The sequence below is a fragment of the Streptomyces diversicolor genome (genome assembly GCF_057537855.1).
Genome location: NZ_BAAJXA010000008.1, coordinates 112,727 through 169,274, shown reverse-complemented (window position 1 = coordinate 169,274; position 56,548 = coordinate 112,727). Strand labels below are relative to the sequence as shown.

Here is a 56,548-nt window from a genome sequence, read left to right as displayed (position 1 = left end):
GGTCGGCGTGGAGGCCGGCTCAGCGGTCCATCAGCCGGTCGAACTGCGTGGTGGTGTGCCGCAGATGGGCCACCAGTTCCTCGCCGACGTGCGGCTCGGGTGCGTCCGACGGCACGAACAGGATCGACACCTGCATGTGCGGCGGCTCGGCGAACCAGCGCTGCTTGCCGCCCCACACGAACGGGGAGAGGTTCCGGTTGACGGTGGCGAGACCGGCCCGTGCCACGCCCTTGGCGCGCGGCATGACACCGTGCAGCGCCTTGGGGGCCTCCAGACCCACCCCGTGCGACGTACCGCCCGCCACGACCACCAGGAAGCCGTCGGAGGCCGCCTTCTGCTGGCGGTAGCCGAAGCGCTCGCCCTTGGCCACGCGCGTCACGTCCAGGACCGCGCCGCGGTACTCGGTGGCCTCGTGGTCGCCCAGCCACAGCCGGGTGCCGATGCGGGCACGGAAACGGGTCTGCGGGAACTGCTGCTGCAGCCGGGCCAGTTCCTCGGCCTTCAGATGGCTGACGAACATCGTGTGCAGGGGCAGCCGCGCCGCGCGCAGCCGGTCCATCCAGCTGATGACCTCCTCGACGGCGTCCGAGCCGTCGGTGCGGTCCAGCGGCAGATGGATGGCGAAGCCCTCCAGCCGGACGTTCTCTATGGCGGCGTGCAGCTGCGGCAGCTCCTGCTCGGTGATCCCGTGCCGCTTCATCGAGGACATCACCTCGATGACCACGCGGGCGCCGACGAGGCCGTACACGCCGTCCACCGACGACACCGAGCGGATGACCCGGTCGGGCAGCGGTACGGGCTCCTCGCCGCGCCGGTAGGGCGTCAGCACCAGCAGGTCACCGCCGAACCAGTCCTTGATCCGTGCGGCCTCGTACGTCGTGCCCACGGCGAGGACGTCGGAGCCCAGCCGTGTGGCCTCCTCCGCCAGACGCTCGTGCCCGAAGCCGTAGCCGTTGCCCTTGCAGACGGGGACGAGACCCGGGAACTGCTCCTGCACGTGCTTGTGATGCGCCCGCCAGCGCGCGGTGTCGACGTAGAGCGTGAGCGCCATGGCCGGACCTGGAACCTTTCTCGTGGCTGCGGTGTATCAGAGGTATGAGAGCTATCGACGGTATCGAAGCCCCCGGCGCGCGGTCAGCGGCGCGACATGTAGATGTCCAGCGCCTTGTGGAGCAGCTTGTTCAGTGGGAAGTCCCACTCGCCGAGGTATTCGGCGGCCTGGCCGCCGGTGCCCACCTTGAACTGGATCAGGCCGAAGAGGTGGTCGGTCTCGTCCAGCGAGTCGGAGATCCCGCGCAGGTCGTAGACGGTCGCGCCGAGCGCGTAGGCGTCGCGCAGCATCCGCCACTGCATCGCGTTCGAGGGCCGGACCTCGCGGCCGATGTTGTCGGAGGCGCCGTAGGAGTACCAGACGTGTCCGCCGACGATCAGCATCGTCGCCGCCGACAGGTTCACCCCGTTGTGCCGGGCGAAGTACAGCCGCATCCGGTTGGGGTCCTCGGTGTTGAGGGCGGTCCACATGCGCTGGAAGTACGACAGCGGGCGGGGCCGGAAGTGGTCGCGCACCGCGGTGATCTCGTACAGCCGCTGCCACTCCTCCAGGTCGTGGTAGCCGCCCTGGACGACCTCGACACCGGCCTTCTCGGCCTTCTTGATGTTGCGGCGCCACAGCTGGTTGAAGTTCTTGTGGACCTCTTCAAGGGAGCGGTTGGCCAGCGGCACCTGGAAGACATAGCGAGGCTGGACGTCACCGAAGCCGGCGCCGCCGTCCTCGCCCTGCTGCCAGCCCATGCGGCGCAGCTTGTCGGCCACCTCGAAGGCGCGGGGTTCGATGAAGTCGGCCTCGATGTCCCGCAGACGCTTCACGTCCGGGTTCTGGATGCCCTGCTTGATGGAGTTGGCCTCCCAGCGCCGGATGATCACCGGCGGGCCCATCTTCACGGAGAACGCGCCCTGCCGCTTGAGATGGGCGAGCATCGGCTGGATCCAGTCGTCCAGATTCGGCGCGAACCAGTTGATGACCGGGCCCTCGGGGAGATAGGCGAGATAGCGCTTGATCTTGGGCAACTGCCGGTAGAGGACCAGGCCCGCGCCGACCAGCTCGCCCGTGCGTTCGTCGAACCAGCCCAGATTCTCGGAGCGCCACTCCGCCTTGACGTCGGCCCAGGCCGGGACCTGCATGTGACTCGCCGCCGGCAGGCTCTGGATGTAGGCCAGATGCTGCTCGCGACTGATGGTCCTCAGGGTCAGGGTCATTCGGGGCGCTCCTCGGGCTGGTGTGTCCCCCTGGGTACAGGGGCTCCGGCTCTCGCGCCGAAGCCTACTGCGCCTTCCCGGCGCCCCGACTGGCCGTACGGGACCTTCGCCCCGGCCTGTGGACCGCCGGTGCGTTCCGTGTCGCGTCACATGAAGTTCGGCCGGTGGTGTCGGCAGGGTCAGAGAAGTCCGCCGAACAGCCCACCGTGCGCCATGCCGATGAAGAAGCCGATGCCCGCGGCACCGAGACCCAGGATCAGACCGAACCGCTCGCGTGTGGTCTCCGAGATCCACTGTCCGAAGGCGCCGGTCAGGATGCCGATCAGGCCGGTCCAGGAGCTGAGCAGGTGCAGACTGTGGAAGAACGACGTGATGAACGCCGTCAGCCCGAGGACCAGCGTCACCCCGAGCATGGTGTCCTGGATCGGATGACGCTTGTCGTCGGTGGCGAAGAGGGATCCGGCGGTGTTGGGTCGCAATGCCTGTGCCATGGGGCACCTCCTGCGGAAGGCGGCGCATCGTAGCGCCTTACACACCCGATGTGTACAGATTGACGGCCCCCGCGACCGGATTTCAACCGGAAGCCGGTGTGCGGGTAGTGTGTACCGTCTGCACCGGTGTCTGCCCGGGCCATGGTGGGGGGAATCCCGGCGGGACCCCCTGATTGTCAGTGGCGGCCGATACCGTTGCGTACGCATCACAACCCTCCTGCCACGGAACGACCGTGGCCGCTGAGTCCAAAGGAGGTGGGTTCCACATGCGTCACTACGAGGTGATGGTCATCCTCGACCCCGATCTTGAGGAGCGTGCTGTCTCCCCGCTGATCGAGAACTTCCTGTCCGTCGTCCGTGACGGCGGCGGCAAGGTCGAGAAGGTCGACACCTGGGGTCGTCGTCGTCTCTCGTACGAGATCAAGAAGAAGCCCGAGGGCATCTACTCGGTCATCGACCTGCAGGCCGAGCCTGCGGTCGTCAAGGAGCTCGACCGCCAGATGAACCTGAACGAGTCGGTCCTCCGGACCAAGGTCCTTCGCCCCGAGACCCACTGAGCCCCGGCTCAGTCGACCTCGGGATTCGAGTAGCAAGCAGCCAGAGCAAACCCGCCGAGAGGTTCCCCATGGCAGGCGAGACCGTCATCACGGTCGTCGGCAATCTTGTCGATGACCCCGAGCTGCGCTTCACCCCGTCCGGTGCGGCGGTCGCGAAGTTCCGCGTCGCGTCCACTCCGCGCACCTTCGACCGTCAGACGAACGAGTGGAAGGACGGCGAAAGCCTCTTCCTGACCTGCTCGGTCTGGCGTCAGGCGGCGGAGAACGTCGCCGAGTCGCTTCAGCGAGGCATGCGCGTCATCGTGCAGGGCCGGCTGAAGCAGCGGTCCTACGAGGACCGTGAGGGCGTCAAGCGCACGGTCTACGAGCTGGACGTCGAGGAAGTCGGCGCCAGTCTCCGCAACGCCACGGCCAAGGTCACCAAGACCTCCGGTGGCGGCCGCGGTGGCCAGGGTGGTTACGGCGGCGGCGGCGGCGGCGGCGGCCAGGGTGGCGGCGGCTGGGGCGGCGGCCCCGGTGGCGGCCAGCAGGGCGGCGGCGCTCCCGCCGACGACCCGTGGGCGACCGGCGCTCCCGCCGGTGGCGGCCAGCAGGGCGGTGGCGGCGGCTGGGGCGGAGGCTCCGGCGGCGGAGGCGGCTACTCGGACGAGCCCCCCTTCTAGGTCTGTGGACCAGGGACGGGCCGTACCCACACTTCTTGATCACACAGGAGAAACACCATGGCGAAGCCGCCTGTGCGCAAGCCTAAGAAGAAGGTCTGCGCTTTCTGCAAGGACAAGGTCACGTACGTGGACTACAAGGACACGAACATGCTGCGGAAGTTCATTTCCGACCGCGGCAAGATCCGTGCCCGCCGCGTGACCGGCAACTGCACGCAGCACCAGCGTGATGTCGCCACGGCCGTCAAGAACAGCCGTGAGATGGCGCTGCTGCCCTACACCTCCACCGCGCGCTAAGGGAAGGGTGACCGACTCATGAAGATCATCCTCACCCACGAGGTCTCCGGCCTCGGTGCCGCGGGCGATGTCGTCGAGGTCAAGGACGGTTACGCTCGCAACTACCTGATCCCGCGGAAGTTCGCGATCCGCTGGACCAAGGGCGGCGAGAAGGACGTCGAGCAGATCCGTCGCGCTCGCAAGATCCACGAAATCCAGACCATCGAGCAGGCCAACCAGATCAAGGCCCAGCTTGAAGGCGTGAAGGTCCGTCTGTCCGTCCGCTCCGGCGACGCGGGCCGCCTCTTCGGTTCCGTCACCCCGGCCGACATCGCTTCCGCGATCAAGGCGTCCGGTGGCCCCGAGGTCGACAAGCGCCGCATCGAGCTGGCCGCCCCGATCAAGACCCTGGGCGCCCACGAGACGTCCGTGCGTCTGCACCCCGAGGTGGCCGCCAAGGTCAGCATCGAGGTCATCGCGGCCTGATCACCGCGCCCTGGAAGCAGTCACGGAAGGGGTCGCACCCGTCACGGGTGCGACCCCTTCCGTATGGGCCTCTCTGGGCGATCGGTGGCGGGAGGGCGCGTTTCACGTGAAACGCGGCCACCCGCTGTGTTTCACGTGAAACGGTCAGCGGGTGGCACCCGTGACGATCCAGCGGCCCGAACGGGAACGCAACCAGAGCGTCAGCATGCGGACCGTCATCATCAGCGTCATGGCGGCCCAGATCGCGGTGAGCCCACCGCCGAGTACGGGAACGAGCAGGGCGACCGGGGTGAACACCGCGAGCGTGAGCACCATGGCCCCGGCGAGATAGGGGCCGTCCCCCGCGCCCATCAGAACGCCGTCCAGCACGAAGACCACCCCACAGATCGGCTGCGACAGCGCCACGACGAGCAGTGCGGGCAGCGCGGCGTCCCGGACGACGGAGTCACCGGTGAACAGGGGAAGAAAGAGCGGGCGCGCCACGACCACCAGCAGTCCCAGGGCCAGACCGACCGCGATGCCCCACTGCACCATCCGGCGGCAGGCGTCCCGGGCTCCCTGGGGATCGTCCGCGCCCAGATAGCGACCGATGATGGCCTGGCCGGCAATCGCTATCGCGTCGAGGGCGAAGGCCAACAGGCTCCAGAGCGACAGAACGATCTGGTGGGCGGCGATATCGGCATCTCCCAGGCGGGCCGCGACGGCCGTCGCAATCATGAGAATCGCCCGCAGCGAGAGCGTACGGACGAGCAAGGGGAGGCCGGCTTGGGCGGAGGCTCTGATGCCGGCGGCGTCGGGCCGTAGCGGTGCGCCGTGCTCGCGCGCGCCCCGGATGACAACGACGAGGTAGACCGCTGCCATCCCACACTGGGCGATGACCGTGCCCCAGGCGGACCCTGCGATGCCGAGCCCGGCGCCATAGACGAGTCCGGCGTTGAGGGCCGCGTTGGCGATGAAGCCCGCCACCGCGACATAGAGCGGGGTCCTGGTGTCCTGGAGGCCGCGCAGCACACCGGTGGCGGCGAGCACGACCAGCATGGCCGGGATACCGAAGGAGGAGATGCGGAGGTAGGTGGTCGCATACGGTGCCGCGGTGGCCGAGGCGCCGAGGAGATCCACGATGGCCGGTGCCAGGGGCAGAACGACGGCGATGACGGCGAGTCCCAGCAGCAGTGCAAGCCAGATGCCGTCCACGCCCTGGCGGATGGCGGCCTGGAGGTCGCCCGCGCCGACCCTTCGAGCCACCGCCGCCGTGGTGGCATAGGCGAGGAAGACGAAGATGCTCACGGCGGTCGTCAGGAGTGCCGAGGCGACGCCGAGGCCGGCGAGCTGGGCCGTGCCCAGATGGCCGACGATCGCGCTGTCCGCCATGACGAACAGGGGCTCGGCGACCAGTGCGCCGAAGGCCGGAACGGCCAGTGCGACGATCTCTCGGTCGTGCTGTCGGCGGGTGTCCTCGGGTATGGCGGAAGCCTGTGGCATGAGCGCTAATCTAATCGTCCACAGGTAAGAGATGCAAACGGCTTGTGGTCCTTACTTCAGATGTCACGGAGTGTGCTCTCGTGCACGGTTCGAAGCGATCTTGGTCCGACTGGGGAAGTTTTTCTTCTGCACAGCCGGTGGATGGGAAAGTCGCAGGTCAGGGCCGTTTCCATAAGGGGTGCGGAGGCTTGTTCACAGGGCTGTCCACCGCGTCGTGCACAGGTTTTGCCGAGTTCTCCACAGCATCGGGGCCGTCGTCCACATGGCCTGTGGATAACCAGATTGGCTGACGGTGCCGTGGGGCCTAACGTGGTCCGGCGCCCGCTTGCCTCACCGACCTCGGAACCCTCACAAAACCGACGCGGCAGAACCGGAGTTGGGCGTCCTATTTGTCAGTGCCGTGCCGTAGAAATGAGGGGCACGGCGAGGTCCGCGCGGCGGACGGGAGGAGGTGGCTCGGTGAGCATTTCCGAGCCCTTGGACGACCCGTGGGCCGACAGCGGACCCAGCGATCGTCTGCCCGCCTCCCGCCGTCGCGGCGACGCCGGCCCGAGCCGGGACGAGCAGCATGAACGGGGCCGGGAGAGCGGCGGCTGGGACGGCGGCGGTTCGTCGTTCGAGCGGGTGCCGCCACAGGACCTCGACGCCGAGCAGTCCGTCCTCGGCGGCATGCTGCTGTCCAAGGACGCCATCGCCGATGTCATCGAGGTCCTCAAGGGCCACGACTTCTACAAGCCCGCGCACGAGACGATCTACCAGGCGATCCTCGATGTCTACGCGAAGGGCGAACCGGCCGACCCCATCACCATCGCCGCGGAACTCACCAAACGCGGTGAGATCAACAAGGTCGGCGGCGCGTCGTATCTGCACACCCTCGTCCAGACCGTGCCGACGGCGGCGAACGCCGAGTACTACGCGGAGATCGTCCACGAGCGGGCGGTCCTGCGCCGGCTGGTCGAGGCGGGCACCCGCATCACCCAGATGGGATACGCGGCCGACGGGGACGTCGACGAGATCGTCAACCGGGCCCAGGCCGAGATCTACGCGGTCACTGAGCAGCGCACCAGCGAGGACTATCTGCCGCTCGGCGACATCATGGAGGGCGCCCTCGACGAGATCGAGGCGATCGGCTCGCGCAGCGGCGAGATGACCGGGGTGCCCACCGGGTTCACGGACTTCGACTCCCTGACGAACGGTCTGCACCCGGGCCAGATGATCGTCATCGCGGCGCGACCCGCCATGGGCAAGTCGACGCTGGCGCTGGACTTCGCACGGGCCGCCTCGATCAAGCACAACCTGCCGAGCGTCATCTTCTCGCTCGAAATGGGCCGCAACGAGATCGCGATGCGTCTGCTGTCCGCCGAGGCGCGCGTCGCCCTGCACCATATGCGGTCCGGGACGATGACCGACGAGGACTGGACCCGGCTGGCCCGCCGTATGCCGGACGTCTCGGCCGCCCCCCTTTACATCGACGACTCCCCGAACCTGTCGATGATGGAGATCCGCGCCAAGTGCCGTCGGCTGAAGCAGCGCAACGACCTCAAGCTGGTCGTCATCGACTACCTCCAGCTGATGCAGTCCGGCGGCTCCAAGCGGGCCGAGAGCCGTCAGCAGGAGGTCTCGGACATGTCCCGCAACCTCAAGCTGCTCGCCAAGGAACTGGAGCTTCCCGTCATCGCGCTCTCCCAGCTCAACCGTGGCCCCGAGCAGCGCACCGACAAGAAGCCGATGGTCTCCGACCTGCGTGAGTCCGGCTCCATCGAGCAGGACGCCGACATGGTCATCCTGCTGCACCGCGAGGACGCCTATGAGAAGGAGTCACCCCGCGCGGGCGAGGCGGACCTGATCGTCGCCAAGCACCGAAACGGCCCCACGGCGACCATCACGGTCGCCTTCCAGGGCCACTACTCACGATTCGTGGACATGGCCCAGACCTGACCTGTCGCTTGTAGGGTCTCAGATTTCGTGGCCAAATCTCATGGGCGATGGCCAAGCGATGGCACTTCTGACACGAATCTGAGACTGGCAGGTCAAGCCTGTCCCGTCGCATCGAATCGCGGCTTGTCGCAGTGAGTTGAGTACCGAACGTGCGGTGTGCGGGGCTGGGACAGGTTTGAGTGAGACGGTGTCCCGCTTTGGGGTGGCTCTTGTCTCGCTACAGGTGGCTTGTCTCATTCCCGTGGACACCGTCCTGGTGTGGACGATCAGGTGGAGTCGCAGAGCGGCGGGGACAGGGCAGCCGGTTTTGAGGTGGCCTGGGTCCAGAGCGGTGTCGAGGTACGCAGATCGCTGACGGACGTGGCGGAGGTGGCCTTCGAGGGGGTGGCTTCGGTACGGTGACGCCCGCGACGGCCTGAACAGGTGGTTCACCAGCGAGAACAGCAGTGAGCCCTTTCGGCAGAGGTGGAACCGTCGGCTCGACGTGCTGGGCGAGGACCCCTTCGGTGATCGCCACCGCCCCTCCGACGCCCGGGTCGAACTGGTCACCTACCCCGAAGCCGTCGTTCTCACCGGCTTGTTCGCCTCGCATACTGGCGAGACCATCCCCAACTGCCGGCCGAAGCAGCACAACGACTCAACATCGCCCCCATCAGCTTCCGCTGCATGAGATGGTCATCGCCACGATCGGGAAGGGGCGGTGATCTCACTCCCCGCCTGTCAGTGTCGATCGTCATCATGGGAGACATGACCAACCCGAACCTGACCACCGGCAGCATCTGGCGGCTCCACCACGGCGACCAGGAGATTGCCCGGCTGACCGTGACCGGCGCCGATATGCCCTGGACGCACGCCGAAGTCGAGACACTTCCTGGTTTTGAAGAGTTCCGTCCCCTCTTCAGTGAGCAAGAGCGAGCTGCCGACGAGGAGGACTGGGAGCGGGCCGACGCCTGCTACACCCAGATCCGCAGTGCGCTCACCCTGACGTTTCCCGACGGCGGCCCGGTCGCCGAGTTCATGCTGCACATCCACGACGACGGCACCGCCGGCTGGCGATGGCACGACGAGCCCTTCGACGCGGTGAATTCGTGACGACCTGGGTTCGCTGCTTCTGGGACGAAGAAGCCGTCTGGTTCTACTTCGAGCTGGATGCCGATGGCTATGTGATCCGGTCTGACCGCGGAACCACCCATCTCCGAGTGGGAAGGGCACGACCCGCAGTCGTCGTCGGCCGATGAGTTCGGGATCGTTTGGTCGACCGCCCGCGGTGAGCTTCAGGATCGTCAGCGCCCCTGTTCCTGAGCACGTCCACTACTGCGGCTTCCGACCAGGAAACTGCCGTCTTCAATGCGAAACCGGCCGTCAAGCGTCTCGCCGACCTGACAAGGTCCTGCTCAGGCGGCATCACCCTCGCCATGATCCATGAGACGCGCCAACACCACCGCCCACGCGTCTTCGCGACGCCACGTCACTGCCCCCAGCAAGTCGCGGTTGAACCTGTCACCCCGCAGGTCAACGGCCTCGCCCCTGCAAGATCTGATGAGCCGGGACAAAGCCTCTCACTCGTATCGGGCCCTCCGGCTGGCACCGACAGATCCCCACCCCAAAATCGATTGACGGCGGTTGCAGAATCTCTGTCATGGGGACGGACATCAGCGGTTTTGTCGAGTGCCGAGCATGGCACCTCCACGAGGAGGACGAGGACTCGGTTTGGAGAGCCGCCATCGACCTCTTCTTCCTCAACATCACCCGGAACTACGACGCGTTTGGCTGCCTCTTCGGAGTCCGCAACTACGCGAACTTCCGACCGCTGGCCGCAGACCGAGGACTGCCAGTCGATGCATCGGAGACTGTTCGTGCCGAACTCGATCAACTTGCCCAGTGGCCGGACCAGGCATACGGCACCACCTGGATCACCTGGGCCGAGATCAAGGAGGTCGATTGGGGCGAGCCGGCTGAGAAGGCAGACAGCCGACTCCACCAATACCGGCAGACTCCGGATGGGCTCAGGTTGACGGGGAAGTCTGCCTGGAGCTCTGGCTTCGCACAAGCCGTCGGCCTTCCTGCACAAGTGCCGGGCGAGGCTCAAGGGTGGCCCGAGGGGAGTGAACGGCTCATCGGCGACACTCTCTACAGGTCTGAGAAACTCCGCCGACGAGATGCCGTCCCGGAGACCGGCGAGTGGAAACCGGTCTGGGCGGTCATGGAGGCGCTCGCATCGCAGCACGGAGATGACAACGTGCGGCTCGTCGTCTGGTTCGACAACTGAGTAGGCCCAGGCACGAGTTCTACCCGCAGCTCTTGCTGAGGAAATGCCACCCGTCCTGAGACAAGAGCGGTCGGTGACGTCGTGAGACAGCCGGAGGACTCACTGGTCAGCACGATGCCCTGGGACATGAGCTGCGAGGTCGTACACGGCGGTCCGCCGACGGCGCCGAGGGGCGGTGCGGAAATGGGCTCGACGTGTGTGTCCTGAGCGGATGGACTGGGGGCATGACGACATCTCCAGAAGAACTGCTCCCCGCCACACGGCGGTCGCTGCTGCACCGGATCGCCGTCGCGCAGGCCGAGGGGCGGGCGCCCTCGCTGGTGGCGGCGGTCGTGCGGGACGGACGGGCCGTGTGGCACGGCTCCCGGAGCTCGATGGACGGGCACGCACCGGACGAGAACGTGCAGTACAGGATCGGGTCCATCACCAAGACATTCACGGCTGTCCTTGTGCTGCGGCTGCGTGACGAGGGCGCGCTGGACTTGGGCGACCCGCTGGAGAAGCATCTGCCGGGCACCGGTGCGGGGGCGGCCACCATCGCCGAACTGCTGGCGCACACGGGCGGGTTGGCGGCCGAGTCGCCGGCTCCTTGGTGGGAACGGACCCCCGGCGCGCTGCGCCCCGAGCTGAGCGATGTGCTCGGTGAAAAACCACTCCTGCATCCGGTTGGCCGGCGGCACCACTACTCGAACCCGGGCTACACGCTGCTCGGCGCCCTGGTGGAGGAGGTGCGCGGCGCCCCCTGGGAGGAGGTGCTTCACCGGGAGGTGCTGGAACCCCTCGGCCTGGACCGGACCGGCGCCCAGCCCCGCGCCCCGCATGCGGGCGGCTGGGCCGTCCACCCCTGGGCCGATGCCCTGTTGCCCGAGCCGGTGGAGGATCTGGGCCGGATGGCGCCGGCCGGTCAACTGTGGTCCACCACCGGCGACCTGGCGCGGTTCGCGGTCTTCCTCGCCCAGGGGGACGACCGGGTGCTGAGCGCGGACACCGTGCGGGAGATGCGGACGCCCGCGGCACCGGCCGAGGCGGCCGATGTCATGGACGGCGCCACCTATGGTCTCGGCCTGCAGATCCAGCACCGTCATGGTCGGCTGCTGGTGGGGCACTCCGGGTCGCTTCCCGGCTTCCTGGCCAATCTCACGATCGGCGTCGCGGACGACGTGGCCGCCGTGGTGCTGGCCAACTGCACCTCCGGGCCGCTGCTCGGCACGGTGGGCGCCGATCTGGTGCGGATCGTCGCCGAGGCCGAGCCGAGGATCCCCGAGCCATGGCGGCCGTTGCGTGAAGTCGATCCATCGGTACTGGAGTTGGCGGGCCCGTGGTACTGGGGCACGCAAGGCTATGGCCTGCGGGTGACGGCCGATGGGCGCCTCTCACTGAGCCCGCTGTCCGGCCAGGGCCGCAGCGCGCGCTTCCGGGCCAACGGTGACGGCACCTGGACCGGGCTGGAGGGCTATTACCACGGGGAGCTTCTGCGGGCCGTACGGCGCCCGGACGGGTCGGTGAGCCATCTGGACCTCGGCTCGTTCGTGTTCACGCGGCAGCCGTACGACGACGGCGCCACCGTACCCGGCGGGGTGGATCCCGAGGGATGGCGGGGGATCGTTTAGTCGGCCTTGTCCGGGGTGGTCTGTTTCACGTGAAACAGACCACCCCGGTAGCTCAGAGCTGAAGCTTGAAACCCGTGTGTGAGGCGACGAATCCAAGCCGCTCGTAGAAACGGTGCGCGTCGGTGCGTTTGTTGTCGGAGGTCAGCTGCACCAACTGGCAGTTCTGGCGGCGGGATTCCTCGATCGCCCACTCGATGAGGCGCGTGCCCAGACCGCTGCCGCGCGCGTCGGCATGGATGCGTACGGCCTCGATGATCGACCGGGTGGCACCGCGCCGCGACAGTCCCGGGATGATCGAGAGCTGGAGAGTGCCGACGACACGGCCGTCCTGCACGGCGACGACCAGGTGCTGGTTCGGATCGGCGTCGAGCCGCTTCAGCGCGGCCAGATACGGCGCCAGATCATCCGGGGACTCCCGCTGAGCCCCCATCGGATCGTCGGCGAGCATGCCGACGATGGCGGGGACGTCGTCGGCGACGGCGGTGCGTATCGCGAGATCTGCCATACCCGCACCCTATGCGGGCACCTTCAGTGACTCGACGACCCTTACGAGCGGGGCCAGTTCCGGATTGGCGGCCGCCTCGTCCAGGGCTTCGCGCAGCGCCGCGTCATTGGTCGGCCGTGCCTGCGTGAGCAGGGCGAGTCCCGCCTCCGTGACGTTCGTGTAGATGCCGCGCCGGTCGGTCGGACACAGATAGCGCTCCAGCAGGCCACGGTCCTCAAGCCGGGTGACCAGCCGGGTGGTGGCGCTCTGGCTCAGGACCACCGCGTCGGCGACCTGCTTCATCTGCAGATGACCCCCCTCGCCGTCGTGCTGCCGGCTGAGCACGTCGAGCAGCGAGTACTCGCGCACGCTCAGATCGTGCCCGGCCTGCAGGGCGCGCTCGATGTGCGCCTCGATCCTCCCGTGCAGCAGGGAGAGGGCGCACCAGCCCTGGGCAAGGGCGGTGAGCGAGGGGTCGGTCGCTGTCATGGCGTTTCCTCCGTCCCGGAGCGGCTGAGACCAGGATAGAGCAGCCCCGCAATTGCCTGCGGTTGCATATAGCCCGCGTCTGCAACTATTGTGGTCGCACGCAAAGCGCATCTGCAATCGTCAGGGAAGGGTTGTCCCCTCATGCCTCTCGCGCTCCTGGCCCTCGCGATCGGGGCCTTCGGAATCGGAACGACCGAATTCGTGATCATGGGTCTGCTGCCCGAGGTGGCGGGCGACTTCGGCGTCTCCATCCCCACCGCGGGCCTGCTCGTGACCGGCTACGCGCTCGGCGTGGTGATCGGCGCCCCGCTGATGACCGTGCTCGGCACCAAGGTTTCGCGCAAGCGGATGCTGATGCTGCTGATGGGCCTGTTCATCGCCGGGAACCTGTTGTCCGCCCTCGCTCCCGCCTTCGCGGTCATGCTGATCGGGCGGGTGATCGCCTCCCTGGCCCACGGCGCGTTCTTCGGCATCGGATCGGTCGTCGCCGCGGAGCTGGTCGCCCCGAACAAGAAGGCCGGGGCCATCGCGATGATGTTCACCGGGCTGACCGTCGCCAATGTCGTCGGTGTCCCGCTGGGCACGCTCATCGGGCAGCACGTCGGCTGGCGGGTGACCTTCGGTGGCGTCGCGGCCCTCGGTGTCGTCGGCCTGGCCGGCATCGCCCGGCTGGTGCCCGAGATGCCCAGGCCCGAGGGGGTGCGCCTGCGCCACGAACTGGCCGCCTTCAAGAACGCCCAGGTGCTGCTCGCCATGGCGATGACGGTCCTCGGCTTCGGCGGGGTCTTCGCGGCCATCACCTACATCGCGCCGATGATGACCCATATCACCGGCTTCGCGGACGGCTCCGTCACCTGGCTGCTGGTGCTCTTCGGCCTCGGCATGGTCGCCGGCAACCTCATCGGTGGCAGGTTCGCGGACCGCGCCCTGATGCCCATGCTGTATGTCTCCCTGGGCGCCCTGGCCATCGTGCTGGCCCTGTTCACGGTCACCGCGCACCACAAGATCGCGGCGGCCGTGACCATCGCGCTGATCGGAGCCCTGGGCTTCGCCACCGTGCCGCCGCTGCAAAAGCGCGTCCTCGACCAGGCACACGGTGCTCCCACGCTGGCCTCGGCCGTGAACATCGGGGCCTTCAACCTGGGCAACGCCCTCTCCGCCTGGCTCGGCGGCATCGTGATCTCGGCGGGCTTCGGCTACACCGCCCCCAACTGGGTCGGCGCCGCCCTCGCGGCGGCCGCGCTGCTGCTCGCTTTCCTCTCGGCCGTACTGGAGCGCCGAGGCCCCGCCGCCGGCACCGTGCTCGCGGGCGGCACGCCCACCACCCGACGGACGGCCGTCCACCACTGAGCCGACCTCGGCCGGGAACGAAACACGCCTTCCGCAACACCTTACGGAGAAACCCCATGAGCAGCACCACTGCCGTCGCCCCGCTCACCACCCAGGACGCCGAGACCCTGATCAGCGCGGCCCGTGCGGCGGCCGAGGCCGCCGGAGTCACCGTCAGCGTCACCGTCCTGGACGCGGGCGGCCATCTGCTCGCCTTCCGCCGGGACGACCGGGCGGTGCTGATCTCCGGGGAGACCAGCACCCGCAAGGCGTACACCGCGCTCCAGCTGAACGCGCCCACCGCCGACCTGGTGGACGCCGTACAGCCCGGCGGGCTCTTCCACACCCTGCCCACCGCGCTCGACCGGCCCCTGCTGTTCATCGCGGGCGGTGTCCCGGTGCACCGCGACGGTCGGCTGATCGGCGCGATCGGCGTGGGCGGCGGTGCGCCCGAGCAGGACCACAGCCTTGCCCTCACCGCCGTCGGCGCGCTCGCCTGAGCGCTCCTCGCGCCCCGGACAGCGCCGGCTCCCGCATCGCAGCGGGAGCCGGCGTTCGTCGTCCGTGGGCGTTCCTCAGCCCGCCGCCACGGTCAGCGGCGCGAACCGTCGGGTCCAGTCACCGGGCAGATCCGTGGTGCCGTATGTCATCACCGCGTTGAAGGCCACGGACGTCAGCCCGCGTTCCCTCGCCCAGGTCAGCAGCTCCTCGTGCCGTACGTCGATGTCGGTGCGCAGCGGGCGGTCGGTGTGGGCGGCGAGGGCGGCGATCAGGGCCTTCGCGGTCTCCGTGTCGCGGGCGATCAGCGGACCGACGACATGGGTGTCCATATTGGGCCAGGCGCCCGCGTAGCCGATGATCCGGCCGTTGTCCTCGGCGACGTACAGCCGGTCGGCGAAGGCGGGGAGCCGGGTGATGACGGGGGTGCGGTCGACGCCGAACACCTCCTCGTCGAGCCGGACGATCGAGGCCAGGTCCTCGGCGGTGGCCGCACGGGTCGCGACCGGGGACGGCGGCCCCAGGGGGCTGAAGCGCCCGCGTACCATCTCCGCGCGACCGGTGACCTTGAAGCCCAACTCCTCGTACAGGGGGCGGCCGTACGGCGTCGCGTACAGCGTCAGGGGTGTGGTCCCCATCGTTGAAACGACATGGCGCATCAGCCGGCGTCCCACGCCCTGGCGGGCGTGCCGCTCGGCGACCAGAACCATGCCGACGGCAGCGAGGTCGGGGTGGTCCTGAGGGCCGTACTCCGTGACGACACAGGCGGCGACGAGACCGCCGTCGGGGTCATCGATGCCGTGCCCCCTTCCTGCCGTGAGGAGGAAGCCCCACTTGTGTTCCTCGCGAGGCCACCCCCGATCCTCTGACAAGTCGGCGCAGGCGCTGAGATCGCGGGGCGTCAGGCGACGGATGGGCAAGGAGGCGAGGGAAGGAGTTGGCACGCAGGTCAGGCTGTCCGAACAGCACCCCTGACGTCTACCTGTTTCGGGTAGACACACGTTCTTTTGGCCATGGCGTAGTCGTCGGCATGGTGAGCCGATACGGATGTTTCACGTGAAACCGGGATCGAGATCAGGACGGGCCGGCGCAGGCCCCCTGGCAGCGGGCGGGATGAGATCTGCTGGATGCCGATGAATTGGTGCGCCGCGCCCGGTAATTGAGGGAATCCATGGTTCGCCCGTTGTTCGATTCGTGAGGGAGGAAGGAGGGACTTGTGTGCACGGCGGCTGCCGGTATGGTCGACTCCGGTTCATGTCCGGGGTGGGTTCACACCGCTCGGAACGCGACGCTGTGGTGGCTTCACCGGCCGCCGGGGCGAAGCGAGAAGGCAAGCCGTCCGCGGGGAAAGCAGGCGCTTTCCGATCGAGGAAGTGCGCGGACGGACCGAAAGATGTTCGAGGCGAGGCACACCATGGACGCTCCGACCACCACGTCGGCGGACAACCGCACTTCCGGCGGGGGCGGCTGGTTCACGCCCCGCCGAATGCCGCCGGCCGCGCCCTCGGGCGGCGATCAGGAGCCGCGGGAGGGCCGTCGACCGGCCGTGTTGCGACCGGTGGGCCGCCGCTCGACGGAGACCCGTGAGCACCCGTCCGTGACCACCCCCGCCGCTCCTGCCCCCGGCGCGTCGCCCTCCGGATCTTCGTCCCCAGCCCCGTCCTCCCCAGACCCGTCCCCTCTGGGCTCGTCCTCCCCAGACCCGTCTTCCCCGGGCTCATCCGCCGCGGGCTCGCCGGCCCCAGGCTCGTCACCCCCCGGTTCGTCGTCCCCCGGCTCGCCGACCGCCACGGGCGAGGCTCCGGAGGCGGTGGGCGACACGCCACCGGCCGCCGAGCGAATACCGGGGCCCGACTCCTCACCCTTCGAGGTGCCGGCCACCCCGCCCGACCCGCCGCAACGCCAACAGCGTGTGCCCGCGCAGCGCTCCGCCCCCCTGTCCCCGCCGGCCTCACCGGACGCCCTTCTCATCCGCCGCACCATGGCCGAGGTCGGCCCGGTCGCCGACAAGGTCACCTCGTACTTCTACGCGCTCCTCTTCGTGCGCCATCCCGATCTGCGGCAACTGTTCCCGGCCGCGATGGACACTCAGCGGGACCGGCTGCTGAAGGCTCTGCTGACCGCGGCCGAACACATCGACGACACCCCCGTCCTCATCGACTATCTGCAGCACCTCGGCCGTGGCCACCGCAAGTACGGCACCCGGGCCGAGCACTACCCGGCCGTCGGCGAGAGCCTGATCGGCGCGCTGACCAAGTACGCCTCCGCCGTCTGGGACACGGAGACGGAGGCGGCGTGGGTGCGGGCGTACACGACGATGTCGCAGGTGATGATCGACGCGGCGGCCCTGGACGAGATGCGCTCCCCGGCCTGGTGGCACGCGGAGATCGTCAGCCATGAACTCAGGACACCCGACGTGGCGGTCGTCTCCGTCCGCCCGGACCAGCCCTATCCCTTCCTCGCCGGGCAGTACACCAGCCTGGAGACCCCCTGGTGGCCGCGGGTCTGGCGGCACTACTCCTTCGCCTCGGCGCCCCGTTCGGACGGGCTGCTGACGTTCCATGTGAAGGCCGTCCCCGCGGGCTGGGTCTCCAACGCCCTCGTGCACCGCGCCCGCCCGGGCGACACCATCCGGCTCGGCCCGCCGGCCGGCTCGATGACCGTCGACCACACCACGGACAGCGGTCTGCTCTGCCTCGGCGGTGGCACCGGCATAGCGCCCATCAAGGCGCTCGTCGAGGACGTAGCCGAGCACGGCGAGCGCCGCACGGTCGAGGTGTTCTACGGCGCCCGCACCGACCACGATCTGTACGACATCGACACGATGCTCCGGCTCCAGCAGGCCCACCCCTGGCTCTCGGTCCGGGCGGTCATCGACCAGCAGGCGCATCTCCGGCTCCCCGACGCCATCCGCGAATACGGCCCCTGGAACGAGTACGACGCCTATCTCTCGGGGCCGCCCGGGATGATCCGCAGCGGGGTCACCATGCTGCGGAACGCGGGCATCCCCGCGGAGCGCATACGGCACGACTCAGTCGAGGAACTTGTCGCCGTCGGGGACTGAACGGTCAGCCGAGGTCCGGGGCGTGCATGGCGCGCACACCCTCGATATTGCCGTCCAGATAGTGCCGCAGCGACAGCGGCACGAGATGGACGGAGGCGATGCCGACGCGGGTGAACGGTACCCGCACGATCTCGTACTCGCCGAGGGGCTCGTCCACTTCGGGGCCGTGGCGCAGGGCCGGGTCCATGGACTCCAGTCGGCAGACGAAGAAGTGCTGCACCTTCACACCGGTCGCGCCGCCGTCCTCGCCGATGTGCTCCACGGTGTCCACGAAACAGGGCACCACATCGGTGATCTTGGCGCCTAGTTCCTCGTACACCTCGCGGTGCAGGGCGTCGACGACGGTTGTGTCCTTCGGCTCGACCCCGCCACCGGGGGTGACCCAGTAGGGATCGATTCCGGGCTTGGTGCGCTTGATCAGAATCAGGTCGTCGCCGTCCAGGAGGACGGCGCGTGCGGTGCGCTTGACCACGGGTCGGACGGTCATGGAGGAAATGTGGCCCGGCTGGTTCCACGTGAAACATCGCAAAGTGCCTCGGTCCGACCGCACGGTGTGACCCGGCCATGGGCCGCTCAGTTCCAGTCCGTGGCCGCCCGCTGGAGCCATTCGTGCGCCCGCGCGATGTGCGGCATGGCGAGCGTGCCGGTGCGCACCACCAGGAAGTATGTACGCAGCGGCGGCACCGGGGGCTCGTGCAGCGCGATCACCTCGCCACGGTCGAGGGCGCAAGCGCACAGATAGCGCGGCAGGACGGCCAGGCCGGCGCCCGCCGTCGCACACGCGAGGACCGCTCGCAGATCGGGGACGATCACGGTGCCCGAGGCGGCCGGGCGACGGTCGAAGACGGAGGCCCAGTACCGGGAGACGAAGGGCAGCGACTCGTGGACCTCGACGACGGGCAGGTTCTCCAGGGCCGGCGCCCCCTTGTCGCGCAACCGCCCGGCGTCGATCTCCTCGGCCCAGCGCGGGGCGGCGACCAGGACATGCTCCTCGTCGCACAGCGGGGTCGCCGTGAGCAGGGCACCGCGGGGGCGGGCCGTGCCGATGGCGAGATCGTGATGTCCGGCGGCCAGCCCCTCCAGGATCTCCTCCGCGTTGCCGAAGGACGCGCGGAGGGCGAATCCCTGGCCGTCGTCGCCGGTGAGTTCCGTGAGCGCCGGGAGCGCACGTTCGGCGGTGAACTCGGGCGGGCCGGCCAGATGCAGGGTGCGCGGGGCGGACTCGTCGTCCAGGCCGGTCTCGGTGATCTCCACCAGGGCGTCGAGATGCGGGGCGGCCTTGTGGGCGAGTTCGTCGCCGATGGTCGTCGGGGTCACCCCGCGGGCCTGGCGCAGAAACAGGGGGCGGCCCAGTTGCCGCTCCAGCGTCCGGATCTGGGAGGTGACCGCCGGCTGGGACAGACCCAGCAGCGCGGCGGCACGGGTGAAGGAGCCGGCCCGGTGCACGGTCACGAAGGTGCGCAGCAAGGCCAGATCCATGGCATGCCCTCCCCTTCCCCTGCCCCCTGCGCGGCCCCCGGCGGGGGGCAACGATAAATAAGTCGATAGGTCTCTGTCGCTACTGTGATTGGACACTGACAGAGAGTCAACTAGCCTTGTTGACGCGGTTCTTCGCGCGCGGAACCGCGGCGGTCCGAGCCACGAGGGGGGAGGCTCGGACCGCCCGTCATCCGGTCATGGAGCCGACTCGTCCAGCGCACGGAGCAGATCGGCCACCAGGTCCTCGGGGTCCTCGGCGCCGACCGACAGGCGGATGAACCCCTCCGGGACCGGGTCTCCGCCCCAGCGGCCACGGCGTTCGGCTGTGGACCGGATTCCGCCGAAGCTCGTCGCGTCCTCGACCAGCCGCAGCGCCTCCAGGAAACGCTCGGCACGCGCGCGCGTGGGCAGCGTGAAGGAGACCACGGACCCATAGCGCCGCATCTGCCGCGCGGCGACCTTGTGCGAGGGGTCGTCGGGCAGCCCCGGATAGCGCAGACCGGCCACCTCGGGCCTGTCCCGCAGCGCCCGGGCGACGGTGAGCGCCGTGGCGTCCTGCCGGTCCACGCGCAGTTGGAGCGTGGCGAGGGAACGGTGTGCGAGCCAGGCCTCCATGGGCCCCGCGATCGCCCCGACGATCTTGCGCCAGCGGCGCACGGCGGCCATCGCCTCCGGATCGCGCCCGGCGACATAGCCCAGCAGCACGTCCCCGTGGCCGGTGAGCTGCTTGGTGCCGCTGGCCACCGAGAAGTCCGCGCCCAGCTCCAGGGGGCGCTGCCCCAGCGGCGTGGCGAGGGTGTTGTCGACGGCGACCAGGGCACCACGCGCGTGTGCCGCCTCGGCCAGGCGTCGGATGTCGCACACGTCGAGCCCGGGGTTCGACGGCGTCTCGATCCACAGCAGCTTCGCCCCGTCCAGCGCGTCGAGCTGGGCGTCGCCCGCGGTCGGCGCGGTGCGCACCTCGATGCCGTACGCCTCCAGCTGGGCGCGCACCAGCGGCAGCACCTGGTAGCCGTCGGAGGGCAGCACGACCGTGTCCCCGGCGCGCAGCTGGGAGAAGAGCACCGCCGAGATGGCCGCCATGCCGGAGGCGAACACCAGCGTCTCGACACCGTCCCGCCCGGGGGCCTCCAGCTCGCCGATGGCGTCTTCCAGCAGCGTCCAGGTCGGGTTGTCGTCACGGCCGTAGGAGTAGGGGCCCGTCACCTCGCCGGGCAGATGGAAATGCGCGGCGAAGACAGGCCCGGGCAGCGTCGGCTCGTGCTTGACCGGCTCGGGCAGCCCGGCGCGGACCGCGCGTGTGCCCTCGCCGGGACGGCCGGCGTCCTCGGTGGTCTCGCTCATGCGGCCCGTCCCTCCAGATGGTCGCGTACGGCGGCGAGCAGCCCTGTGCTCGCCGCCTCCACCATCTCAAGGCACTCCGCGAAGCCGTCCGGCCCCCCGTAGTACGGGTCGGGCACGTCGAGGTCGTCCCCGGCGCCGGGGTCGTACGAGCGCAGCAGACGCACCTTGCGCGCGTCCTCCTCCGTGGGTGCCAGGCGGCGCAGGGCCTTGAGGTGCCCGGAGTCGAGGGCGATCACCAGATCGAGCCGGGGGAACCACGACGGCTGGAACCGCCGGGCCGTGTGGTCGAGGTCATAGCCGTGTTCTTCCAGGACGGCGACGGTGCGCGGATCGGCGCCCTCGCCCTCGTGCCAGCCGCCGGTGCCGGCGCTGTCGACCTCCACGAGATCCGCGAGTTCCGCCTCCGCCGTGCGGGCGCGGAAGACGGATTCGGCCATCGGGGAGCGGCAGATGTTGCCGGTGCAGACGAAGCAGACGCGGTAGGTCATCGCGGGTTCAGTCCCTGCCGTCGGGCAGGACGAGGTTCAGCGCCCAGGACACGATCGAGATGATCAGGCCGCCGAGGACGGCGGTCCAGAACCCCTCCACGTGGAAGCTCAGCTGGAGCTTGTCGCACACCCATGAGGTCAGCAGCAGCATCAGCGCGTTGACCACCAGGGTGATCAGGCCGAGCGTCAGGATGAACAAGGGGAAGGTCAGCACCTGCACGATCGGCTTGACCAGGAAGTTCACCAGGCCGAAGATCAGGGCGACGACGATCAGCGTACCGATCTTCTTGGCGGTGCTGTCGCCTGTCAGGGTGATCTTGTCGAGCAGCCATACGGCGACGGCCAGGGCACCCGCATTGGCGATCGTCTTGACTACGAAATTCTTCATGTGTCTGATCGTGGCAGACGAGATCGGCGACGAGCAGCGGGGCGAGGGCGGCAAGGGCGATGAAGGCATTCCGGCTGGACGAACTGGAGGCGGAGCGCGCCGCCAACGAGGGCGCTTACCTGCAGTTTCTGCGCGAACGGAACATGTCGGTCGGTCTGTACGCGCTGAATGCGGGCGAGCACGACCCGCAGCAGCCGCACCGCCAGGACGAGGTGTATTTCGTCGTGAGCGGTCGTGCCTCGATCACCGTCGGCACGGAGACGACACAGGTGGCGCGCGGCAGCGTGGTGTACGTGCCGGCCGGTGTGCCCCACAAGTTCCATCACATCAGCGAGGATCTGCGGGTCCTGGTGGTCTTCTCTCCGCCCGAGGCGTGACCTGGGCCCCCAGGATCCCTAGGGGAACGGTCAGGGGCGGACAAGGGGTGCGAGGCCCCCGCGGCGGCGCCCCGCGGCCCTAGCATCGAGAGCGGGACATCGACGACCATCGAGACATCGACAGGCGTCGAGGACCCTCGGACACGTGGAGCGTGTCCGGGAACGCCTGGCAACGCAGAGAAGGACGAGGGCAATGCGAGAGATCTTCGCGGGACTGCCGTGGTGGGTGAAGTGGGTCGCGGTGCCGGTCATCGCCCTGGTCGTGTTCGGCGGTCTGATCGCGACCGTGGTCGGCTTCGTGATCGGCCTGCTCTTCAAGGCGCTGATCTTCGTGGCGCTGGTCGGCGGACTCATCTACGTGGTGCGGAAGTTCATGTCCAGCTCCTCGTCGCGCGGCGACTGGTGAGCACCCTGGGACAACGGTGGCGGTAACAGGAATCACCGGTTCCCTCGCGCGGGGGAAGTTTCCGGGCGGACCGGCCCCCTGCCGCGGCCGACGGTTAGAGTCCGGAGATCCACGCGGGGTCCAGCCCCTCCGGGCGGTGCAGGCCCCACCCGGGTTCCCCCGCACGGGCTGCCCCTCGCGCTTCGGGAGTGACCTTGGCCACGGTTGACACCGCACCCGCGGAGACGCACTCGTCTCCCTTTCCGGCGCCCACCGCCGCGCCTCCCGTGCAGCGGCCGCCCGCCGCGGCCATCCCCGAGCAGCCGCACTCCGCGACCCTCATCGGATCCGTGCAGCGCGCGATGCGCCTGCTGGAGTGCGTCGCCGGGCACGAGTACGGAGCGCCCGCCAAGCAACTGGCCCGCGAGACCAAGCTGGCGCTCCCCACGGCGTACCACCTGCTGCGCACCCTCGTGCACGAGGGCTATCTGCGCCGCGAGAAGGGCCTGTTCTTCCTCGGTGAGGCGGCCGTGCGGCTGAGTGGCAGCGGCGCGAAGCAGAAACGTCGCAGCACGGTGGCCGCCACGCTCGCGCGCTGGCGCGATTCCATCGGCGTGCCCGTGTACTACGCCGTGTACCGCGAGGGGGAGATCGACGTCGTGTGCGTCTCCGACACCCCGGGCAACCCGGCGGTCGAGGAGTGGGCCGACTTCCGCGAGACCGGGCACGCGCACGCGATCGGCAAGTGCCTGCTGTCCCAGCTGGACGACGCGGCGCGCCGCGACCACCTCGACCGCTACCCGGTGCAGTCCCTCACCCCGTACACCGTGCGTGACGACCACAGCCTGCTGCGGCGTCTGGAGCGGATGCGGCGGATGGAACCGGTGACGGAGCGGCAGGAGTACGCACTGGGCGCGGTCTGCGCCGCCGTGCCGATCACGGTCGGTGCCACGGCGGCCACGATGGCCATCTCGATGCCCGCCCGCCAGGCGGACCGGCTGCTGCCCGCGGTGGAGCAACTGCAGGCCGGGATCGGACGCCATCTCGGGGCACTCGCGCTCTCTATCAGTATCTGAAAACTCACTCCTTGTGATCTGTCGCATACGTTCAGCAAGATGCCCTCAGTGGCAGTGGGGTCATTCGAGGCCGGTCGGCGTTACACGACGGGGTAGGCGATGCGCGAGTCCGTACAGGCAGAGGTCATGATGAGCTTTCTCGTGTCCGAGGAGCTCTCTTTCCGCATTCCGGTGGAGCTGCGGTACGAGACCTGTGATCCCTATGCCGTACGGCTGACCTTCCATCTGCCCGGTGACGCCCCGGTGACCTGGGCCTTCGGGCGGGAGCTGCTGGTCGACGGTGTGGGCAGGCCGTGCGGGGACGGGGATGTGCACATCGCGCCCAGCGACCCCGACGTCCTGGGCGAGGTGCTGATCCGGCTTCAGGTCGGCGGCGACCAGGCCGTGTTCCGCTCCTCGGCGCCACCGCTGGTGGCGTTCCTGGACCGTACGGACAAGCTGGTGCCGCTGGGCCAGGAGGGGGCGCTGGCCGACTTCGACGCCCATCTCGACGAGGCCCTGGACCGCATCCTGGCCGAGGAGCAGAGCGCCGGCTGAGGCGTCCTGCGTCACAGAGCCCGCTTGAGCGGGCCGCACCGGATTGTGCAGGAACGCTTCTCCTTGTCCGTCCGCGGCCTTCCGCCGGCTCCGCCGCGTCCGCCGCGCGGGACGTCACCGCTTGCGGCGCCTGCCCCGTCCGCCCCGCGCCACGGCGGGTTGCCCCGCTCCCGCGGAGGGCTGGGCCGCCCCCGCGGGAGTCGTAGGCCGCTGCCCCGGCCGGTCGGCCGACACCACCAGTGCCGCCAGCGCCGTGGTGACGGGCACCGAGGCGACGAGGCCGATCGAGCCCACCAGGGTGCGGACGATCTCCTCCGCCACCAGTTCGCTGTTGGCGACCGTGCCGACACTGCTCTGCGCGATCGAGAAGAGCAGCAGCAGCGGCAGCGCCGCACCGGCATAGGCGAGGACGAGCGTGTTGACGACGGATGCGATGTGGTCGCGGCCGATACGGATGCCCGCCCGGTACAGACCGCGCCAGCCCATCGAGGGATTCGCCTCGTGCAGCTCCCAGACGGCCGACGTCTGGGTCACCGTCACATCGTCCAGGACGCCCAGTGAGCCGATGATGACGCCGGCCAGGAGCAGACCGCTCATGTCGATCGCCGGATACAGACCGTGGATGAGGCCGGTGTTGTCGTCGGTGTTGCCCGTCAGCGCCGCCCAGCCGATGAACCCCGAGCCGAGGATGCCGATCAGCAGGAGCGAGACCAGTGTGCCGAGCACCGCCACCGAGGTCCGGGCCGACAGCCCATGACAGGTGTACAGGGCGATCAGCATGATGGCGCTCGCTCCGACCACCGCCACGACCAGCGGGTTCGAGCCCTGGAGGATGGCGGGCAGGATGAAGAGGGTCAGCACCAGGAAGCTGATGGCCAGGGCGACCAGCGCCAGCACGCCACGCATCCGGCCCACCGCCACGACGACGAGCGCGAAGATGCCGGCGAGCAGCACCAGGGGGAACTTCCGGTTCACGTCGGTGACCGAGTACTGCAGGTCCTTCGGCGCCGACGGCTCGTAGGCGACGACGACCTTCTCGCCCTGGTGCAACTGCCGTGACTGGTCCGGCTGGACGATCTCCGTGAACGTACGGCCCTCGTCCTTGCCGGTGTCGACCCGGATCGTGGCCTTCTTGCAGGTGCCGGTTGCCTGCTGCTGTGCGGAGCTGCCCTCGGCGGTGGAGGTGTCACCGGTCGGGGTGTCCCCCGAGGCGTTCACCGACTTGCAGCTGACCGTGACGACCCGGGTGACCGTGGCCTGCTGCGTCTGCCGGTCGAAGCCCACCCCGGTGCGCTCGTGCGACGGGGCGCCACCGGGCCAGAGCACCACGAGTCCGACGACGACCGCCGCGGCGAACGGGATGAGGACGGCCGCGATGACCTTGCGCAGATGCTTGGACACGGGCGCCGCGGGGCCATGACCGTGACTGTGCGCATGGCCGTGGCCGGGCCCATGTCCATGGCCGGGCCCATGGACGTCGCCGGAATCGTGGCCCTCGTGGCCGTGTCCGCCGTCCTGTGCCGAGCCGTGTCCGCGCTGCGGCCCGGACGGGGGGTGGGGGGACTGCTGCATCGTGGTCACCGACCGATCATCGCAAGAACGACAGGGGCCCTCTGTTCACCGCGCCCGAATTGACGCTAGCGTGGAGGCACCTTTGCACACGCGGGAGCTCGGAGCACCGGGCTGAGAGGGCGCTGACCTCCGTCTTCGCGATGTTTCACGTGGAACAAGTGATGTTTCACAGGAAGCACCGACGGACGGACACCGCTGCGTCGACCGCCGAACCTGTTACCGGGTAATGCCGGCGTAGGGAGTAGGTCTCATGACCAACAAGGACGTACGCACGCCTGCCTCCACACAACATGCGGTGAACGGATCCGTCAACGGGTCCGAGGGCGCCGAAGACGCGGGGGCGGGCCGGGCCATCGGCTGGCACAAGGGGTATGTCGCGGGCTCGCGCCCCGATCTGCGGGTGCCGGTCCGTCAGGTCCACCTGACCAACGGGGAGTCGGTGACGCTCTACGACACCTCGGGCCCGTACACCGATCCGCTCGTCGAGACCGATGTCCGCAGGGGCCTGCCGCCGCTGCGCGAGAACTGGATCATCGCCCGTGGTGACACCGAGGAGTACGCGGGACGCCCCGTCCGTCCCGAGGACGACGGGATCAAGCACACCTCGCCGCGCGGTGGCCTGCGCAACCTGGACGCGGTCTTCCCGGGCCGCCCGCGCCAGCCGCGCCGGAGCCGTGACGGCGGGGCGGTCACCCAACTCGCCCATGCGCGGCGGGGCGAGATCACCGCGGAGATGGAGTTCGTGGCGGTCAGGGAGAACGTGTCTCCCGAGGTTGTCCGCGAGGAGATCGCCGCCGGACGGGCCGTCCTGCCCGCCAACGTCAACCACCCGGAGATCGAGCCGATGATCATCGGCAAGCGGTTCCTGGTGAAGGTCAACGCCAACATCGGCAACTCCGCGGTGACGTCCTCCATCGAGGAGGAGGTCGAGAAGATGACCTGGGCGACCCGCTGGGGCGCCGACACGGTCATGGACCTGTCCACCGGGCGCAATATCCACACCACCCGCGAGTGGGTGCTGCGCAACTCCCCCGTGCCCATCGGCACGGTGCCGCTGTACCAGGCCCTGGAGAAGGTCGACGGCAGGGCCGAGGAACTGACCTGGGAGATCTACAAGGACACGGTCATCGAGCAGGCCGAGCAGGGCGTGGACTACATGACGGTCCACGCCGGGGTGCGGCTGCCGTTCGTGCCGCTGACCGCGAACCGCAAGACCGGCATCGTCTCGCGCGGCGGATCGATCATGGCCGCCTGGTGCCTGGCGCACCACAAGGAGTCGTTCCTGTACGAGAACTTCGAGGAACTGTGCCAGATCCTCGCCGCCTACGACGTCACGTACTCGCTCGGCGACGGCCTGCGCCCCGGTTCGATCGCGGACGCCAACGACGAGGCGCAGTTCGCGGAGTTGCGCACGCTCGGGGAACTCAACCGGATCGCCAGGCGTTTCCATGTACAGACGATGATCGAGGGCCCGGGACACGTCCCGATGCACAAGATCAAGGAGAACATCGACCTTCAGCAGGAGATCTGCGATGAAGCTCCGTTCTATACCCTCGGCCCGCTGACGACGGACGTCGCTCCGGCCTACGACCACATCACCTCCGGCATCGGCGCCGCGATGATCGCCTGGTGGGGCACGGCCATGCTCTGCTACGTCACGCCCAAGGAGCACCTGGGCCTGCCCAACCGGGACGACGTCAAGACCGGCGTCATCACCTACAAGATCGCCGCCCATGCGGCCGACCTCGCCAAGGGGCACCCGGGTGCGCAGGAGTGGGACGACGCGCTGTCCGACGCCCGCTTCGAGTTCCGGTGGGAAGACCAGTTCAACCTCGCCCTGGACCCGGACACGGCACGGAAGTTCCATGACGAGACGCTTCCGGCCGAACCCGCCAAGACCGCTCACTTCTGCTCCATGTGCGGACCGAAGTTCTGCTCGATGAAGATCAGCCACAGCATCACGGAACGGTTCGGCGGTGACGCGGCCGACGGGGCCTCCCCGGAGGACATCGCCGAGGGAATGCTCCAGAAGTCGAAGGAGTTCGCGGCCGGCGGCAATCGCGTGTACCTGCCGATCGCCGACTGATCGCGGCGTCGTCCCGAACACCCGGGAACGTGGCCGGAAAACAGCGTTCCCGGCGTCGGGGCGTCCGGGGAGCCGACGGGTTCAACCGGGTGCCCGGCTTGCGCCCCCGCGGGGGCGCAAGCCGGGATCACTCGGGCTGGTGGTCGGGGCCGCCGAAGTCCGGGCTCGTGTAGTCCGGGCTGCTGAAGCTCGGACGTGAGCCCGGTGCGGAGCCGTCCTCGGGGCTGCTGAAGCCCGGGCGGCCGTAGCCGAGGCGCGGCATGCGGCTGGTCGGCGCAGACGGGTGCGTGCGCAGGGTCGCTGTCGTGCCGGGTTCCGCCAGCGCGTCCCGCAGGAACGGCAGGATGCCCCGTTCCAGCAGGGCCTCCTGCCAGGCTTCCCGGGCCCGGACCAACTCGGTGTTCGCCGCCGCGTACGCTCCCACCTCCAGCGAGGGGCGGTTGCGCAGGGCGGTGAGCAGCAGGCCGACGGCGGCGACGAGGATCGCGGCCGCGGTCACCGCACCGAACACCCAGCCCGCGGTGAGCATGGTCTGGGCGAACGCCGGCTCGGGGTCGAGCATCTTCAGGACGTAGCCGACGAGCAGGAATATCGCCGCGGCGGTTCCGGCGAGGACAGGGGCCAGGACCGCGACGACGGCGATGGCGCCCGCGCCGGTGGTCTCGGTGGCCTCGCCCAGGGTGGTGGCGAGCCCCACCGCGCCCGAGCCCGGGTCCGTGGAACCGGACTCCCGGGTGGACGACGACGGGGTGGACGGCGCCGGCTGGCGCAGTTCCTCGCGGACCTTCACATAGTGCTGGTACTCGGTCGCCGCGGCCGCCGTGATGAGTGCGGAGGCGTTCAGCGCCATCGTGCGCAGCTGTTCGGAGTTCAGCCGCTGTCCCACAGCGGCGAGGTCAGGGCGGTGTGGTGCGGAGCGCAGCGCCTCATCGAGGATCCGCTCATAGTCCTGGCGGTCCTCGTTCAGCAGGTGCTGCGGAACGCTGTTCATGTGCATCCCCCGATGCTCCGTAGGGCTTGGGGCTCGCACGCCGGCGAGCCGTCGGGCAGAAACGGAGGGGAGCCTGCTACGGATAAGCCGATGGTAGAGCCGTGACGGTGCGCGGTGACAGGGGGTTGCCGGAAATTGGCAGCCGGCCGGCGCGGACGTCGTGGCGGGGCGCCTGCCCCAAGAACCCTCAGATATCCAGGGGAAGTTGCTGGACCAGCAGCTTTCCGGCCATGGTCACGCCGCCGTCCATCGCGATGGCGAGCCCGTCGGCGTAGATGTGCGGTCCTTTGACCACGGGGCCGGCGCCCTCTTCGCCGTCCTCGGAGCCGACCTGCCCGAGCAGATAGGGAATCGGGCTGTGGCCGTGAACGATGCGGGTGCCGCCGTACGTATCGAGCAGCGAGCGGACGGCGTCGGCGCCGCCCTCGTCGCGGAAGGAGAAGCGTTTGGTGAACTTGCGGAACAGATCCCAGCACTCGTCCGCGTCATTGCGGGTGAGGGTCTCGCGGACGGTGTCGTTGACGGCCTCGATCGAGTCGCCGTAGTCGAGGTAGGCGGTGGTGTCGGAGTGCACGAGCAGATAGCCGTCGACCTCCTCGACGGCGTCGAGGCGGGCCATCCACTGCAGATGGTGGTCCTGGAGCCGGTCCATGTCGGTCTTCTGGCCGCCGTTGAGGAGCCAGGCGGCCTGGAAGGTGGCGGTGCCCGCGCCGGAGTTGACGGGGGTGTCGCCGAACCGCTTGGCGCCCAGCAGGAGCAGTTCGTGGTTGCCCATGAGGGCCTTGCAGTAGCCGCCGGCCGCGGCGGCCTCGGCGGACAGCCGCATCACGAGGTCGATGACGCCGATGCCGTCGGGGCCGCGGTCGGTGAAGTCACCGAGGAACCAGAGCCGGGCGGTGCCCGCGCACCAGTGGCCCGCGGCGTCGATCAGGCCCTTGTGCTGGAGGGCGGCGACCAGTTCGTCGAGGTACCCGTGCACATCGCCGACCACGAACAGCGCGCCGGGACCGGCCGCCGGCTGCGCGGCGGGGGCGGGCGCGGGTTCGACGGGCGCCTGGGGCGTGTCACCGCGGGTGATGACGGGCAGGTCGCGTTCGGTGGGGGTGTAGCCCTCCGGGTAGCCCTCCTCGACGGGCGTGACGGTGCCGCCGGGGTGGGCGCTGGGGGCGTACGGACCGGTGTCGTTGACGTACGCGGGCACCCGGAAGTCGCGCAACGTCGCCGTCCGCTCCGCTTCGGGTCCCTGACCGGCCCCCTGAGTCATCCGACCCCTCCACCATCGCGCCGCATCTGCACCACATCGGACTGCCTGGTCGCAGCGGTCCGCGGTGTCGTGGGCCCATCATAGGAATGCGGATCGCGCCATGTGATGACCCAGGGGTGGTGAATCGGGGCAGGAGCGCGGATCATCGCGGCATTCGCCCCGATTGGTCGCTGCTGTCACCGCCGGGGGCCGGGGCGCACCCGCCGCCGGCCCCGGCACTAGTTCTCCTCCGGTACCCGGGGCGGGCTGACCGTCGTGCGCGGCGGACGCCGCTGGGACGACGTGCGCACGATCAGTTCGGTCGGTATCACCTGCTCGACCGGCCGGTCCGACTCGACCCCCTCGATGGCGTCGATGAGGAGTTGGACGACGGCCGTGCCGATGCGGCGCGGCTTCAGCGAGAGCGTGGTGATGGGCGGCTCGGTGTTCGCGTACACGGTCGACTCGCTGCAGCACACGAGGAGCAGGTCGTCCGGGACCCGCAGGCCGTAGCGGCGGGCGGCGGCGAGCAGATCGGTGCCGTTGGGGTCGAACAGGCCGTAGACGGCGTCGGGGCGGTCCGGGCGGGCCAGCAGCCGGTCCGCGGCGACGGCGCCGGCGCAGGGGTCGTGCGCCGGGTATGCCTCGTAGACCGGGTCCTGTCCGACGCGCTCGCACCAGTGCAGATAGGCGCTGGTCGACAGATGGGTGTAGGTGTCCGTCGTCGTCCCGGTGAGCAGGCCGATGCGGCGGGCGCCCGCCTCGGCGAGATGGTCGAGGATGCCGAGGACGGCGGCCTCGTGGTCGTTGTCGACCCATGCCGTGACCGGGAGTCGGCCCGCGGGGCGGCCGTCGGAGACGACCGGTAAGCCCTGCCGGACCAGTTCGCTGACCACCGGGTCCTGGTCGGAGGGGTCGATGACGACGGTGCCGTCCAGGGCGACGTTGGACCACACGTCGTGGCGTGAGGTCGCGGGCAGGATCACCAGTGCGTAGCCGCGGGCGAGCGCGGCGGAGGTGGCGGCCCGGGCCATCTCGGCGAAGTACGCGAACTCGGTGAAGGTGAAAGGTTCATCCCCGTACGTCGTCACGGTGAGGCCGATGAGGCCCGATTTGCCCGTGCGGAGCGTGCGTGCCGCTGCCGACGGGCGGTAGCCCAACCGGTCGGCGACCTCGCGGACATGACGGCGGGTGGCGTCCGGGAGTCTGCCCTTGCCGTTCAGGGCATCGGAGACGGTTGTGATGGAGACTCCGGCGGCGGCGGCGACGTCTCTGATGCCCGCCCGACCCGGCCGGCTGCCTCGACGTGAGGTTTCCGCGCGGCTCACCTGGTGCTTCCCTGCTGCTGTCATGGCGAGCCGATAGTAGGGCTCATGCGGTGGGGTAGTGCGGACGCATATGCCTGCATTGACAGGCACGTTTCTGCATGGTCAAAACGGGTCAACTTCCTTAGAAAGAAAGCCAGTTGAACGATACAATGGCAGGACGTGACGTACCGACGCGCAGGGGCCTGCCAAGTGTCCGATGTTTCGAAGAGGTCTCAACTCACCTGCACGAGGGATGCGCGCCAGGGCGTAAGCCACCGGCGCGTAGATATATGTGCGACGCGCCCCCTGTTTCATGCTGATTCGTTCCACGATGCCCTTGATGCCCGTGGGGTTCGTGAGGTTTGCCCCTCATCGCTTCCCAGAAGTCCCGGCCGGTACGCAGGGACGCCGAATCCTCATATGGTGAGGAGTATTGGATGCCGGCGGCGTCGATGGTCCGCCGGTGGTCGCGAGGAGGACTGCGGTGAGCGAGACGAGCCCCAAGCTGCGCGCCGAGCTGGAGGGAATCCCCACCTACAAGCCGGGCAAGCCCGCGGCGGCGGGTGGCCCGGCCGCCTACAAGCTCTCCTCGAACGAGAACCCGTATCCTCCGCTGCCCGGTGTCATGGAGACCGTGACCGCCGCCGCCTCGTCCTTCAACCGCTACCCGGACATGGCGTGCACCGGGCTGATGAACGAGCTGTCGGAGCGGTTCGCCGTCCCGCTCGCGCACCTGGCCACCGGCACCGGTTCCGTCGGCGTGGCCCAGCAGCTGGTCCAGGCCACCAGCGGCCCGGGCGACGAGGTCGTCTACGCCTGGCGGTCCTTCGAGGCGTACCCGATCATCACGCAGATCAGCGGTGCCCGGTCCGTACAGGTCCCGCTCGCCCCAGGCGAGGTGCACGACCTGGACGCGATGGCCGACGCGATCACCGACCGAACCCGCCTGATCTTCGTGTGCAACCCCAACAACCCGACCGGTACCGTCGTGCGGCGGGCCGAGCTGGAACGCTTCCTCGACCGGGTGCCGGCCGATGTCCTGGTGGTGCTCGACGAGGCCTACCGGGAGTTCATCCGCGACCCCGAGGTGCCGGACGGGGTGGAGCTGTACCGGGACCGGCCGAACGTGTGCGTCCTGCGGACCTTCTCCAAGGCGTACGGCCTTGCCGGGCTGCGTGTCGGCTTCGCCATCGCCCATGAGCCGGTGGCGGCGGCGCTGCGCAAGACGGCGGTGCCGTTCGGGGTGAGCCAGCTCGCGCAGGAGGCGGCCATCGCCTCGCTGCGCGCCGAGGACGAGCTGCTGGGCCGGGTCGGCTCGCTGGTGTGCGAGCGGACGCGGGTGGTCGACGCGCTGCGGGCCCAGGGGTGGACCGTCGCCGAGACGCAGGCCAACTTCGTCTGGCTGCGGCTGGGGGAGCGCACCAACGACTTCGCGGAGACCTGTGAGCGGCACGGGGTGGTGGTCCGGCCGTTCGCCGGCGAGGGGGTGCGGGTGACGGTCGGCGAGAACGAGGCGAACGACATCTTCCTGAAGGTGACCGAGGCATTCCGTAAGGAGCTGTAGGTTCCTCCGCCCCTCGGGGCGCGACGACCCGGTGTGGCCCGTTTCACGTGAAACGGGCCACACGTGTGCCGGGGAGTCATTCGCCCGTCTCGCCCGTCCCGGGTGTGTTTCCGCAGGCGGGCGTCGCCATGGGGCCATCGGTCCCCTTCCGCCGGATCCGGTCGGTCTGCGTTAGGGACCCCCCACCCCTCCGGGGTCGAACGGGCATGCGTCATAATTGCTTGTGAATGTGAACGCGTTCACAAGCGTGTCCCGTTTGCTCCGCTGATGGGTGTGACAAAAGGGGCAGACTGCCGCACTACCACGGCGATGTAAGGAGCTGACGACGTGGAATTGGCACTGGCGCCAGAGACCCTGGCGCGTTGGCAGTTCGGTATCACCACCGTCTACCACTTCCTCTTCGTCCCCCTGACGATCTCCCTGGCCGCTTTCACGGCCGGACTTCAGACCGCCTGGGTCCGCACGGAGAACGAGAAGTATCTGAGAGCGACGAAGTTCTGGGGGAAGCTCTTTCTGATCAACATCGCGATGGGTGTCGTCACCGGCATCGTGCAGGAGTTCCAGTTCGGCATGAACTGGTCGGACTACTCGCGCTTCGTCGGTGACATCTTCGGCGCGCCACTCGCCTTCGAGGCGCTGATCGCCTTCTTCTTCGAGTCCACCTTCATCGGGCTGTGGATCTTCGGCTGGGACAAGCTGCCCAAGAAGATCCATCTGGCCTGCATCTGGATGGTCGCGATCGGCACGTTCCTGTCGGCGTACTTCATCCTCGCCGCCAACTCGTGGATGCAGCACCCCGTGGGCTACAGGATGGACAAGGCGCGGGGGCGTGCCGAGCTGACCGACTTCTGGGCGGTGCTCACCCAGAACACCGCGCTCAGCCAGGCATTCCACACCCTCTCGGCGGCCTTCCTGACCGGCGGCGCGTTCATGGTCGGCATCGCCGCCTTCCATCTGGCCCGCAAGAAGCATGTGCGTGAGATGAAGACCTCGCTGCGGCTGGGGCTCGTCACCGTCGTCATCGCCGGCCTGCTCACCGCGGTGAGCGGTGACACGCTCGGCAAGGTCATGTTCAAGCAGCAGCCGATGAAGATGGCCGCCGCAGAGGCCCTGTGGGACGGCCAGAACGGCGCGCCGTTCTCGGTGTTCGCCTACGGCGATGTCAGCAAGGGGCACAACACCGTCGAACTGTCCGTCCCCGGGGTGCTGTCGTTCCTCGCCGACGACAACTTCAACTCCTACGTCCCCGGCATCAACGACACCAACAAGGCCGAGCAGGCCCAGCACGGGCCGGGCGACTACCGGCCCATCATCCCCGTCACCTTCTGGGCGTTCCGCTGGATGATCGGCTTCGGCATGGCGTCCTTCGCCATCGGCATCGTCGGTCTGTGGCTGACCCGCAAGAAGTTCATGCTGCCGCAGCATCTGCGGGTGGGCGAGGACGAGGTGCCGCATCTGGTCCTGTTCAGGAACAAGGCGCTCGGACCGAAGCTCACCCCCTGGTACTGGCGCATCGCGATCTGGACCCTGGCCTTTCCGCTGATCGCCAACTCCTGGGGCTGGATCTTCACGGAGATGGGCCGCCAGCCGTGGGTCGTCTACGGCGTCCTGCAGACGCGGCACGCGGTCTCTCCCGGGGTGTCGCAGGGCGAGGTTCTCACCTCGATGATCATCTTCACCGCGCTCTATGCCGTCCTCGCCGTCATCGAGGTCAAGCTGCTGGTGAAGTACGTCAAGGCCGGCCCGCCCGAGCTGACCGAGGCCGACCTCAACCCGCCCACGAAGATCGGCGGCGACTCCCGTGACGCCGACAAGCCGATGGCCTTCTCCTACTAGGCCGAGGGAGCTGCAGTCATGGAACTTCACGACGTCTGGTTCGTCCTGATCGCCGTCCTGTGGACCGGCTACTTCTTCCTGGAGGGCTTCGACTTCGGGGTCGGCATCCTCACCAAGCTGCTCGCCCGTGACCGGCCCGAGCGCCGGGTGCTGATCAACACGATCGGTCCGGTCTGGGACGGCAACGAGGTGTGGCTGCTCACCGCGGGCGGCGCGACCTTCGCCGCGTTCCCCGAGTGGTACGCCACGCTGTTCTCCGGTTTCTATCTGCCCCTGCTGGTGATCCTGCTGTGCCTGATCGTCCGGGGCGTCGCCTTCGAGTACCGGGCGAAGCGCCCCGAGGAGCACTGGCAGCGGAACTGGGAGACGGCGATCTTCTGGACCTCGCTGATCCCGGCGTTCCTCTGGGGCGTCGCCTTCGGCAACATCGTCCGCGGTGTGAAGATCGACCAGCACTTCGAGTACGTCGGCGGTGTCGGCGATCTGCTCAATCCGTATGCCCTGCTCGGCGGCCTGGTGACGCTGACGCTGTTCACCTTCCACGGTGCGGTGTTCACGGCGCTCAAGACCGTCGGGGACATCCGAGCCCGGGCCCGGAAGCTGGCGCTGCGGGTCGGTCTTGTCACGGCCGTGCTGGCGCTGGTCTTCCTGCTGTGGACGCAGATCGACCACGGTGACGGCAAGAGCCTGGTGGCGATGGCCGTGGCGGTGGTCGCGCTGCTGGCCGCCCTCGCGGCGAACCAGACGGGGCGCGAGGGATGGTCGTTCGGGCTCTCGGGCGTCACCATCGTGGCGGCCGTGGCGATGCTCTTCCTCTCGCTCTTCCCCGACGTCATGCCGTCCTCGCTCAACGCGGACTGGAGCCTCACGGTCACCAACGCCTCGTCGAGCCCGTACACCCTGAAGATCATGACCTGGTGCGCGGTGATCGCCACGCCGATCGTGCTGCTCTACCAGGGATGGACCTACTGGGTGTTCCGCAAGCGGATCGGGACGCAACACCTCGCTCCCGAAGCCGGTCACTGAGTCTGACGGGAGGGGTGTTTCACGGTGTTTCACGTGAAACACCCTCCCCGGACCGAAGGGCATGTTTCACGTGAAACCGATCGATCCGCGTCTTCTCCGGTACGCCCGGGCCACCCGCCTCTTCCTGGCGGCGGTGGTCGGCCTCGGCGCGCTGGGGGCCGGCCTGCTCATCGCCCAGGCCATGCTCATCGCCGAGGTGGTCGTCGGTGCCTTCCAGCACCACCTGTCGGTCACCGAACTGCGCACTCCCCTGCTGCTGTTGGTGGCCGTGGCGGCCGGCCGTGCGGTCGTCTCCTGGCTGACCGAACTCGCCGCGCACCGGGCCAGCGCATCGGTGAAGTCGGAGCTGCGCGGACGGCTCCTGGAACGGGCGGCGGCGCTGGGACCCGGCTGGCTCGGCGGACAGCGGACCGGGTCGCTGGTCACCCTCGCCACCCGCGGGGTGGATGCCCTCGACGACTACTTCTCCCGCTATCTGCCGCAGTTGGGGCTTGCGGTGGTCGTGCCGGCCGCCGTGCTCGCCCGGATCGTCACCGAGGACTGGGTGTCGGCGGCGATCATCGTCGGCACCCTGCCGCTCATCCCCGTCTTCATGGTGCTGATCGGCTGGGCCACGCAGTCCCGGACGGATCGCCAGTGGCGGCTGCTGTCCCGGCTGTCCGGTCACTTCCTGGACGTGGTCGCGGGGCTGCCGACGCTGAAGGTCTTCGGCCGGGCCAAGGCGCAGGCCGAGTCCATCCGGCGCATCACCGGCGAGTATCGCCAGGCGACCATGCGGACCCTGCGGATCGCGTTCCTCTCCTCCTTCGCCCTGGAACTGCTCGCCACCCTGTCCGTCGCACTGGTCGCCGTGACGATCGGCATGCGGCTCGTCCACGGCGACATGGACCTGTACATCGGGCTCGTCATCCTGGTGCTGGCGCCGGAGGCGTATCTGCCGCTGCGCCAGGTGGGCGCCCAGTTCCATGCGGCGGCGGAGGGCCTGGCGGCCGCCGAGGAGATCTTCACCGTGCTGGAGACACCCCTTCCCGAGGCCGGGAAGGGCGCGGTGCCGTCCGGTGCGCTGGCCTTCGAAGAGGTCACCGTCCGCTATCCCGGGCGATCCGCGGACGCCGTGACGGACGTGTCCTTCACGGTCGAGCCCGGCGAGACCGTCGCCCTCGTCGGACCGAGCGGAGCGGGCAAGACGACGCTGCTCAGCGTGCTGCTGGGCTTCGTGCGGCCCACCGGGGGCCGGGTACGGATCGGGGGAGCGGATCTCGCGGACATCGATCCGGAACAGTGGCGGTCGCGGATCGCCTGGGTGCCGCAGCGGCCGCACCTGTACGCCGGGACGATCGCGGAGAACATACGGCTGGCGCGGCCCGACGCGGACGATGAGGCCGTGCGCCGGGCACTGCGCGACGCGGGTGCGCTGGAGTTCGTGGACGCGTTGCCCGAGGGTGCCGCGACCGTGCTCGGCGAGGACGGGGCGGGGCTGTCCGCCGGTCAACGGCAGCGGCTGGCCCTGGCCCGGGCGTTCCTGGCGGACCGGCCGGTGCTGCTGCTGGACGAGCCGACGGCCGCGCTCGACGGGGCGACCGAGGCGGAGATCGTGGCGGCGGTGCGACGGATGGCCGTGGGACGTACGGTCCTGCTGGTCGTGCACCGTCCGGCGCTGCTGGGCGTGGCGGACCGGGTGGTGCGGCTGTCCGAGGCCGAGCCCGCCCGCTCGCCCTGGGTGGGAGAAACCCCCGGCGCCCTCGCGTCCACCGGAGGGCACCCGGGATCCGCCGACGGCGCGCCGGCCGCAGGCGTTCCGGCTACGGGTATGCCGGCCGGTGCGCCCTCGGAGACGCCGGGCAGCGGCTCAGCCGCCGACGGTGACCGCTCCGGCCGCCCGGCGTCCGGTGTCCTCGCCCGGGTACGGGCCATGGCGGGCCCGCGTCGTAGCCGCCTCGCGCTCGCGCTGCTGCTGGGAAGCCTGGCGCTCGGCAGCGCGGTCGGGCTCATGGCCACCTCCGGCTGGCTGATCTCGCGCGCCTCGCAGCAGCCGCCGGTGCTGTATCTGATGGTGGCCGTGACCGCGACCCGGGCCTTCGGCATCGGGCGTGCGGTGTTCCGCTACGCGGAGCGGCTGGTCTCGCACGACGCCGTGCTGCGGATGCTGGCCGACACGAGGGTCGCGGTGTACCGGCGGCTGGAACGGCTGGCGCCCGCGGGGCTGCGCACCGCCCGCCGGGGCGACCTGCTGTCCCGGCTGGTCTCCGACGTGGACGCGCTGCAGGACTACTGGCTGCGCTGGCTGCTGCCCGCCGGGGTCGCGCTCGTCGTCTCCGCCGGGTCCGTGGCGTTCACGGCGTGGCTGCTGCCCGAGGCGGGGGCCGCGCTCGCGGTGGGCCTGCTCGCGGCCGGCGTCGGCGTACCGCTGCTGACCGGCGCCGTGGCACGGCACGCCGAGCGACGGCTGGCGCCCGCCCGAGGGCTGCTCGCCACGCGCGTGACCGACCTGCTCACCGGCACCGCCGAACTCGCCGTCGCCGGCGCGCTGCCCGCCCGTACCGACGACGCGCGAACGGCCGACGGCACGCTCACCCGGATCGCCTCGCGCGCCGCCACCGCCACCGCGCTCGGCGACGGTCTCACCGCCCTGATCTCCGGCCTGACCGTGGCGGCGACCGCGCTGCTGGGCGCCCAGGCGGTCGCCGGGGGACGGCTGGACGGGGTGGCCATGGCCGTGGTCGTCCTGACGCCGCTCGCCGCCTTCGAGGCGGTGCTCGGGCTGCCGATCGCCGTCCGCTACCGGCAGCGGGTGCGGCGCAGCGCGGAGCGCGTGTACGAGGTGCTGGACGCGGCCGAGCCCGTACGGGAGCCGCGACGGCCCCGGCAGGCGCCCGTCTCCCCGTTCCCGCTGGTCGTGAAGGGGCTCGCCGCCCGTCATCCCGGGCAGCACCGGGACGCGCTCGCCGGGCTGGATCTGACGCTGGAGCGGGGGCACCGAGTGGCCCTGGTGGGCCCGTCCGGGTCCGGCAAGACGACCCTCGGCCAGGTGCTGCTGAGGTTCCTCGACCCGGACGCGGGCTCGTACACACTGGCCGGTGTGGACGCCGGCGCGCTGGACGGCGACGACGTACGGCGCCTCGTCGGGCTGTGCGCCCAGGACGCGCACCTATTCGACAGCACCGTCCGGGAGAACCTGCTGCTCGCGCGGAAGGACGCCACCGAGGCCGATCTGCGGGACGCGCTCGCCCGCGCCCGGCTGCTCGACTGGGCGGACGGGCTGCCCGACGGGCTGGACACGCTCGTCGGCGAGCACGGGGCCCGGCTGTCCGGCGGGCAGCGGCAGCGGCTGGCGCTCGCCCGCGCGCTGCTCGCCGACTTCCCCGTCCTCGTGCTCGACGAGCCCGCCGAGCATCTGGACCTTCCGACGGCCGACGCGCTCACGGCCGATCTGCTGGCCGCCACCGAGGGCCGTACGACACTGCTGATCACGCACCGGCTCGCCGGACTCGACGCCGTGGACGAGGTGGTCGTGCTGGACGGGGGCCGGGTGGCGCAGCGCGGGACGTACGCCGAGCTGGCCGTCGTGGACGGGCCGCTGCGGGCGATGGCCGAACGGGAGGCGGCGGCGGAACTGCCGGTCGCCGCCTAGCGCTCCGCTGGTTGCGCCGCGACGGGCCGTCGGTTGTCTGCGGCGTCGTTGTGGTTGGTCGCGCAGTTCCCCGCGCCGCTTGGGTGCGCCGTTATGTCGTCGGTTGTCTGCGGCGTCGTTGTGGTTGGTCGCGCAGTTCCCCGCGCCGCTTGGGTGCGCCGTTATGTCGTCGGTTGGCTGCGGCGTCGTTGTGGTTGGTCGCGCAGTTCCCCGCGCCGCTTGGGTGCGCCGTTATGTCGTCGGTTGGCTGCGGCGTCGTCGTGGTTGGTCGCGCAGTTCCCCGCGTCCCTTCGGGGCGCTGTACGCCGCGGGGTGTGGGTGCGTGTCCCGCTGGGCCATTGGCGGCAACCGGGGCCCCACGCCTACGCGTCGAGGTGACCGGGGCCGCCCAGCGCGCCACCATGCCCCGCATGCGCCCATACCGCTGTCATCCGCTGTGCGCCCCGGCGCTGCTGTGCGCGCTCACCGTCCTCGCCCCGCCGCCCGCGCACGCGACCCCGGACGGATCCGACGCCGCGCCCCGCTCCGGCGATGCACCGGGGCTCAGCCTCAAGGTGGCGCGGCTGTATCGGGAAGCGGCCGAGGCGGCACGGCAGTACGAGACGGGGCGGCGCGAGGCGGAGCGGCAGCGGGCCGGGGCCCTGCGCGCCGAGCGGCTGCTCGGCCGGGAGCGGCGGCGGATGTCCGTGCTGCACGCGGACCTCGGCCGGATCGCCCGCGCCCAGTACCGGACGGGCGGGGGACTGCCGCTCACCGCCCAGATCGTGCTCGCGACCGGCCCTGAGCAGCTGATGCGCGGTCAGTGGGTTTTCTCGCGGACCAGCCTCGCGGTGAGCAACGCCATCGACAAGAGCCGCCGGGCCGAGGCACGGCTCGCCGCCGAGGAGGCCAGGGCCAGGTCGGCCTGGCGGGCGGTACGCCGGCGGACCAGCGAACTCGCCGAGCTGCGGCGGGGCATCGAGCGCAAGCTGGAGGCGGCACGCGGGCAGTTGCAGCACCGGGCGGACGACTCGGTCGCGGCGAGCCGGTGCCGCGCCGCCGTACGGCTGGACCTGCCCCTGCCGCGCGTCGAGGGCGCGTGGGTCGCGCCCGTGCGGACATACGAACTGTCCGCGGGATTCGGCCGCGGGGGCGAGCGGTGGGCGCACCGGCACACCGGGCAGGACTTCGCGGTGCCCATCGGGACGCCGGTGCGGGCGGTCGGCGCGGGCCATGTGGCGGAGGTGTCGTGCGGGGGCCCCTTCGGCATCCAGATCGTGATCCGGCACCCCGACGGCTACTGCACCCAGTACGCACACCTGGCCGCCGTCGCCGTCGAGGAGGGGGACCGGGTGGACACCGGGCAGCGGATCGGCCAGTCGGGCACCACCGGCAACTCGACCGGCCCGCATCTGCACTTCGAGGTGCGGATCACTCCGGAGGCGGGATCGGCGGTGGACCCGGTGTCCTGGCTGGCCGGGCACGGTGTGCGGCTCGGGTGACTACACCCGCTCGGCCAGCAGCCGCTCGATGACGGCCGCCACGCCGTCCTCGTTGTTGGCGTCCGTCCGCCCCGACGCGGCCGCCACCACGGTCGGGTGGGCGTTGCCCATGGCGTACGACCGGCCCGCCCAGGTCAGCATCTCGACGTCGTTGGGCATGTCCCCGAAGGCGACGACCTCGGCGGGTGAGATGCCGCGCTCGGCGCAGCACAGGGCGAGCGTGCTGGCCTTGGAGACGCCGGGGCCGCTCAGCTCCAGCAGGGCGCTGGGGCTGGAGCGGGTGACGGTGGCGCGCTCGCCGACGGCGAGCCGGGCCAGCGTGAGGAACGCGTCGGGGTCGAGTGCGGGATGGTAGGCGAGGATCTTGAGCACCGGCTCGTCGCCGCCGGGCCCGTCGGCCGCGAGGAGCCGTTCGGCGGGCAGGAGGTTGTCGGGCACCTCCAGGTGCAGCTTGGGGTAGGCCGGTTCCTGGTGGAAGCCGTACGTCTGCTCGATCGCGTACACCGTGCCGGGCGCCGCCTCGCGCAGCAGCCGCACGGCGTCCAGCGCGTTGTCCCGGGCCAGTTCGCGGATCTTCACGAACCGGTGGGCGCCCGGGCCGCCGTGCAGGTCGACCACCGCGGCGCCGTTGCCGCAGATCGCCAGGCCGTGGCCGTGCACATGGTCGCTGACGACGTCCATCCAGCGGGCCGGGCGGCCGGTCACGAAGAAGACCTCGATGCCCGCCTCCTCGGCGGCGGCCAGCGCGGCGACCGTGCGTGGGGAGACCGACTTGTCGTCACGCAGCAGCGTGCCGTCCAGATCGGTGGCGATCAGCCGGGGCGGGACGGCGGCAGTCGGGGTCTCGGGCTGTCGGGTCGCTGAGGTCACCGGGTCATTCTCGCGCATATCCCCGCACGGCCGTGCGCCGGTGTGCACAGATGAGACGCATACGACGTCGGCCAGGCGGCGCAGCGCACCGGGTCAGTCCAGTTGTGTCACGGCCTCCAGGGCGATCTGCTCGAAGACCTTCTCGTCCGCGGCGAAGTCCGAGTCGGGGATGGGCCAGTGGATCGCGATCTCGGTGAACCCCAGTTCCCGGTGGCGGCCGGCGAAATCGACGAAGGCGTTCAGGGACTCCAGCGGACGGCCGCGGTCCGGGGTGAAGCCGGTGAGCAGGGTCTTGTCCATACCGGCCACGTCCCGGCCGAGGGCGGCGCAGGCGGCGGCCAGCTTGTCCATCTGTCCGCGCAGCGCCTGGACGGACTGCTCCGGCGTGCCGTGCTCGTACAGCGCGGGGTCGCCGGTGGTCACCCACGCCTGGCCGTACCGCGCGGCCAGTGCGAGCCCGCGGGGCCCCGTGGCGGCCACCGCGAAGGGCAGCCGGGGGCGCTGCACACAACCGGGGATGTCACGCGCCTCGTGCGCCGAGTAGAAGACGCCCTCGTGGGACACCGAGTCCTCGGTCAGGAGGCGGTCGAGCAGCGGCACGAACTCGGCGAACCGGTCGGCCCGCTCGCGCGGGGTCCAGGGCTCCTGCCCGAGCGCGGTGGCGTCGAAGCCGGTGCCGCCCGCGCCGATACCGAGGGTGATCCGGCCGCCGGAGATGTCGTCGAGCGAGATCAGTTCCTTGGCGAGGGTCACCGGATGCCGGAAGTTGGGGGAGGTCACCAGGGTGCCCAGGCGCATCCGGTCGGTGGCCCCGGCCGCCGCGGTCAGTGTCGGTATCGCGCCGAACCACGGGCCGTCGCGGAAGCTGCGCCAGGACAGGTGGTCGTAGGTGTATCCGGTGTGGAATCCGAGTTCCGCGGCGCGCGTCCATGCCGCGCGGCCGCCCTCGGCCCAGCGGCGGTGGGGAAGGATCACAGTGCTCAGACGCAGGCTCATGCGTCCGAGACTAAGGGGCGCCACTGACAGCGGGGGTACGGTCACGGTGCGCGGCCGTACGGACGCGTGCGGGCGGGGGGTGGTCCGGTCGCGTGCGTGCGGGGGCCCGTCGCTGCGGCCCGGGAAGCGGAGGGCCGCACGGGAGGGGCCGGGGCCGTCAGTGCGGCTCGGCGAGGCTCAGGTAACGGGGCGGTACGGCCTTGGTGAGCCACACGCCGTTCGCGCTGAGGTGGAAGACATGGCCGTCGCGGTGCATGGCCGCGGCGTCGACCGACAGCACGACGGGACGTCCGCGGCGGGCGCCGACTCGGGTCGCGGTCTCGCGGTCCGCCGACAGATGCACGTCGTGCCGGTTCATGGGGCTGAGGCCGGCGGCGCGGATCGCGTCCAGATTCCGGGCGACGGTGCCGTGGTAGAGGTGGGCCGGCGGGGTCGCCGGTGGCAGGCCGAGGTCGACCTCGACGCTGTGGCCCTGGCTGGCGCGGATCCGGGTGCCCTCGATCGCGAACCGCCGCTTGTCATTGGTGGCCACGACGTGGTCGAGTTCCTTGCGGGTGAGCCGGAACCCGTGCGGCCGCCGCCGCGGCGATCAGCGTGTCGATCTCGACCCAGCCGCCCTCGTCGAGCGCGATGCCGATCCGCTCGGGCTGGTGGCGCAGGTGTTTCGAGAGGTATTTCGACACCTTCACGGTGCGCCTCTCGTCTTCTGATCTTGCGTCTCTCGTGTTCACTCCCTCAGGGTGCCGGGGGAGACGTGGATCACGCAGGCAATTTTCACCCCGAGGTTTGATCCACAGCCAAGTCCTGTTATCCACAGGCGAATTGGCGAAACTGTGGACAACTGGCGGGGGATTCGGGCCGATTCGCCAAGATCATTGATTGATCGCCGACTTGCTGCCGGGCGTCCAAGTCTCCGGTCGTCCACCAGCGTTCGGCGGTGAGGAAGGCGAGCGTCACTGCGCGGTCCGCGCCAACGAGGCGCCCAGTGGCCCGAATCGTCCCGGCCGGAACCGGCACGCAACGCGTCTCCCGTACGGCGTCCGGAGCCTTCCCGGGTCTGGCTGCTCCGGTGGTGAACGGCCCCAGCGGACGGGTCAGTTCGGCCTCGCGGACTGCTGGGCGTGCCGCCACGCGCGCGTACCGGCGAGACCACATCCCACCGCGATCGTCCGTCACCCGATCTCACACCCTCGGCCGCACCCGGGCGATCCGGCGCAACACCCTTGGCGCGAAACGGGAGATGAGGCGCATACCGCGTGCCTCCGGGGTGACCGGCACCACCGCCTCGTTGCGCGCCACCGACCGCAGGATCGCCTCGGCCACCTTCTCCGGTGGGTAGTTGCGCAGCCCGTACAGCCGTGCCGTGCGCCGCCGCCTGCGGTGCTGCTCCGCGTCGTCCACGCCGGTGAAGCGTGCCGTGGACGTGATGCCGGTGTTGACGAACCCGGGGCATATCGCGGTCACCCCGATGCCCTGGCCCGCGAGTTCGGCGCGCAGGCACTCGCTGAGCATGAGCACCGCCGCCTTGGAGGTGCTGTAGGCGGGCAGTGCCCGGGAGGGCTGATAGGCCGCCGCCGAGGCGACGTTGACGATGTGGCCGCCCTGGCCGCGCGCGGCCATCCGCCCGCCGAACAGACGGCAACCGTGAATGACACCCCACAAGTTGACGTCCAGGACCGTGTGCCAGTCGTCCGGTGTGGTGTCGAAGAACGATCCCGACAGGCCGACGCCGGCGTTGTTGACCAGCACGTCCACCACGCCGTACTCGGTGGCGACCTTCTCGGCCAGCTTTTCCATGGCCTGCTCGTCGGCGACGTCGGCGGTCTCCGCCCAGGCGGCCGGGGCGCCGAGCAGCCGGGCCGACTCGGCGGTGCGGGCGGCGGACTCGGTGTCCCGGTCGACGGCCACCACGCGCGCGCCGGACTCCGCGAACGCGCACGCCGTCGCCCGCCCGATGCCGCTGCCCGCGCCGGTGACCAGCACCAACTGCCCGCCGAAGCGGTCAGCGTAGCGGCCGGTGGGCCGCGTCGGCCGTGGGCCTTTGTCCTCGATCCGGGTGATGAACTCGGTGATCCAGGCGGCCAGTTGATCGGGGCGTGTGCGCGGGATCCAGTGCTTGGCCGGGAGCGTGTGACGGGTCGACCGCGGAGCCCACCGCTCCAGTTCGTCGTACAGCTTCTCGGACAGGAACGCGTCCCCCAGGGGCGTGATGAGCTGCACGGGCGCGTGCGCGTACGCGTCCGAGCGCGGACGGCGCAGCCGGAAGCGCACGTTGTCCCGGTACAGCCAGGCGCCGTGCGCGGCGTCCGTGGGCAGGGACTCGGTCGGATAGCCGCCGCCGGGGACCCGCTCGGCCCGCTCCAGGATCTTCGGCCAGCGCCTGCCGAGCGGGCCGCGCCAGGCCAGCTCGGGCAGGACGGGCGTGTGCAGCAGGCAGACGTACCAGGACCGGGCGCACTGACCGAGGAGTTGGCCCACCCGGCGGGGCGTGGGGCGCCGCACGCGCGCGTTGATCCAGTGTCCGACGTGGTCGAGGGACGGGCCGGACATCGAGGTGAAGGACGCGATGCGGCCTTCGGTGCGCCGGACCGTGACGAACTCCCAGGACTGCACCGATCCCCAGTCGTGCCCCACCAGGTGCACCGGACGGCCGGGGCTGACCGCGTCCACGACGGCCAGGAAGTCGTCGGTGAGCTTGGCCAGGGTGAAGCCGCCGCGCAGCGGCCGCGGGGCCGTCGAGCGGCCGTGGCCGCGGACGTCGTACAGCACCACGTGGAAGCGGCCGGCGAGCCGGGCGGCGACCTCGGACCAGACCTCCTTGCTGTCCGGATAGCCGTGCACCAGCACCACCGTCGGCTGCTCCGGGTCGCCCAGCTCCGCCACGCACAGCTCGACCCCGCCCGTGCGCACCCAGCGCTCCCGCGCGCCCTTCAGCACCGTCACCTGACCTCCGCCCAGCACCCGGTCCCCCACGCCCGAACCGGCTTGTGCCCTTCCCGTGCTCCCGGCCGTGTGCGGGCGCCGCCCGGCCGTGTGGATTCCGCGAACCCCTGGTCGCCGGCCGTGTGGACTCCGCGTACCCCCGGTCGCCGGCCGTGATACTCGCCCGTAACCTGACACGGGTGAATGTGACAGTTGTTAGAGGCGGCGTCAACAGGAGGGGTGGCGGGCTGTGGACAACTCCGCGTAGCTCTCGGGACGGGCATCCCCTAAGGACCCGTACTACTCCAGGCTGACCTCAAGACGGCTCTCCGGTCTGACGACCGCCGCGCTCCGCGTCACTACCGTCGAAGCGTGACTGTGATCGCGACCGAAAGCCTGAGCAAGCGGTTCCCCCGGGTGACCGCTCTTGACCGGCTCTCCGTGGACGTGGGACCCGGTGTGACGGGTCTCGTGGGCGCCAACGGGGCCGGCAAGTCCACACTGATCAAGATCCTGCTGGGTCTGTCCCCCGCCACCGAGGGCCGCGCCGAGGTGCTGGGCCTCGACGTCGCGACCGAGGGCGCGGCCATCCGCGAGCGCGTCGGGTACATGCCGGAGCACGACTGCCTGCCGCCCGACGTCTCGGCCACCGAGTTCGTCGTCCACATGGCCCGCATGTCCGGGCTCCCGCCGGCCGCCGCGCGCGAGCGCACCGCGGACACCCTGCGCCACGTCGGCCTGTACGAGGAGCGCTACCGCCCCATCGGCGGCTACTCGACCGGCATGAAGCAGCGGGTGAAGCTCGCCCAGGCGCTGGTCCACGACCCGCAGCTGGTCTTCCTCGACGAGCCGACCAACGGCCTCGACCCGGTCGGCCGCGACGAAATGCTCGGCCTGATCCGCCGCGTCCACACGGACTTCGGCATCTCGGTCCTGGTCACCTCCCATCTGCTGGGCGAACTGGAGCGCACCTGCGACCACGTCGTCGTGGTCGACGGCGGCAAGCTCCTGCGCTCCAGCTCCACCCGGGACTTCACGCAGAGCACCACCACCCTCGCGATCGAGGTCACCGACAGCGACACCCACCCCGACGGCACCCGCGCGGTGCGCGACGCGCTCCACGCGCGCGGTCTGGACATTCAGGACGAGGGCGGCGGCCTGCCAGGCGCCGGACACATCCTGCTGCTCACCGCGTCCGGCGAGGACACCTACGACCTGGTCCGCGACGTCGTCGCCGACCTCGGCCTCGGCCTGGTACGCATGGAGCAGCGCAGGCACCACATCTCGGAGGTGTTCCGGGACGGCGAAGAGCAGCGGAAGGAGGCGGTCGGCCATGGCAGTTGAGCACCCTGCGGCCGCGCCCTCGGGTCACCAGACCCGCATCCACAACATCGGCTACCGCACCTACGACGGCCCCCGCCTCGGCCGCTCCTACGCCCGCCGCTCCCTGTACTCGCAGTCCCTGCGCGGCGCCTACGGACTCGGCCGCTCGGCGAAGTCCAAGGTGCTGCCGATGCTGCTGTTCGTGGTGATGTGCGTGCCCGCCGCCATCATGGTCGCGGTCGCCGTCGCCACCAAGACGAAGGACCTGCCGCTGGACTACACGCGGTACGCGATCGTCATGCAGGCGGTCATCAGCCTGTACGTCGCCTCGCAGGCACCCCAGTCCGTCTCCCGGGACCTGCGCTTCAAGACCGTGCCGCTGTACTTCTCGCGGCCGATCGAGACCGCCGACTACGTCCGTGCCAAGTACGCGGCGCTGGCCTCGGCGCTGTTCATCCTGACCGCGGCCCCGCTGACCGTGCTCTACGTGGGCGCGCTGCTGGCCAAGCTCGGGTTCGCCCACCAGACGAAGGAATACGCACAGGGGCTGGTCTCCGTGGCACTGCTCTCCCTGCTGTTCGCCGGTATCGGCTTGGTCATCGCGGCCATCACCCCGCGCCGCGGCTTCGGCATCGCCGCCGTGATCGCCGTGCTGACCATCTCCTACGGCGCGGTCTCCACCCTCCAGGCCATCGCCGACGCGCAGGGCAGCACCGGCGCGATCCCCTGGATCGGACTGTTCTCGCCGATCACCCTCATCGACGGCGTGCAGTCCGCCTTCCTGGGGGCCACCTCGGCCTACCCGGGCGGGGTCGGCCCGTCCAGCGGCGAAGGCGTGGTCCACGTGCTCGTCGCGCTGGGCCTGATCGCCGGCGCCTACGGCCTCCTCATGCGCCGCTACCAGAAGGTGGGACTGTGACCACGCTCTCCATCGACCACGTCTCCCGCTGGTTCGGCAACGTGGTCGCCGTCAACGACATCACCATGACCATCGGCCCCGGCGTCACCGGCCTGCTCGGCCCCAACGGCGCCGGAAAGTCCACCCTCATCAACATGATGGGCGGCTTCCTCGCCCCCTCCACCGGCTCGGTCACCCTCGACGGCCGGCCGGTGTGGCGCAACGAGGAGATCTACCGGCACATCGGCATCGTCCCCGAACGCGAGGCGATGTACGACTTCCTCACCGGCCGCGAATTCGTCGTCGCCAACGCCGAGTTGCACGGCCTGGGCGACAAGGCCGCGAGCCGCGCCCTCGCCACGGTCGAGATGGAGTACGCACAGGACCGGAAGATCTCCACCTACTCCAAGGGCATGCGCCAGCGGGTGAAGATGGCCTCCGCGCTGGTCCACGACCCGTCGCTGCTGCTGCTCGACGAGCCGTTCAACGGCATGGACCCGCGCCAGCGCATGCAGCTCATGGAACTGCTGCGACGCATGGGCGACGAGGGCCGCACGGTGCTGTTCTCCTCGCACATCCTCGAAGAGGTCGAGCAACTGGCCTGGCACATCGAGGTCGTCGTCGCTGGACGGCACGCGGCCAGCGGCGACTTCCGCCGGATCCGCCGCCTGATGACCGACCGACCGCACCGCTACCTGGTGCGCTCCAGCGACGACCGGGCCCTCGCGGCGGCGCTGATCGCCGACCCGTCGACGGCCGGCATCGAGGTCGACGTCACCGAGGGCGCCCTGCGCATCCAGGCCGTCGACTTCGGCCGCTTCACCACCCTGCTGCCGAAGGTCGCCCGTGACCACGGCATCCGGCTGCTCACGGTCTCGCCGTCCGACGAGTCCCTGGAGTCCGTCTTCTCGTACCTGGTCGCGGCGTAGGAGGCCGAAGATGTACGACCCCACAGTCGCCCGGCTCACCTACCGGGCCCTGCTCGGCCGCCGCCGGGCCCTCATCCTCGGCGCACTGCCGCTGCTGCTGATCGTGATCTCGGTGGCCGTGCGGGCCCTCGCCGGAGCCGACGACCAGACGGCCTCGGACGTGCTGGGCGGTTTCGCGCTCGCCACCATGGTGCCGATCATCGGCGTCATCGCGGGCACCGGAGCGATCGGCCCGGAGATCGACGACGGCTCCGTGGTGTATCTGCTGTCCAAGCCGATCAAGCGGCCGGCGATCATCTTCACCAAGCTGATCGTGGCGATCGCGGTGACCATGGTGTTCTCCGCGGTGCCGACACTGATCGCGGGCCTGATCCTGAACGGCAACGGACAGCAGATCGCCGTCGCCTACACGGTGGCCGCGCTGGTCGCCTCCATCGCGTACGCGGCGCTCTTCCTCCTCCTCGGTACGGTCTCCCGGCACGCGGTGGTCTTCGGGCTCGTCTACGCGCTCGTCTGGGAGGCGCTGTTCGGCTCCCTGGTGCCCGGCGCTCGCACCCTCAGCGTCCAGCAGTGGTCGCTGGCCGTGGCCCACAAGGTCGCGGGCGGAGACCTGGTCACCTCGGACGTGGGACTGACCACGGCGACGGTGCTGCTGGTGGCGGTCACCGTGCTGGCCACCTGGTACGCCGGGCAGAAGCTGCGCTCGCTGACGCTGGCCGGCGAGGAGTAGGCGCCGGCTTCTTGACGGGGTCTTCACCTCGGCCCCGGCACACTGTGACAAAGGGGATGAACGGCTGGGAGGTACGGGGATGGCTGACGAGGCGCCGCAGTACGACGGGGGCGGGCGGTCCGGGGACGAGACGTGGGACGGGATCGTCCTGGACGACGACTTCATACGGGCCGCCGACCGCTCCGAGCCGTCCGCGCGGGCCAGGATGCTCGCGGCCCGCTGGCGTGCGCAGGAGCCAGAGCCCCAGCCGTGGCGGTCGGACGACCCGCCGGCCGGATGGTTCTTCAGCAAGGCCCGGCGGCGCAGGTGGCGCCGCCGGTAGCCGAGCGCTGGTCCGGCGCGGCGGCGGCCGGCCGGAACCGGGGCCGGCCCATGCGGGTGGGCCGTTCGACCGGGCGGTGGCGGCGGCCGGTTAATTCGGTGGCGTCCGATTCGGCGGCCCGGCACAGTGGTTGTGCCCGCACCGCCGGGAGGGACCCGGCGCCGCGTTCTGGGAGAGGAGCCGGGCGATGTCCATGCACGACAGTTCGTCTGGTTCCCGACAGGGCAGCCCGTGGTGGGCTCCGGAGTGACTACCCGCTCCGTATGAGCCCGCCCCGCACGGGGGGCTGCCCGGGGCGGCCGCTTCGAGCACGCGATGTCGCTCTCGCGTGGGCCGCCCACCCGGAGGATTGGCCGAGTGGTAAGGCACCGGCTTGCTAAGCCGTGGTCGGGCTGGAAGGCCCGCGCACGTTCGATCCGTGCATCCTCCGCGCAACGTTGTCACTGCGACTTGGCCGGGCTTCTTGGCCCGGGGTGGGTTCAGCAGGCCCTGGTGACCCGCCCCGAGGCCGACTGCCCATCACGGCACCGAAACCACCGCCACCCGCCGGCGGACACCACCGCCACCCGCCGGCGGACACCACGGCCACGTCCCGCCGGAGCAACGCCGCCCTGCGGGTGCCACCGCAGCAGGCGGTCAGCGGCCCTCGCCCCTCTGACAGGCAAGCAGCGGGAGCGGCGGCGGGGCGGTGTGCGGTTTGCCGGGGTGGCCGAGGATGGCGTCGGCTCGCCCCGCCCCCTGCCCGGGGTGGCCCGGCCTGCGGCCCCCGCCGGGCGCGGCGGACGGGTGCCTGGGGTGTGGCGGAAACCGGCGGCTCGCGCGGTGGCGCGGTTGTGTGGGGCGCTCGGTTCGTCGGGATGGCCGAGGGTGGTGCCCGACCCCGTGGCCCCGTCCCGGTCGGATCCTGCCTGCGGCACCCGCCCGGGCCCTGCGGCGGCGTCGGCGTTGCGAGCGGAGTCGGTTTCCCTCAAGACGCGCCGTGCTTGCGCGGACGGCAGTCTCACGCTGCCCCGAGAGGGGACGCGCGGCCGGCCCCGTGGCCGGTCGGCTGCCGCAGGTGCCACGGGTAACCGCTGGCCGAGGGCCACCGGCATCGCGTTCCGGCGCCCCGCAAGCCTCTGGTCGGCGGCGTCCCCGTGTGTCCGGCCGTAGCCGTCGGGCGGTGCCGGTTCGGCTCTGACGCCTCGTCCCCGTGCCGTGCTCAGGGGAGGAGGCGTTCCAGGACGTGGGCGATGCCGTCTTCCTCGTTCGACGTCGTCACCTCGTCCGCCACGGCCTTCAGTTGCTCGTGGGCATTGGCCATCGCCACCCCGTGGGCCGCCCAGCCGAACATCGGGATGTCGTTGGGCATGTCGCCGAAGGCGATCGTGTCGGCCGCCTTCAGTCCGAGCCGGCGGGCCGCCAGGGAGAGCCCCGTCGCCTTGGACAGGCCCAGCGGCAGCAGTTCGACGATGCCCTCGCCGGCCATCGCGACCGTGACGAAGCCGCCCGCGGCGCCCCGCGCCGCCTCGGCCAACTCGTCGTCCGACAGCTCCGGGTGCTGCACATAGATCTTGTTCAGCGGGGCGGCCCACAGATCGGCCGCGTCCGTGAACGGCGTCGCCGGCAGCCCCCCGGTGAGCGCGTACCCGGGGCCGACCAGCACCTCGCCGTCCAGGCCGGCCCGGCTCGCCGCCAGGAACAGCGGGCCGACCTCGGCCTCGATCTTGGCCAGGGCCACCGCCGCCAGCTGACGGTCCAGGGTCACGGCCGTCAGCAGGCGGTGCTCGCCGGCGTCGTACACCTGCGCTCCCTGCCCGCACACCGCGAGGCCCTGGTAGCCGAGGTCATCGAGGACATGCCGGGTCCAGGGGACCGCGCGGCCCGTGACGACGATGTGCGCGGCGCCCGCCGCGGTGGCCGCGGCGAGCGCGTCACGGGTGCGCCGCGAAACCGAGCCGTCGTCGCGCAGCAGTGTGCCGTCGAGGTCGGTGGCGACGAGTGCGTAAGGGAAGGCGGAGGTCACTTGGCCACCGGCTCCAGGACCTCCCGGCCGCCCAGGTACGGGCGCAGCACCTCGGGAACACGTACGGAACCGTCGGCCTGCTGGTGGTTCTCCAGTATCGCCACGATGGTGCGCGGCACGGCGCACAGCGTGCCGTTGAGGGTGGCGAGCGGCTTGACCTGCTTGCCGTCGCGGACCCGGATGGCCAGCCGACGGGACTGGAACTCGGTGCAGTCCGAGGTCGAGGTCAGCTCGCGGTACTTGCCCTGGGTGGGGATCCACGCCTCGCAGTCGAACTTGCGGGAGGCCGATGCGCCGAGGTCACCGGAGGCGACGTCGATGACGCGGTACGGCAGCTCCAGCGAGGTCAGCCACTGCTTCTCCCACTCCAGCAGCCGCCGGTGCTCCGCCTGCGAGTCCTCGGGGGCGACGTAGGAGAACATCTCGACCTTGTCGAACTGGTGCACCCGGAAGATGCCCCGGGTGTCCTTGCCGTGCGAGCCGGCCTCGCGGCGGAAGCAGGGCGAGAAGCCCGCGTAGCGCAGCGGCAGCCGGTCGGCGTCCAGGATCTCGTCCATGTGGTAGGCCGCCAGCGCCACCTCGGAGGTGCCCACCAGGTACAGATCGTCCTTGTCCAGGTGGTAGACGTCCTGTGCCGCCTGGCCGAGGAAGCCGGTGCCGGCCATGGACTGCGGCCGGACCAGCGCCGGGGTCAGCATCGGCGTGAAACCGGCCGCCGTGGCCTGGGCCATCGCCGCGTTCACCAGGGCCAGCTCCAGCAGGGCGCCGACGCCGGTGAGGAAGTAGAAGCGCGAACCGGAGACCTTGGCGCCGCGCTCGACGTCGATCGCGCCGAGCAACTGGCCCAGTTCCAGGTGGTCCTTGGGCGTGAAGCCCTCGGCGTCGAAGTCGCGGATCGTGCCGTGCGTCTCCAGCGTGACGAAGTCCTCCTCGCCGCCGACGGGCACGTCGGGGTGGACGAGGTTGCCGAGCCGGACGAGCAGTTCCTGGGTCTCGGCGTCGGCCGCGTCGCGCTCCGCGTCGGCGGCCTTGACGTCGGCCTTGAGCTGTTCCGCGCGCTTGAGCAGTTCGCCCTTCTCGTCGCCGGCGGCCTTGGGGATGAGCTTGCCGAGCTGCTTCTGCTCGGCGCGCAGCTCGTCGAAGCGGACGCCGGACGACCTGCGCCGCTCGTCGGCGGACAGGAGGGAGTCGACGAGCGCGACATCCTCTCCACGGGCGCGCTGGGACGCGCGCACACGGTCGGGGTCCTCACGGAGCAGGCGAAGGTCAATCACGCGCTCAAGGCTACCGGTGCCGGGTTGCCGCCCACGAATCACTATTCCGGCGCGTTCCGAACCGCCACCTACGTTGAGTTATGCGGCAATTGCGGGGTGTGGCGAGACAAGGGCGGTGTGTGGCGGTGTGTGGCGATGTGTGTCAATGGTGACCGTCTCGCTCCCCGGGACGAGGCAGGCACAAGGCGTCGGGTTGACTCGAATCCCTTGTGGAGAGCGGGACTTGGGGGCTCGGTTGTCCACAGGAATCCACACCCCGGCAAGAGTTATCCACAGGCTGTGTGGAAGAACTGTGGATTTCGGAATTGATCACTCCGCAACTGCCGCCGAAGCCGAAGAATTCCCGGTGCAAACCGGGGCGACACCCACTTATGGGTGGAAACGGGTCGCCCCTGAAGATGAACCATGAGAAACGGGTGGACGAAGGGTGACCGGCATGGCGGTGACCCCATCCGGGCCGCCACGGCGATTTGTCGACTGGACGGCGCTCCCTTGTCGACTTGTCCCCAGGTCGAGAAGAGAACCTGTGGATAACTCCTGTGGATAACGAAGATATGCAGGTAGGACTGGCTAGAAACGACCGTCCTGGCACCGCGCCACCCAATCGGCCGCCGCCACGAACTCCGCGTCCGACGTACCGGGCGGTGTGGGCCGCACCCCGTCCGGCCCGACGTCCGCGCGCGGGTACGAGCCGAGGTACCGCACCTGGAGACAGATCCGCTTCAGCCCCATCAGGGCCTCCGCCATCCGGCGGTCGGAGATGTGCCCCTCGGCGTCCACACAGAAGCAGTAGTTGCCGATGCCGGCACCGGTGGGCCGGGACTGGAGCAGCATGAGGTTGATGCCGCGGGTGGCGAACTCACCGAGGAGATCGCGCAGTCCGCCCGGGTGGTCGTCGCGCTGCCACAGCACGACGGAGGTCTTGTCCGCGCCGGTCGGAGCGGCGGGCCGGGCGGGCCGGCCGACCAGCACGAACCGCGTCTGCGCGTTCTCCGCGTCGTGGATCCCGGTCTCCAGCGGGACCAGGCCGTACCGGGCGGCGGCGAACTCGCCCGCGAAGGCGGCGTCGTACCGGCCCTCCTGGACCAGGCGGGCGCCGTCCGCGTTCGACGCGGCCGACTCCCAGGTGACGTCCGGCAGATTGGCCCTGAGCCAGTTGCGGACCTGCGGCTGGGCGGCCGGGTGGGCGGTGACCGTCTTGATGTCCGACAGCTGGGTGCCGGGCCGCACCAGCAGCGCGAAGGTGATCGACAGCAGCACCTCGCGGTAGATCATCAACGGGGCGCCCGCGACCAGCTCGTCCAGGGTGGTCGTGATGCCGCCCTCGACCGAGTTCTCGATGGGCACGAACGCGGCCTCGGCCTCACCGGTGCGCACCGCGTCCAGCGCGGACTGCACGGACACGTACGGGATCAGCTCCCGGGTGGCCGCCTCCGGAAGCGTGCGCAGGGCGACCTCGGTGAAGGTGCCCTCGGGACCCAGATACGCATAGCTCGCTGGCATGACCTCACCCTAATGGGCGCAGGCGAACCCGGCCCACGCGTCTCATCACAGCCCCTCCAGGGAGTGAACCGACGCCTCCTGGGGTCTCAGCCCTCCAGCAGCCGCTGCCCCACGTACTCCCCCCGCGCCGCGCCGCCCGGGACGGCGAACAGGCCGCTCGACTCGTGCCGGATGAACTTCGACAGGGCGTCACCCCGGTCCAGCTTGCGCTGCACCGGCACGAAGCCGCGCAGCGGGTCCGCCTGCCAGCAGATGAACAGCAGCCCCGCGTCCGGCGTCCCGTCCGGGTCGAGACCGTCGTGGTAGGAGAACGGGCGCCGGAGCATCGCCGCGCCCCCGTTCTGGTCGGGCCGGGTGATACGGGCGTGCGCGTTGACGGGGACGACATAGGTGCCCTGGCCGTCGGCCTTCTCCAAGTCCATCTCGGTGGTCTCGGTGCCCCCGGACAGCGGTGCCCCGTCGGACTTGCGGCGCCCTATGACGCCCTCCTGGGCGGTGACCGTCAGCTTCTCCCAGTCGTCGAGGAGCATGCGGATACGGCGTACGACGGCGTACGAGCCGTTGGCCATCCAGGCGGGCTCGCCCGACGCGGGCACGAAGATCCGCTTGTCGAAGTCCGCGTCCGTCGGCTTCGGATTGCGGGTGCCGTCGATCTGGCCCATCAGATTGCGGGCCGTCATCGGGTGGGCGGTGGCGCCGGGGCTGCGGTTGAAGCCGTTCATCTGCCAGCGCACGCGGGCCGCGGCGCCGGCGTCCTTCTGGATCGCGCGCAGGGCGTGAAAGGCCACCAGGGCGTCGTCGGCGCCGATCTGCACCCACAGGTCACCGTCGCTGCGCGCCTTGTCGAGCCGGTCGGAGGAGAAGTCGGGCAGCGGATCGAGGGCGGCCGGGCGCTGCTTCTCCAGGCCGGTGCGGGTGAAGAAGTCGTGCCCGAAGCCGAAGGTGATCGTCAGCGAGGACGGGCCGGCGTCCCGGGCCACATCGGTGTCGTCATGCGCGGCCGGCTCGCCCGCCATCAGCCGTTCGGCCGTCGCCGACCAGCGGCGCAGCAGGGCCGCCGCCTCCCGGCGGCCCGCGCCCGCCGCCAGGTCGAAGGCGATGAGGTGGCCGCGGGCCTGAAGCCCCTCGGTGATGCCGGGCTGATGTTTCCCGTGAAACATCGCCCGGCCGGCACCCAGCGAGGTCAGCGGTGTGGCCTGGGCGGGCGCGGCCGTGTAGCCCACGGCCGCGCCCGCCGCGCCGAGCACCGCACCGGTGGCGCCGGCGGTGCCGAGCAGCTTCCGCCGGGACATCCCCGTCACGGTGCCGTTGCGTTCCGCGGCGGGTTCCTCGGGGGCGGTCACGTCGGAGCGTGTGGTCTGGTCAGCCATGGTGCGGTTCAGCCGATCTGCGCGTTCTTGGAGACGGTCGTCTGGTCGATGTCGGAGGTCCGCACGGTCACGGCGATCTTCCAGTCGCCGGCCATGGGGATCTGCACTCCGCTCGCCGACCAGTGCCCGGTGGTGATGTGGTCGGGTGTGACGGGAAGCGGCCCGATCTTCTTCGCGTCCAGGGTCAAGGCGATCTTCACCTCGGGGATGTCGAAGGCCCGGCCGTTGGGCCGCTGCACATAGACATGCAACTCGTTGCCGCCCACGCGCGCGGGGTTGAGATCGATCCGTACCAGGCCCTTGCCGTCCTTGCCGCCCGTGTCGAAGGGCATGTCCAGGGTCAGTGCCCCGGACGGGTCCGACGCGGAGGAGTCCGACGCCGAGGAGGACGCGGACGACGACTGGGCGGCCTGCGCCTCCAGCTCCGTACGGCCCGGTTCGGTCTGCGTCAGCGCGGTGGTCACGGCGAGCAGGACGACGGCGACGCCCGCCTCGGCGAGCACCGAGCGGCGCAGGCCGAACCGGCTCGGGTCGGCGTCCCGCAGCCGCTTCTGCCGAGCGGCGTCCACGGCGGCCCGCTGCCGGGCCAACTGGGTGGCGCGCTTTCCGTCGCCTGCACCGCCCGCGGACTCGCCTGCACCGCCCGTGGACTCGGTGGCGGACCGCGCGGACCCGGCGGAGGCAGGGGCCTCGGCCGCCGCCGCGAC

General features: G+C 70.3%; 51 protein-coding genes, 1 tRNA gene and 1 pseudogene (1 of these 53 only partly in view). 28 read left to right on the top strand and 25 right to left on the bottom strand.

Translation table 11 applies throughout. From position 1 onward, the window contains the following. Positions 1–19 precede the first annotated feature (19 nt). From AC27LF_RS11885 to AC27LF_RS11875, 3 genes are all read right to left on the bottom strand, one after another. Complete coding sequence (locus tag AC27LF_RS11885; RefSeq protein ID WP_479656909.1) at positions 20–1,051, bottom strand: alanine racemase; 1,032 nt, start codon at positions 1,049–1,051, stop codon at positions 20–22. 83 nt (positions 1,052–1,134) lie between these two features. Further along, positions 1,135–2,256, bottom strand: coding sequence for a peptidoglycan bridge formation glycyltransferase FemX (femX, locus tag AC27LF_RS11880; RefSeq protein WP_479656908.1), 1,122 nt, complete (start codon positions 2,254–2,256; stop codon positions 1,135–1,137). Positions 2,257–2,435: 179 nt separating this feature from the next. Continuing rightward, the gene (locus tag AC27LF_RS11875) at positions 2,436–2,747 is read right to left on the bottom strand and encodes a hypothetical protein (RefSeq protein WP_479656907.1); all 312 of its coding nucleotides are present in this window, start codon (positions 2,745–2,747) and stop codon (positions 2,436–2,438) included. Between the two features lie 266 nt (positions 2,748–3,013). Here AC27LF_RS11875 and rpsF point away from each other — a divergent pair, with 266 nt between their 5' ends. From rpsF to rplI, 4 genes are all read left to right on the top strand, one after another. Then, positions 3,014–3,304 (top strand): 30S ribosomal protein S6, encoded by a 291-nt coding sequence (rpsF, locus tag AC27LF_RS11870; RefSeq protein ID WP_004985983.1) that lies wholly within the window; start codon positions 3,014–3,016, stop codon positions 3,302–3,304. 68 nt (positions 3,305–3,372) lie between these two features. Further along, positions 3,373–3,966: a single-stranded DNA-binding protein gene (locus AC27LF_RS11865; RefSeq protein WP_479656906.1), complete on the top strand. Its 594-nt coding sequence runs from the start codon at positions 3,373–3,375 to the stop codon at positions 3,964–3,966. Between the two features lie 57 nt (positions 3,967–4,023). After that, complete coding sequence (gene rpsR / locus AC27LF_RS11860) at positions 4,024–4,260, top strand: 30S ribosomal protein S18 (protein ID WP_003949403.1); 237 nt, start codon at positions 4,024–4,026, stop codon at positions 4,258–4,260. An 18-nt stretch (positions 4,261–4,278) separates the two neighbouring features. Beyond that, positions 4,279–4,725 (top strand): 50S ribosomal protein L9, encoded by a 447-nt coding sequence (rplI, locus tag AC27LF_RS11855; RefSeq protein ID WP_479656905.1) that lies wholly within the window; start codon positions 4,279–4,281, stop codon positions 4,723–4,725. Positions 4,726–4,869: 144 nt separating this feature from the next. Here the strand turns inward: rplI and AC27LF_RS11850 are convergent, their stop codons facing one another. Continuing rightward, positions 4,870–6,207, bottom strand: coding sequence for an MATE family efflux transporter (locus AC27LF_RS11850; protein WP_479656904.1), 1,338 nt, complete (start codon positions 6,205–6,207; stop codon positions 4,870–4,872). 459 nt (positions 6,208–6,666) lie between these two features. On the opposite strand from AC27LF_RS11850, the gene dnaB reads away from it, so the two are divergent. The 5 genes from dnaB to AC27LF_RS11825 all read left to right on the top strand — a co-directional run bounded on the left by dnaB (position 6,667) and on the right by AC27LF_RS11825 (position 12,024). Continuing rightward, positions 6,667–8,145, top strand: coding sequence for a replicative DNA helicase (gene dnaB / locus AC27LF_RS11845; protein ID WP_404023718.1), 1,479 nt, complete (start codon positions 6,667–6,669; stop codon positions 8,143–8,145). Between the two features lie 258 nt (positions 8,146–8,403). Next, positions 8,404–8,547: a hypothetical protein gene (locus AC27LF_RS11840; RefSeq protein WP_479656903.1), complete on the top strand. Its 144-nt coding sequence runs from the start codon at positions 8,404–8,406 to the stop codon at positions 8,545–8,547. 345 nt (positions 8,548–8,892) lie between these two features. Then, positions 8,893–9,237: a hypothetical protein gene (locus AC27LF_RS11835; protein WP_479656902.1), complete on the top strand. Its 345-nt coding sequence runs from the start codon at positions 8,893–8,895 to the stop codon at positions 9,235–9,237. Between the two features lie 547 nt (positions 9,238–9,784). Continuing rightward, complete coding sequence (locus AC27LF_RS11830) at positions 9,785–10,414, top strand: hypothetical protein (RefSeq protein ID WP_479656901.1); 630 nt, start codon at positions 9,785–9,787, stop codon at positions 10,412–10,414. A gap of 224 nt (positions 10,415–10,638) precedes the next feature. Then, the gene (locus tag AC27LF_RS11825; RefSeq protein ID WP_479656900.1) at positions 10,639–12,024 is read left to right on the top strand and encodes a serine hydrolase domain-containing protein; all 1,386 of its coding nucleotides are present in this window, start codon (positions 10,639–10,641) and stop codon (positions 12,022–12,024) included. Between the two features lie 52 nt (positions 12,025–12,076). Here the strand turns inward: AC27LF_RS11825 and AC27LF_RS11820 are convergent, their stop codons facing one another. Further along, positions 12,077–12,529, bottom strand: a complete 453-nt coding sequence (locus tag AC27LF_RS11820) for a GNAT family N-acetyltransferase (RefSeq protein ID WP_479656899.1) — start codon at positions 12,527–12,529, stop codon at positions 12,077–12,079. A 9-nt stretch (positions 12,530–12,538) separates the two neighbouring features. Continuing rightward, positions 12,539–12,997 carry a MarR family winged helix-turn-helix transcriptional regulator gene (locus AC27LF_RS11815; protein WP_479656898.1) on the bottom strand — a complete coding sequence of 153 codons (459 nt, stop codon included), beginning with the start codon at positions 12,995–12,997 and terminating at the stop codon, positions 12,539–12,541. Positions 12,998–13,138: 141 nt separating this feature from the next. Between AC27LF_RS11815 and AC27LF_RS11810 the strand changes: the two genes are divergently transcribed. Both AC27LF_RS11810 and AC27LF_RS11805 read left to right on the top strand, forming a co-directional pair. Further along, positions 13,139–14,347 (top strand): MFS transporter, encoded by a 1,209-nt coding sequence (locus tag AC27LF_RS11810; protein ID WP_479656897.1) that lies wholly within the window; start codon positions 13,139–13,141, stop codon positions 14,345–14,347. Positions 14,348–14,403: 56 nt separating this feature from the next. Beyond that, positions 14,404–14,826 carry a GlcG/HbpS family heme-binding protein gene (locus AC27LF_RS11805; RefSeq protein WP_479656896.1) on the top strand — a complete coding sequence of 141 codons (423 nt, stop codon included), beginning with the start codon at positions 14,404–14,406 and terminating at the stop codon, positions 14,824–14,826. Positions 14,827–14,901: 75 nt separating this feature from the next. Here AC27LF_RS11805 and AC27LF_RS11800 read toward each other — a convergent pair whose 3' ends face one another. Continuing rightward, the gene (locus AC27LF_RS11800; protein ID WP_479656895.1) at positions 14,902–15,768 is read right to left on the bottom strand and encodes a GNAT family N-acetyltransferase; all 867 of its coding nucleotides are present in this window, start codon (positions 15,766–15,768) and stop codon (positions 14,902–14,904) included. A 449-nt stretch (positions 15,769–16,217) separates the two neighbouring features. Here AC27LF_RS11800 and AC27LF_RS11795 point away from each other — a divergent pair, with 449 nt between their 5' ends. Then, complete coding sequence (locus AC27LF_RS11795) at positions 16,218–17,888, top strand: globin domain-containing protein (protein ID WP_479656894.1); 1,671 nt, start codon at positions 16,218–16,220, stop codon at positions 17,886–17,888. A gap of 4 nt (positions 17,889–17,892) precedes the next feature. On the opposite strand, the gene AC27LF_RS11790 is transcribed toward AC27LF_RS11795, so the two are convergent. From AC27LF_RS11790 to AC27LF_RS11770, 5 genes are all read right to left on the bottom strand, one after another. After that, on the bottom strand, positions 17,893–18,375 hold the full coding sequence (locus AC27LF_RS11790) for an NUDIX domain-containing protein (RefSeq protein ID WP_404023732.1): 483 nt from the start codon (positions 18,373–18,375) through the stop codon (positions 17,893–17,895). An 86-nt stretch (positions 18,376–18,461) separates the two neighbouring features. Continuing rightward, on the bottom strand, positions 18,462–19,367 hold the full coding sequence (locus AC27LF_RS11785) for a LysR family transcriptional regulator (RefSeq protein WP_479656893.1): 906 nt from the start codon (positions 19,365–19,367) through the stop codon (positions 18,462–18,464). Positions 19,368–19,562: 195 nt separating this feature from the next. Next, positions 19,563–20,711, bottom strand: coding sequence for a cystathionine gamma-lyase (locus tag AC27LF_RS11780; RefSeq protein ID WP_479656892.1), 1,149 nt, complete (start codon positions 20,709–20,711; stop codon positions 19,563–19,565). Beyond that, the gene (locus AC27LF_RS11775; RefSeq protein ID WP_479656891.1) at positions 20,708–21,199 is read right to left on the bottom strand and encodes a low molecular weight protein-tyrosine-phosphatase; all 492 of its coding nucleotides are present in this window, start codon (positions 21,197–21,199) and stop codon (positions 20,708–20,710) included. Before AC27LF_RS11775 ends, AC27LF_RS11780 begins: the two co-directional genes overlap by 4 nt. Positions 21,200–21,206: 7 nt before the next feature. Beyond that, positions 21,207–21,587 carry a phage holin family protein gene (locus tag AC27LF_RS11770; protein ID WP_479656890.1) on the bottom strand — a complete coding sequence of 127 codons (381 nt, stop codon included), beginning with the start codon at positions 21,585–21,587 and terminating at the stop codon, positions 21,207–21,209. 59 nt (positions 21,588–21,646) lie between these two features. On the opposite strand from AC27LF_RS11770, the gene AC27LF_RS11765 reads away from it, so the two are divergent. The 4 genes from AC27LF_RS11765 to AC27LF_RS11750 all read left to right on the top strand — a co-directional run bounded on the left by AC27LF_RS11765 (position 21,647) and on the right by AC27LF_RS11750 (position 23,962). Next, positions 21,647–21,964: a cupin domain-containing protein gene (locus AC27LF_RS11765; RefSeq protein ID WP_404023740.1), complete on the top strand. Its 318-nt coding sequence runs from the start codon at positions 21,647–21,649 to the stop codon at positions 21,962–21,964. Between the two features lie 193 nt (positions 21,965–22,157). Then, positions 22,158–22,370, top strand: coding sequence for a DUF5326 family protein (locus tag AC27LF_RS11760; RefSeq protein WP_351730797.1), 213 nt, complete (start codon positions 22,158–22,160; stop codon positions 22,368–22,370). Positions 22,371–22,564: 194 nt separating this feature from the next. After that, a complete protein-coding gene (locus AC27LF_RS11755; RefSeq protein ID WP_479656889.1) occupies positions 22,565–23,425 on the top strand; it encodes an IclR family transcriptional regulator in 861 nt (286 codons plus the stop codon). Between the two features lie 99 nt (positions 23,426–23,524). Next, the gene (locus tag AC27LF_RS11750; protein ID WP_404023743.1) at positions 23,525–23,962 is read left to right on the top strand and encodes an SsgA family sporulation/cell division regulator; all 438 of its coding nucleotides are present in this window, start codon (positions 23,525–23,527) and stop codon (positions 23,960–23,962) included. A 114-nt stretch (positions 23,963–24,076) separates the two neighbouring features. Here the strand turns inward: AC27LF_RS11750 and AC27LF_RS11745 are convergent, their stop codons facing one another. Then, the gene (locus AC27LF_RS11745) at positions 24,077–25,543 is read right to left on the bottom strand and encodes a YibE/F family protein (protein ID WP_479656888.1); all 1,467 of its coding nucleotides are present in this window, start codon (positions 25,541–25,543) and stop codon (positions 24,077–24,079) included. A 241-nt stretch (positions 25,544–25,784) separates the two neighbouring features. On the opposite strand from AC27LF_RS11745, the gene thiC reads away from it, so the two are divergent. Continuing rightward, a complete protein-coding gene (gene thiC / locus AC27LF_RS11740) occupies positions 25,785–27,620 on the top strand; it encodes a phosphomethylpyrimidine synthase ThiC (protein ID WP_479656887.1) in 1,836 nt (611 codons plus the stop codon). Between the two features lie 127 nt (positions 27,621–27,747). Here thiC and AC27LF_RS11735 read toward each other — a convergent pair whose 3' ends face one another. From AC27LF_RS11735 to AC27LF_RS11725, 3 genes are all read right to left on the bottom strand, one after another. Continuing rightward, positions 27,748–28,617, bottom strand: a complete 870-nt coding sequence (locus tag AC27LF_RS11735) for a hypothetical protein (RefSeq protein ID WP_479656886.1) — start codon at positions 28,615–28,617, stop codon at positions 27,748–27,750. 181 nt (positions 28,618–28,798) lie between these two features. After that, entirely contained in the window at positions 28,799–29,875 is a 1,077-nt protein-coding gene (locus tag AC27LF_RS11730) for a metallophosphoesterase (RefSeq protein WP_479663594.1), read from the bottom strand. Between the two features lie 218 nt (positions 29,876–30,093). Beyond that, on the bottom strand, positions 30,094–31,206 hold the full coding sequence (locus tag AC27LF_RS11725) for a LacI family DNA-binding transcriptional regulator (protein ID WP_479656884.1): 1,113 nt from the start codon (positions 31,204–31,206) through the stop codon (positions 30,094–30,096). A 439-nt stretch (positions 31,207–31,645) separates the two neighbouring features. Here AC27LF_RS11725 and hisC point away from each other — a divergent pair, with 439 nt between their 5' ends. The 5 genes from hisC (at position 31,646) to AC27LF_RS11700 (ending at position 40,699) form a co-directional block, all read left to right on the top strand. Continuing rightward, positions 31,646–32,725: a histidinol-phosphate transaminase gene (hisC, locus tag AC27LF_RS11720; RefSeq protein WP_479656883.1), complete on the top strand. Its 1,080-nt coding sequence runs from the start codon at positions 31,646–31,648 to the stop codon at positions 32,723–32,725. Between the two features lie 327 nt (positions 32,726–33,052). Next, positions 33,053–34,561, top strand: a complete 1,509-nt coding sequence (locus AC27LF_RS11715; RefSeq protein ID WP_479656882.1) for a cytochrome ubiquinol oxidase subunit I — start codon at positions 33,053–33,055, stop codon at positions 34,559–34,561. An 18-nt stretch (positions 34,562–34,579) separates the two neighbouring features. After that, positions 34,580–35,587 carry a cytochrome d ubiquinol oxidase subunit II gene (gene cydB, locus AC27LF_RS11710; protein WP_479656881.1) on the top strand — a complete coding sequence of 336 codons (1,008 nt, stop codon included), beginning with the start codon at positions 34,580–34,582 and terminating at the stop codon, positions 35,585–35,587. Positions 35,588–35,657: 70 nt separating this feature from the next. Continuing rightward, positions 35,658–39,218: a thiol reductant ABC exporter subunit CydD gene (gene cydD, locus AC27LF_RS11705; protein ID WP_479657010.1), complete on the top strand. Its 3,561-nt coding sequence runs from the start codon at positions 35,658–35,660 to the stop codon at positions 39,216–39,218. Positions 39,219–39,628: 410 nt separating this feature from the next. Then, complete coding sequence (locus AC27LF_RS11700) at positions 39,629–40,699, top strand: M23 family metallopeptidase (RefSeq protein ID WP_479656880.1); 1,071 nt, start codon at positions 39,629–39,631, stop codon at positions 40,697–40,699. On the opposite strand, the gene AC27LF_RS11695 is transcribed toward AC27LF_RS11700, so the two are convergent. The 4 genes and pseudogenes from AC27LF_RS11695 to AC27LF_RS11680 form a co-directional block, all read right to left on the bottom strand. Next, complete coding sequence (locus AC27LF_RS11695; protein WP_479656879.1) at positions 40,700–41,587, bottom strand: HAD hydrolase family protein; 888 nt, start codon at positions 41,585–41,587, stop codon at positions 40,700–40,702. 75 nt (positions 41,588–41,662) lie between these two features. Next, the gene (locus AC27LF_RS11690; protein WP_479656878.1) at positions 41,663–42,565 is read right to left on the bottom strand and encodes an LLM class flavin-dependent oxidoreductase; all 903 of its coding nucleotides are present in this window, start codon (positions 42,563–42,565) and stop codon (positions 41,663–41,665) included. A 157-nt stretch (positions 42,566–42,722) separates the two neighbouring features. Further along, positions 42,723–43,296 (bottom strand): annotated as a pseudogene (locus tag AC27LF_RS11685) (RNA 2'-phosphotransferase). A 451-nt stretch (positions 43,297–43,747) separates the two neighbouring features. Continuing rightward, the gene (locus AC27LF_RS11680) at positions 43,748–45,508 is read right to left on the bottom strand and encodes an SDR family oxidoreductase (RefSeq protein WP_479656877.1); all 1,761 of its coding nucleotides are present in this window, start codon (positions 45,506–45,508) and stop codon (positions 43,748–43,750) included. 357 nt (positions 45,509–45,865) lie between these two features. On the opposite strand from AC27LF_RS11680, the gene AC27LF_RS11675 reads away from it, so the two are divergent. The 6 genes from AC27LF_RS11675 to AC27LF_RS11650 all read left to right on the top strand — a co-directional run bounded on the left by AC27LF_RS11675 (position 45,866) and on the right by AC27LF_RS11650 (position 50,119). Continuing rightward, positions 45,866–46,831: an ABC transporter ATP-binding protein gene (locus tag AC27LF_RS11675; protein WP_479657009.1), complete on the top strand. Its 966-nt coding sequence runs from the start codon at positions 45,866–45,868 to the stop codon at positions 46,829–46,831. After that, positions 46,821–47,729: an ABC transporter permease gene (locus AC27LF_RS11670; protein WP_479656876.1), complete on the top strand. Its 909-nt coding sequence runs from the start codon at positions 46,821–46,823 to the stop codon at positions 47,727–47,729. Before AC27LF_RS11675 ends, AC27LF_RS11670 begins: the two co-directional genes overlap by 11 nt. Beyond that, a complete protein-coding gene (locus AC27LF_RS11665) occupies positions 47,726–48,637 on the top strand; it encodes an ABC transporter ATP-binding protein (RefSeq protein ID WP_479656875.1) in 912 nt (303 codons plus the stop codon). Before AC27LF_RS11670 ends, AC27LF_RS11665 begins: the two co-directional genes overlap by 4 nt. A gap of 10 nt (positions 48,638–48,647) precedes the next feature. Continuing rightward, a complete protein-coding gene (locus AC27LF_RS11660; protein WP_479656874.1) occupies positions 48,648–49,367 on the top strand; it encodes an ABC transporter permease subunit in 720 nt (239 codons plus the stop codon). A 79-nt stretch (positions 49,368–49,446) separates the two neighbouring features. Beyond that, positions 49,447–49,689 carry an SGM_3592 family protein gene (locus tag AC27LF_RS11655; protein ID WP_479656873.1) on the top strand — a complete coding sequence of 81 codons (243 nt, stop codon included), beginning with the start codon at positions 49,447–49,449 and terminating at the stop codon, positions 49,687–49,689. A gap of 343 nt (positions 49,690–50,032) precedes the next feature. After that, positions 50,033–50,119: transfer RNA gene (locus AC27LF_RS11650), tRNA-Ser, on the top strand. A gap of 771 nt (positions 50,120–50,890) precedes the next feature. Here the strand turns inward: AC27LF_RS11650 and AC27LF_RS11645 are convergent. From AC27LF_RS11645 to AC27LF_RS11625, 5 genes are all read right to left on the bottom strand, one after another. Continuing rightward, a complete protein-coding gene (locus AC27LF_RS11645; protein ID WP_479656872.1) occupies positions 50,891–51,694 on the bottom strand; it encodes an HAD family hydrolase in 804 nt (267 codons plus the stop codon). Continuing rightward, entirely contained in the window at positions 51,691–52,968 is a 1,278-nt protein-coding gene (serS, locus tag AC27LF_RS11640; protein ID WP_479656871.1) for a serine--tRNA ligase, read from the bottom strand. Before serS ends, AC27LF_RS11645 begins: the two co-directional genes overlap by 4 nt. A gap of 570 nt (positions 52,969–53,538) precedes the next feature. Continuing rightward, positions 53,539–54,471 (bottom strand): prephenate dehydratase, encoded by a 933-nt coding sequence (gene pheA / locus AC27LF_RS11635; RefSeq protein WP_404023773.1) that lies wholly within the window; start codon positions 54,469–54,471, stop codon positions 53,539–53,541. An 86-nt stretch (positions 54,472–54,557) separates the two neighbouring features. After that, on the bottom strand, positions 54,558–55,841 hold the full coding sequence (gene efeB / locus AC27LF_RS11630) for an iron uptake transporter deferrochelatase/peroxidase subunit (protein ID WP_479656870.1): 1,284 nt from the start codon (positions 55,839–55,841) through the stop codon (positions 54,558–54,560). Positions 55,842–55,849: 8 nt separating this feature from the next. After that, positions 55,850–56,548: the 3' portion of a copper resistance CopC/CopD family protein gene (locus AC27LF_RS11625; protein WP_479656869.1), read on the bottom strand. 1,395 nt of this gene lie beyond the right edge of the window; 699 of the gene's 2,094 nt are visible here — the last part of the coding sequence; its start codon lies beyond the right edge, outside the window; it ends in the stop codon at positions 55,850–55,852.

What these genes read in the sequence shown, in the direction of transcription:
- AC27LF_RS11835 (WP_479656902.1), top strand. Translation starts at nt 8,893, where the DNA reads ATGACCAACCCGAACCTGACCACCGGCAGCATCTGGCGGCTCCACCAC.
- AC27LF_RS11810 (WP_479656897.1), top strand. Translation starts at nt 13,139, where the DNA reads ATGCCTCTCGCGCTCCTGGCCCTCGCGATCGGGGCCTTCGGAATCGGA.
- AC27LF_RS11820 (WP_479656899.1), bottom strand. Translation starts at nt 12,529, where the DNA reads ATGGCAGATCTCGCGATACGCACCGCCGTCGCCGACGACGTCCCCGCC.
- AC27LF_RS11830 (WP_479656901.1), top strand. Translation starts at nt 9,785, where the DNA reads ATGGGGACGGACATCAGCGGTTTTGTCGAGTGCCGAGCATGGCACCTC.
- AC27LF_RS11875 (WP_479656907.1), bottom strand. Translation starts at nt 2,747, where the DNA reads ATGGCACAGGCATTGCGACCCAACACCGCCGGATCCCTCTTCGCCACC.
- AC27LF_RS11775 (WP_479656891.1), bottom strand. Translation starts at nt 21,199, where the DNA reads ATGACCTACCGCGTCTGCTTCGTCTGCACCGGCAACATCTGCCGCTCC.
- AC27LF_RS11725 (WP_479656884.1), bottom strand. Translation starts at nt 31,206, where the DNA reads ATGACAGCAGCAGGGAAGCACCAGGTGAGCCGCGCGGAAACCTCACGT.
- AC27LF_RS11660 (WP_479656874.1), top strand. Translation starts at nt 48,648, where the DNA reads ATGTACGACCCCACAGTCGCCCGGCTCACCTACCGGGCCCTGCTCGGC.
- AC27LF_RS11785 (WP_479656893.1), bottom strand. Translation starts at nt 19,367, where the DNA reads ATGGATCTGGCCTTGCTGCGCACCTTCGTGACCGTGCACCGGGCCGGC.
- efeB (WP_479656870.1), bottom strand. Translation starts at nt 55,841, where the DNA reads ATGGCTGACCAGACCACACGCTCCGACGTGACCGCCCCCGAGGAACCC.
- AC27LF_RS11700 (WP_479656880.1), top strand. Translation starts at nt 39,629, where the DNA reads ATGCGCCCATACCGCTGTCATCCGCTGTGCGCCCCGGCGCTGCTGTGC.
- AC27LF_RS11690 (WP_479656878.1), bottom strand. Translation starts at nt 42,565, where the DNA reads ATGAGCCTGCGTCTGAGCACTGTGATCCTTCCCCACCGCCGCTGGGCC.
- AC27LF_RS11670 (WP_479656876.1), top strand. Translation starts at nt 46,821, where the DNA reads ATGGCAGTTGAGCACCCTGCGGCCGCGCCCTCGGGTCACCAGACCCGC.
- AC27LF_RS11655 (WP_479656873.1), top strand. Translation starts at nt 49,447, where the DNA reads ATGGCTGACGAGGCGCCGCAGTACGACGGGGGCGGGCGGTCCGGGGAC.
- AC27LF_RS11790 (WP_404023732.1), bottom strand. Translation starts at nt 18,375, where the DNA reads ATGACCGTCCGACCCGTGGTCAAGCGCACCGCACGCGCCGTCCTCCTG.
- femX (WP_479656908.1), bottom strand. Translation starts at nt 2,256, where the DNA reads ATGACCCTGACCCTGAGGACCATCAGTCGCGAGCAGCATCTGGCCTAC.
- rplI (WP_479656905.1), top strand. Translation starts at nt 4,279, where the DNA reads ATGAAGATCATCCTCACCCACGAGGTCTCCGGCCTCGGTGCCGCGGGC.
- AC27LF_RS11865 (WP_479656906.1), top strand. Translation starts at nt 3,373, where the DNA reads ATGGCAGGCGAGACCGTCATCACGGTCGTCGGCAATCTTGTCGATGAC.
- thiC (WP_479656887.1), top strand. Translation starts at nt 25,785, where the DNA reads ATGACCAACAAGGACGTACGCACGCCTGCCTCCACACAACATGCGGTG.
- rpsR (WP_003949403.1), top strand. Translation starts at nt 4,024, where the DNA reads ATGGCGAAGCCGCCTGTGCGCAAGCCTAAGAAGAAGGTCTGCGCTTTC.
- AC27LF_RS11825 (WP_479656900.1), top strand. Translation starts at nt 10,639, where the DNA reads ATGACGACATCTCCAGAAGAACTGCTCCCCGCCACACGGCGGTCGCTG.
- AC27LF_RS11885 (WP_479656909.1), bottom strand. Translation starts at nt 1,051, where the DNA reads ATGGCGCTCACGCTCTACGTCGACACCGCGCGCTGGCGGGCGCATCAC.
- AC27LF_RS11780 (WP_479656892.1), bottom strand. Translation starts at nt 20,711, where the DNA reads ATGAGCGAGACCACCGAGGACGCCGGCCGTCCCGGCGAGGGCACACGC.
- pheA (WP_404023773.1), bottom strand. Translation starts at nt 54,471, where the DNA reads ATGCCAGCGAGCTATGCGTATCTGGGTCCCGAGGGCACCTTCACCGAG.
- AC27LF_RS11735 (WP_479656886.1), bottom strand. Translation starts at nt 28,617, where the DNA reads ATGCACATGAACAGCGTTCCGCAGCACCTGCTGAACGAGGACCGCCAG.
- AC27LF_RS11795 (WP_479656894.1), top strand. Translation starts at nt 16,218, where the DNA reads ATGTTCGAGGCGAGGCACACCATGGACGCTCCGACCACCACGTCGGCG.
- AC27LF_RS11695 (WP_479656879.1), bottom strand. Translation starts at nt 41,587, where the DNA reads ATGCGCGAGAATGACCCGGTGACCTCAGCGACCCGACAGCCCGAGACC.
- AC27LF_RS11750 (WP_404023743.1), top strand. Translation starts at nt 23,525, where the DNA reads ATGCGCGAGTCCGTACAGGCAGAGGTCATGATGAGCTTTCTCGTGTCC.
- AC27LF_RS11805 (WP_479656896.1), top strand. Translation starts at nt 14,404, where the DNA reads ATGAGCAGCACCACTGCCGTCGCCCCGCTCACCACCCAGGACGCCGAG.
- AC27LF_RS11815 (WP_479656898.1), bottom strand. Translation starts at nt 12,997, where the DNA reads ATGACAGCGACCGACCCCTCGCTCACCGCCCTTGCCCAGGGCTGGTGC.
- AC27LF_RS11850 (WP_479656904.1), bottom strand. Translation starts at nt 6,207, where the DNA reads ATGCCACAGGCTTCCGCCATACCCGAGGACACCCGCCGACAGCACGAC.
- AC27LF_RS11765 (WP_404023740.1), top strand. Translation starts at nt 21,647, where the DNA reads ATGAAGGCATTCCGGCTGGACGAACTGGAGGCGGAGCGCGCCGCCAAC.
- cydB (WP_479656881.1), top strand. Translation starts at nt 34,580, where the DNA reads ATGGAACTTCACGACGTCTGGTTCGTCCTGATCGCCGTCCTGTGGACC.
- AC27LF_RS11730 (WP_479663594.1), bottom strand. Translation starts at nt 29,875, where the DNA reads ATGACTCAGGGGGCCGGTCAGGGACCCGAAGCGGAGCGGACGGCGACG.
- AC27LF_RS11770 (WP_479656890.1), bottom strand. Translation starts at nt 21,587, where the DNA reads ATGAAGAATTTCGTAGTCAAGACGATCGCCAATGCGGGTGCCCTGGCC.
- rpsF (WP_004985983.1), top strand. Translation starts at nt 3,014, where the DNA reads ATGCGTCACTACGAGGTGATGGTCATCCTCGACCCCGATCTTGAGGAG.
- AC27LF_RS11760 (WP_351730797.1), top strand. Translation starts at nt 22,158, where the DNA reads ATGCGAGAGATCTTCGCGGGACTGCCGTGGTGGGTGAAGTGGGTCGCG.